Annotated in this window: 52 protein-coding genes and 1 pseudogene (2 of these 53 running past the window's edge); 4 read left to right on the top strand and 49 right to left on the bottom strand. The window is 47.3% G+C overall.

Annotated elements, in window-relative coordinates:
* The 19 genes from AM231_RS07055 to metH form a co-directional block, all read right to left on the bottom strand.
* Positions 1 to 741, bottom strand: the beginning of a protein-coding gene (locus tag AM231_RS07055; protein ID WP_054401933.1) for an ABC-F family ATP-binding cassette domain-containing protein. It extends 813 nt beyond the left edge of the window; only the first 741 of its 1554 coding nucleotides appear in the window; it begins with the start codon at positions 739 to 741; its stop codon lies off the left edge, out of view.
* Between the two features lie 123 nt (positions 742 to 864).
* Positions 865 to 1854 carry a hypothetical protein gene (locus AM231_RS07050; RefSeq protein WP_054401932.1) on the bottom strand — a complete coding sequence of 330 codons (990 nt, stop codon included), beginning with the start codon at positions 1852 to 1854 and terminating at the stop codon, positions 865 to 867.
* Positions 1841 to 2386 (bottom strand): hypothetical protein, encoded by a 546-nt coding sequence (locus tag AM231_RS07045; protein ID WP_054401930.1) that lies wholly within the window; start codon positions 2384 to 2386, stop codon positions 1841 to 1843. The genes AM231_RS07050 and AM231_RS07045 overlap by 14 nt, the downstream gene beginning before the upstream one ends.
* A gap of 5 nt (positions 2387 to 2391) precedes the next feature.
* Positions 2392 to 2793: a hypothetical protein gene (locus AM231_RS07040; protein WP_242615079.1), complete on the bottom strand. Its 402-nt coding sequence runs from the start codon at positions 2791 to 2793 to the stop codon at positions 2392 to 2394.
* A 42-nt stretch (positions 2794 to 2835) separates the two neighbouring features.
* Positions 2836 to 3294, bottom strand: a complete 459-nt coding sequence (locus AM231_RS07035) for a hypothetical protein (protein ID WP_054401928.1) — start codon at positions 3292 to 3294, stop codon at positions 2836 to 2838.
* A gap of 51 nt (positions 3295 to 3345) precedes the next feature.
* Positions 3346 to 5415, bottom strand: coding sequence for a hypothetical protein (locus AM231_RS07030; RefSeq protein WP_054401926.1), 2070 nt, complete (start codon positions 5413 to 5415; stop codon positions 3346 to 3348).
* Complete coding sequence (locus AM231_RS07025) at positions 5405 to 7318, bottom strand: ATPase, T2SS/T4P/T4SS family (RefSeq protein WP_054401925.1); 1914 nt, start codon at positions 7316 to 7318, stop codon at positions 5405 to 5407. Before AM231_RS07025 ends, AM231_RS07030 begins: the two co-directional genes overlap by 11 nt.
* A complete protein-coding gene (locus AM231_RS07020) occupies positions 7305 to 8174 on the bottom strand; it encodes a CpaE/TadZ family protein (RefSeq protein ID WP_054401923.1) in 870 nt (289 codons plus the stop codon). Before AM231_RS07020 ends, AM231_RS07025 begins: the two co-directional genes overlap by 14 nt.
* Positions 8171 to 8878 carry a hypothetical protein gene (locus tag AM231_RS07015; RefSeq protein ID WP_054401922.1) on the bottom strand — a complete coding sequence of 236 codons (708 nt, stop codon included), beginning with the start codon at positions 8876 to 8878 and terminating at the stop codon, positions 8171 to 8173. The genes AM231_RS07020 and AM231_RS07015 overlap by 4 nt, the downstream gene beginning before the upstream one ends.
* 55 nt (positions 8879 to 8933) lie before the next feature.
* Positions 8934 to 10034, bottom strand: coding sequence for an SAF domain-containing protein (locus tag AM231_RS07010; protein WP_054401920.1), 1101 nt, complete (start codon positions 10032 to 10034; stop codon positions 8934 to 8936).
* 28 nt (positions 10035 to 10062) lie between these two features.
* On the bottom strand, positions 10063 to 11529 hold the full coding sequence (locus AM231_RS07005) for a serine/threonine protein kinase (RefSeq protein WP_054401919.1): 1467 nt from the start codon (positions 11527 to 11529) through the stop codon (positions 10063 to 10065).
* Between the two features lie 163 nt (positions 11530 to 11692).
* Positions 11693 to 12769, bottom strand: a complete 1077-nt coding sequence (locus AM231_RS07000; protein ID WP_054401918.1) for an SAM-dependent methyltransferase — start codon at positions 12767 to 12769, stop codon at positions 11693 to 11695.
* A 130-nt stretch (positions 12770 to 12899) separates the two neighbouring features.
* Positions 12900 to 13247 (bottom strand): thioredoxin family protein, encoded by a 348-nt coding sequence (locus AM231_RS06995; protein ID WP_054401915.1) that lies wholly within the window; start codon positions 13245 to 13247, stop codon positions 12900 to 12902.
* A complete protein-coding gene (locus tag AM231_RS06990) occupies positions 13248 to 13586 on the bottom strand; it encodes a cyclic-phosphate processing receiver domain-containing protein (RefSeq protein ID WP_054401912.1) in 339 nt (112 codons plus the stop codon). It lies immediately after the preceding gene.
* A gap of 12 nt (positions 13587 to 13598) precedes the next feature.
* A complete protein-coding gene (locus AM231_RS06985; RefSeq protein WP_054403550.1) occupies positions 13599 to 14450 on the bottom strand; it encodes a deoxyribonuclease IV in 852 nt (283 codons plus the stop codon).
* Positions 14440 to 15258 carry an Fpg/Nei family DNA glycosylase gene (locus AM231_RS06980; RefSeq protein ID WP_054401909.1) on the bottom strand — a complete coding sequence of 273 codons (819 nt, stop codon included), beginning with the start codon at positions 15256 to 15258 and terminating at the stop codon, positions 14440 to 14442. Before AM231_RS06980 ends, AM231_RS06985 begins: the two co-directional genes overlap by 11 nt.
* A gap of 53 nt (positions 15259 to 15311) precedes the next feature.
* Positions 15312 to 16097, bottom strand: coding sequence for a TIGR01457 family HAD-type hydrolase (locus tag AM231_RS06975; RefSeq protein ID WP_054401906.1), 786 nt, complete (start codon positions 16095 to 16097; stop codon positions 15312 to 15314).
* Between the two features lie 360 nt (positions 16098 to 16457).
* Positions 16458 to 17387 (bottom strand): ribonuclease Z, encoded by a 930-nt coding sequence (gene rnz, locus AM231_RS06970; protein WP_054401904.1) that lies wholly within the window; start codon positions 17385 to 17387, stop codon positions 16458 to 16460.
* An 87-nt stretch (positions 17388 to 17474) separates the two neighbouring features.
* Entirely contained in the window at positions 17475 to 20915 is a 3441-nt protein-coding gene (metH, locus tag AM231_RS06965) for a methionine synthase (protein ID WP_054401902.1), read from the bottom strand.
* Between the two features lie 169 nt (positions 20916 to 21084).
* Between metH and AM231_RS06960 the strand changes: the two genes are divergently transcribed.
* Positions 21085 to 21621, top strand: a complete 537-nt coding sequence (locus AM231_RS06960) for a cupin domain-containing protein (RefSeq protein WP_054401899.1) — start codon at positions 21085 to 21087, stop codon at positions 21619 to 21621.
* A gap of 85 nt (positions 21622 to 21706) precedes the next feature.
* Here AM231_RS06960 and AM231_RS06955 read toward each other — a convergent pair whose 3' ends face one another.
* The 5 genes from AM231_RS06955 to AM231_RS06935 form a co-directional block, all read right to left on the bottom strand.
* Positions 21707 to 22111, bottom strand: a complete 405-nt coding sequence (locus AM231_RS06955) for a FixH family protein (protein ID WP_054401896.1) — start codon at positions 22109 to 22111, stop codon at positions 21707 to 21709.
* Positions 22112 to 22381: 270 nt separating this feature from the next.
* On the bottom strand, positions 22382 to 23173 hold the full coding sequence (locus tag AM231_RS06950) for an HAD family hydrolase (protein ID WP_106406052.1): 792 nt from the start codon (positions 23171 to 23173) through the stop codon (positions 22382 to 22384).
* Positions 23174 to 23228: 55 nt separating this feature from the next.
* On the bottom strand, positions 23229 to 23753 hold the full coding sequence (locus tag AM231_RS06945; protein WP_054401892.1) for a hypothetical protein: 525 nt from the start codon (positions 23751 to 23753) through the stop codon (positions 23229 to 23231).
* Between the two features lie 164 nt (positions 23754 to 23917).
* The gene (locus tag AM231_RS06940) at positions 23918 to 24124 is read right to left on the bottom strand and encodes a DUF896 domain-containing protein (RefSeq protein WP_053493824.1); all 207 of its coding nucleotides are present in this window, start codon (positions 24122 to 24124) and stop codon (positions 23918 to 23920) included.
* Positions 24125 to 24383: 259 nt separating this feature from the next.
* Complete coding sequence (locus AM231_RS06935; protein ID WP_053493825.1) at positions 24384 to 24755, bottom strand: LysM peptidoglycan-binding domain-containing protein; 372 nt, start codon at positions 24753 to 24755, stop codon at positions 24384 to 24386.
* A gap of 174 nt (positions 24756 to 24929) precedes the next feature.
* Between AM231_RS06935 and lexA the strand changes: the two genes are divergently transcribed.
* Positions 24930 to 25556, top strand: a complete 627-nt coding sequence (gene lexA / locus AM231_RS06930) for a transcriptional repressor LexA (RefSeq protein ID WP_053493826.1) — start codon at positions 24930 to 24932, stop codon at positions 25554 to 25556.
* Between the two features lie 74 nt (positions 25557 to 25630).
* On the opposite strand, the gene AM231_RS06925 is transcribed toward lexA, so the two are convergent.
* The 5 genes from AM231_RS06925 to hflX form a co-directional block, all read right to left on the bottom strand.
* Positions 25631 to 26416 (bottom strand): hypothetical protein, encoded by a 786-nt coding sequence (locus tag AM231_RS06925; RefSeq protein WP_054401889.1) that lies wholly within the window; start codon positions 26414 to 26416, stop codon positions 25631 to 25633.
* 830 nt (positions 26417 to 27246) lie between these two features.
* Positions 27247 to 28575, bottom strand: a complete 1329-nt coding sequence (gene glnA / locus AM231_RS06920; protein ID WP_054401886.1) for a type I glutamate--ammonia ligase — start codon at positions 28573 to 28575, stop codon at positions 27247 to 27249.
* 60 nt (positions 28576 to 28635) lie between these two features.
* On the bottom strand, positions 28636 to 29046 hold the full coding sequence (locus AM231_RS06915) for a MerR family transcriptional regulator (protein ID WP_006209652.1): 411 nt from the start codon (positions 29044 to 29046) through the stop codon (positions 28636 to 28638).
* Positions 29047 to 29128: 82 nt separating this feature from the next.
* A complete protein-coding gene (locus tag AM231_RS06910; protein WP_054401883.1) occupies positions 29129 to 30382 on the bottom strand; it encodes a methionine gamma-lyase family protein in 1254 nt (417 codons plus the stop codon).
* A gap of 154 nt (positions 30383 to 30536) precedes the next feature.
* Entirely contained in the window at positions 30537 to 31823 is a 1287-nt protein-coding gene (gene hflX, locus AM231_RS06905; protein WP_054401878.1) for a GTPase HflX, read from the bottom strand.
* 784 nt (positions 31824 to 32607) lie between these two features.
* Here hflX and AM231_RS29850 point away from each other — a divergent pair.
* Both AM231_RS29850 and AM231_RS06900 read left to right on the top strand, forming a co-directional pair.
* Positions 32608 to 32999 (top strand): annotated as a pseudogene (locus AM231_RS29850) (carbohydrate-binding protein); the annotation flags it as partial.
* Between the two features lie 117 nt (positions 33000 to 33116).
* Positions 33117 to 34343, top strand: coding sequence for a chitinase (locus tag AM231_RS06900; protein ID WP_242615078.1), 1227 nt, complete (start codon positions 33117 to 33119; stop codon positions 34341 to 34343).
* Positions 34344 to 34388: 45 nt separating this feature from the next.
* Here the strand turns inward: AM231_RS06900 and AM231_RS06895 are convergent, their stop codons facing one another.
* The 20 genes from AM231_RS06895 to AM231_RS06795 form a co-directional block, all read right to left on the bottom strand.
* Positions 34389 to 35315, bottom strand: a complete 927-nt coding sequence (locus AM231_RS06895; RefSeq protein WP_054403548.1) for an AAA family ATPase — start codon at positions 35313 to 35315, stop codon at positions 34389 to 34391.
* A gap of 387 nt (positions 35316 to 35702) precedes the next feature.
* Positions 35703 to 36362: a YdcF family protein gene (locus AM231_RS06890; protein WP_053493832.1), complete on the bottom strand. Its 660-nt coding sequence runs from the start codon at positions 36360 to 36362 to the stop codon at positions 35703 to 35705.
* A gap of 2 nt (positions 36363 to 36364) precedes the next feature.
* On the bottom strand, positions 36365 to 36919 hold the full coding sequence (locus AM231_RS06885; RefSeq protein WP_053493833.1) for a ribonuclease FAU-1 family protein: 555 nt from the start codon (positions 36917 to 36919) through the stop codon (positions 36365 to 36367).
* 97 nt (positions 36920 to 37016) lie between these two features.
* Positions 37017 to 39680 carry a transglycosylase domain-containing protein gene (locus AM231_RS06880; protein WP_054401876.1) on the bottom strand — a complete coding sequence of 888 codons (2664 nt, stop codon included), beginning with the start codon at positions 39678 to 39680 and terminating at the stop codon, positions 37017 to 37019.
* A gap of 175 nt (positions 39681 to 39855) precedes the next feature.
* Entirely contained in the window at positions 39856 to 40095 is a 240-nt protein-coding gene (gene hfq / locus AM231_RS06875; protein WP_053493835.1) for an RNA chaperone Hfq, read from the bottom strand.
* A 53-nt stretch (positions 40096 to 40148) separates the two neighbouring features.
* A complete protein-coding gene (miaA, locus tag AM231_RS06870) occupies positions 40149 to 41096 on the bottom strand; it encodes a tRNA (adenosine(37)-N6)-dimethylallyltransferase MiaA (RefSeq protein ID WP_054401873.1) in 948 nt (315 codons plus the stop codon).
* A complete protein-coding gene (locus tag AM231_RS06865) occupies positions 41086 to 41865 on the bottom strand; it encodes a class I SAM-dependent methyltransferase (RefSeq protein WP_054401870.1) in 780 nt (259 codons plus the stop codon). The genes miaA and AM231_RS06865 overlap by 11 nt, the downstream gene beginning before the upstream one ends.
* 17 nt (positions 41866 to 41882) lie before the next feature.
* The gene (gene mutL / locus AM231_RS06860; RefSeq protein ID WP_054401867.1) at positions 41883 to 43859 is read right to left on the bottom strand and encodes a DNA mismatch repair endonuclease MutL; all 1977 of its coding nucleotides are present in this window, start codon (positions 43857 to 43859) and stop codon (positions 41883 to 41885) included.
* A 31-nt stretch (positions 43860 to 43890) separates the two neighbouring features.
* Complete coding sequence (mutS, locus tag AM231_RS06855) at positions 43891 to 46665, bottom strand: DNA mismatch repair protein MutS (RefSeq protein ID WP_054401864.1); 2775 nt, start codon at positions 46663 to 46665, stop codon at positions 43891 to 43893.
* A gap of 60 nt (positions 46666 to 46725) precedes the next feature.
* Complete coding sequence (locus AM231_RS06850; RefSeq protein WP_054401863.1) at positions 46726 to 47982, bottom strand: putative amidoligase domain-containing protein; 1257 nt, start codon at positions 47980 to 47982, stop codon at positions 46726 to 46728.
* A 106-nt stretch (positions 47983 to 48088) separates the two neighbouring features.
* Positions 48089 to 48655, bottom strand: a complete 567-nt coding sequence (locus AM231_RS06845) for an outer spore coat protein CotE (protein WP_053493841.1) — start codon at positions 48653 to 48655, stop codon at positions 48089 to 48091.
* Positions 48656 to 48763: 108 nt separating this feature from the next.
* Entirely contained in the window at positions 48764 to 49765 is a 1002-nt protein-coding gene (locus tag AM231_RS06840; RefSeq protein ID WP_054401860.1) for an aromatic acid exporter family protein, read from the bottom strand.
* Positions 49766 to 49895: 130 nt separating this feature from the next.
* The gene (locus AM231_RS06835; protein ID WP_054401857.1) at positions 49896 to 50729 is read right to left on the bottom strand and encodes an ABC transporter permease; all 834 of its coding nucleotides are present in this window, start codon (positions 50727 to 50729) and stop codon (positions 49896 to 49898) included.
* The gene (locus AM231_RS06830; protein ID WP_054401854.1) at positions 50726 to 51508 is read right to left on the bottom strand and encodes an ABC transporter ATP-binding protein; all 783 of its coding nucleotides are present in this window, start codon (positions 51506 to 51508) and stop codon (positions 50726 to 50728) included. The genes AM231_RS06835 and AM231_RS06830 overlap by 4 nt, the downstream gene beginning before the upstream one ends.
* Positions 51509 to 51548: 40 nt before the next feature.
* Complete coding sequence (locus tag AM231_RS06825; protein WP_054401852.1) at positions 51549 to 52553, bottom strand: ABC transporter substrate-binding protein; 1005 nt, start codon at positions 52551 to 52553, stop codon at positions 51549 to 51551.
* 781 nt (positions 52554 to 53334) lie between these two features.
* Complete coding sequence (locus tag AM231_RS06820; protein WP_054401849.1) at positions 53335 to 53802, bottom strand: thiol-disulfide oxidoreductase DCC family protein; 468 nt, start codon at positions 53800 to 53802, stop codon at positions 53335 to 53337.
* Between the two features lie 20 nt (positions 53803 to 53822).
* Positions 53823 to 54755 (bottom strand): HTTM domain-containing protein, encoded by a 933-nt coding sequence (locus tag AM231_RS06815; RefSeq protein WP_054401846.1) that lies wholly within the window; start codon positions 54753 to 54755, stop codon positions 53823 to 53825.
* Positions 54752 to 55456 (bottom strand): DUF5819 family protein, encoded by a 705-nt coding sequence (locus tag AM231_RS06810; protein WP_131724722.1) that lies wholly within the window; start codon positions 55454 to 55456, stop codon positions 54752 to 54754. The genes AM231_RS06815 and AM231_RS06810 overlap by 4 nt, the downstream gene beginning before the upstream one ends.
* Positions 55457 to 55605: 149 nt before the next feature.
* Entirely contained in the window at positions 55606 to 56004 is a 399-nt protein-coding gene (locus AM231_RS29430) for a hypothetical protein (RefSeq protein WP_054401841.1), read from the bottom strand.
* Between the two features lie 370 nt (positions 56005 to 56374).
* Positions 56375 to 57671, bottom strand: the 3' portion of a protein-coding gene (locus tag AM231_RS06795; protein WP_054401836.1) for a hypothetical protein. It continues 119 nt past the right edge of the window; only the last 1297 of its 1416 coding nucleotides appear in the window; the start codon falls outside the window, past its right edge; the stop codon is at positions 56375 to 56377.

The raw sequence follows: 57671 nt of genomic DNA, 5'->3' as shown, positions 1-57671 counted from the left end.
GAACTTATCGTAGTTTGCTGTATAGCGAGTCAATTTCGCGAATTCCAGATGATAAATGACATCAACCACCTGATTCATAAATTCCGTGTCATGGGAAATCAACATAAAAGCATAAGGGTACTGCTTCAAATATTGAGTAAGCCATTCGATATGCTCAACATCCAGATAGTTGGTCGGCTCGTCCAACAAGAGTACGTTCGGCTTTTCCAACAGAAGCTTGGCAAGCAGCACCTTGGTGCGCTGTCCCCCGCTTAATGTTGCGACATCACGGTCAAGGCCAATGACGGATAAACCAAGTCCATTCGCCATCTCTTCAACCTTGACGTCCAGCATATAGAAATCACCGATATCCAGCTGCTCCTGAATCTCACCCATCTGCTCAAGCAGCAGCTCCAGCTCATCGGGATCAGCATCACTCATCTTATTGGTGATCTCCATCATTTCTTTTTCCAGTTCGAGCAACGGTAGGAACGCATCCTTCAGCACATCGCGAACGGTTTTGCCGGGAGTCAGCTTTGTATGCTGATCCAAATATCCATATCGGATTTTTGGCGTCCACTCTACCTTGCCACTGTCCTTCAGCAGCTGTCCTGTCAAAATATTCATTAGCGTGGATTTCCCTACGCCGTTTGCTCCGACCAAACCAACATGTTCGCCGGCCAACAAACGAAATGATACATTCTTAAATAGAGTACGATCTCCGAAATTATGTGATACGTTCTCTACAGTCAATAAACTCATGGCTAATAGTAACTCCTGTCTTTATAAAATGAACTTATTTCATGTTAATTTAGCGAATTATGCACAGTCAAGAGTTTATTGTATCACATCATAGAGTCTGGCCGAAACTACAAGTTTCATTTTTTACAGGACACCGGGATTAAAACAGCTCTTCTCATGGTATCCGGCTGCTGCCGCTTCTTTGGCACTTTGAAACACTTCATCCACTCGAACGCTATTATTGCAACCCTCTCGATAATAATATTTGATTCCCCTGTTATCCGTCCCTCCGAAATAGACCGGTGCTTTTACAAGCCTCCCGCCCCCAAGCGCATAATTGTTAAAGTATTGATTGCCTATAGGGATGCCTTGTATAAAGGCCATCATCCCGATATCGTCAATCGTATTCACCCACTCTTCCTGGGATATTAACGGGAGTGTGAAGGTATAGGAGATACCGTTCTGCAGCGCCGTTTGATTATGCCGCTGTATATAATAGGCGAGCTGTTCTTGAACCCTATTTACAATGGTGATTCGGCGGACTTGTTCGAACATATCCGAACTATCCAGCAATGCTACTCCCGTTCTACCGCTCAAATCCTGCCGAAATCCAGAGTGCCATCGAGAAGCACCTGATTCATACACGTGAACGAAGGAATCCAACGTAAATTGGATGCTGTTGCCTGCATCATCACTCCAAGCATAAGGAATTTTGGCTGTCCAGCGGTGCCCCATGAGCTCCTCACCCTTATCATTGGTAAAGGTCTGCGAAGCGTACATATAATAGCCATCGTAATCAAGCACGACGATAGCAGGAATATACCACCAAAGTGCAGTCTGTGCAGCAGGATCATCGGCGATTCCCATATTCATATACAACGTCCGGGAAAAGGCTTCCAACGCTTTTTCTTTATCGGCGTTCATAAATTTCAATGAATCATACACCGACTCCTTTGCTTGGGTCTCATTCTCATTAAGCATCATCCCGCCATCTTGAACCGCTGTCCGGAGTGCAGCTGAATATTTCATCTCCACATACCGGACATCCTCCAAGCTCTCGGCCCGCATGCCCAAAAGAAAAAATACGGGGAAGAACACAGCGGTAAATATGATCGCAAGGTCAGTAATCTTCATTCAGAACCAAACCTCCGTAAGGGAATGCGATAGCTGCTTTACCACCTGAATCTGATCCTGTCAAAGCATCAAATATCAGCATTCCGGGTGTGCGATTCAAGCTGCGGACACTTACCTGAAATAAATCTCCAGTCGTTAATCGGTATCGTCGGCTGTCATCTTCCTTGCCCACACTCGAATCGGGGAACATGTAACTCATAATATCATCCTGATAATAAACATCGTATACGATGGAATAGCGATTCAGAAATGTGCCGGCATCGTTATATTCCGGATGATATTTCTTATGTTGATGTTCCATTTCCACATTGTAGATATTGCCTGTTGCGGCCAGCTCTTGTTGGAAGTCATTGTACATAGTTGGAGTCACATACCCCTTCGTTCGGACACTGTCTACGAATTTAGTGGCGGACTGATAGACAACGAGCCGCGACAAATCATCCTGCCTGCGGGCCATTTCACCTGCCGGAACCAAATAAAGCAGTAAAAGCGCCAAAAATGCCGCAAACCATTTCGATACTGAGTTAGACATGGCTGTTACCTCTCTTTAACAAACTGGATGCTCTCCACTTCCCCATCGGTTCCTCGAATATACTCCGTTTTATAACGGGCATTCGTGTCAATGATCGAAAGATCCAACTCCTCTGGATTACTGCCTGACCTGAATTCCCTGCCATCTACAAATATATGAAAGCCGCCCGCTTGAACTTCTCGCAGGGTGAATAACACTTCACTTCCCCTATAAGACAACTTCATGTTTTCTTTAGTCATCTCTACCGTGTTGATTCCGGCATGCTGATCCTGAGTCATTCGTCCTGCGGCCGTTAGACCACCGTCTATTGCCGTCTGAATATGGAATGCATACAAGCTGGCGGCAAGGAATATTGCCACCCCCGCCGCCAGTTCAAGCATGCTTATGGTTTGTTCACGCAAGAGCATATCACCCTTCTATTTATGGACTTCAATGAACTACCATTATCATTATTGATAGAATTTGATGCCCCTGATCACATTGGAATCATCCTTAACGATACTTGCTCTGAATTTTCCACTTGGATTAACATACTCTGCACTTTTCTCATTCAAGACATCTTGGATATTTCCTTGTCTTGAGTCCGGATTAGGGATTGAACCGTCTGTCTCCAGTACATTACCGTACCATTGCCCTCCTTTATTTTTTCCTGTGGCAATAAAAACCCCGAATTGATCCTTGTCCTTATATTTGCGCAGCGCATTGGTTACCTGAGAACCACTGATCGTCGTCCCGTCATATACGGTAAATGCAGCCTGGGACAACTCTGTCTGAATGTCTGAAAAGTTGTTTTGCGCAGTTTTAGTAGCTTCCTGTGCTGAAATAAACAAAATAACAACAATCGTAATCAGTGCGATGGTCAAAAATATTCCTGCCGCAACCTTTAAAGCAGATGATGCATTATTCATTTGAATCTTCCTCTCATTTAATTTTTTATATTTTTTAATTGCTGTATTATTTTATAAACGTTGGATCTGCTCGTAATACGTCTCCATCTGTGAGAAGCTCATGCCGATCAGCGGGATCACAAGGTACATAAAGATCAGAGCATACATCGGGGTAAAACCAATCATTCGTGCCCATGCCGCCTTGGTATCAATCATGGCTTCATATTCCTGTTTGCGCTGCTCGAAGCTAAATATCATCTCGCCATCAAGATCATCGAACACATCCTTGATCGGCACCTTGTCTACCGCAAGAAGCAGCTTGTCCACCAACCGCTGGAAGTCCGGAAACCAGACATCATCCTTAAGCTCCAGTAAGGCTGATTCAGCCCCGTGTTCATAGTGGAGCAAGCTTTTTTGGATAGGAATTTTGAAGATTACTGCAAATCGGTTAAGCCATTCCAAAATGGATTCTACCGAAATGCGTTCCACACCGCGCAATATTGATATGACGGTTTGAAATTGGTAGATTTCATGCCGCATTTCCATATTCCGCACTTTACGATGAAAATACAGCAGCCATAATGGGGCACTATATGCTGTCAAACCTGCCAGGATGGATAACAACAACTCCCACCATCTCAGGTATTCGCCATTATATAGCTGTAATTTGCCTATCAGTCGGTCGATTGTGCTTTCGATCTGGTCCTTGGCCATACCAAGCGAGTCCGCATCGTGAACTACCTGTCTGACCTGCTCCCGAGTTAGGTCTGGTGACATCTGCAAATGCTCCATTAACATCCGATCCTGCTTTACAGTATCTTCTGCCTGCCGGCGCTCAATCTCATTCATTTGACCGAACAGGGAGTTATTTAAGGAAACAGGAACATGCAGGATATGATGCTTGGCCTGTACATGCAGCCCAACTGCCAACGAGAGCGACAAGAGAAAGGTAAGGAGAAAGAACATCAACCTTCTGATATAGAGCCATTCGAATTTGATTCTTGCGTTGCTTTCCTTTAATAATCGGATCTGCCTGTCATATTTCAGGGAACCAGGTGACGGTGACACCATGCGTACAAGCAAACGGATCGCAGGCAATCGGTACAGCCTTTCTTCCCAGGTCAATTTCTGAATCTCAGCGCGGTAATCTGTTTCTCGATTTTGCTGCAGCTTCTGAAGCAAGAGGTAAGCGATCAGAATAATGACATATATCGATATCTTGGTTATAATCCCGAGTTTGCTCATATAGAAATCATCCATCGATGGGAAACTGCTTCTGGCCCAGCGTTCAATCGGCCTAGTGAAAAAGACAGGTGCCAGCGCAATGATGTTCAAGCCCTTCATTAGATAATCCAGCTTGTCTCTTCGCAAAATTTCCAATTGAATTTCCTTCGTTAAGCCACTTAGCCCATGCAGGTAGATGGACCCTTTTTTTCTTGCATGATCTCCAAACTCCATCACGAGATGTGATATACCTGCGAATGCTTTTAGATAACGATTGGGTGCTACCTCATAATACTGCTCCAACTCCTCATCCGGATCCTCCGAAACCAAGGCATTGTATATCCGATGAGCATGTAAAGATATTTCATGTCCGGAAGCTTCCGCTCCCTCATACAGGGCCTCTTCTACCATTCCATGCTGTTGATAATGATGACGGACAAGCGAAAACAGCTCAACTGATTGGACAAGAACTTTACGCTCCAGGCGGTTTATGAACATCTCTACGAGCATATTGTTAATCACTGCCGCAGCCAAAATGACGATAACAATAAACCCCAAATCCGGTTGACTCCATATCAGCAGCAATGCGGTCAAGCCAATCGTCCCGGTAATCGCAATGGTTAGTTTCACTGTCTCATATCGGAGCGCGATCTCATCATAAGGGTGAATAATTGCAATTCGTTGACGGATCCGCCGCAGATACGATTTGACAACCGGAATCTTGATGCCATACCTATAAATAATTTGAAACCATTGACGGTGAATATCACGCCATGATCTGCCTCCCATTTCAGTCTGGACGGCACCTGCATCGCGATATCCCTGTCTTCGTGACATCCATGCTGCGATGCCAAAGGTAATGGTAAACAAAATTAAAGATACGATAAGAACTACAATCAAAATATCTTTAGATGTCACCTTGTCCCCCCCAAACCGCTGCCAGAAATCCCTTAAATTCCTCCGCGTCTTCCGGGTGCATCTGTTCCATCATCTCTTGAATACTGCGTTCTGATAACTTGGCAGCTGCCAAATACTTTCCATCCCGGTATTCGATTACATTGCGGGAAATGTAGTAACTCTCTTCATTCAATCTCCGCATATGCTCCGAACCTAACTCAAAAAACTCACCCATGCTTTTTTTCAAGCGATCCCCTTCAGTTCCATGGAATTCTGGCAGAGCTCCCTTCTCGACGGGGATGCACTCTGTAATACGTTCTATGTAACGGTTGCCATAAGCATCTCTTCTTAAGTGGATATCAAAATTAATGACACTGACAACCTGCTGCTCAGCTATATGTTCTTGTCTGAAAATGCCGCTCTTAAGCAGGGAATTGCGAAGGGATTGAACAAGATCCCTGAAAGTCTTGGCATGATGCGTAAATACAGTGAATAAACTTGCCACTTGAGACATTTGTATCATCCATGAAGCTACCTCATCACTTGCAACCTCACCAAGAATATTGACAGTACCATCTGTTTTTTTCTGAAGGTCCAAGCCAGCCTGACCGCTAATATGCTCCGTTTCCCTGAAGCTTAGAATGTTTCTGCGACTATAGATCTTTCTGAGGTGTAACTCAAAGGCCATCTCCTGAACCCGAAGGGTATAGGTCGCGTAGATGTGACCGACCATAGCCATAAGCAGCGTTGTTTTTCCAGATCCCTGCGCACCGGTAATAGCTGTGATTCGGCTGCCTTTCATAAGATATTTCAACATATCTATTGCGAGTTCCGAACCGCTGCCTGTTATTAACTGATCCAGCGATGCCTTAGGAAGATCGAATTTACGGACAAAGAAGGCCCAGGATTCAGCAAATGGCGGCCTGACAACAACGACTCTGGAGCCGTCCTTCATCTCATTCACTTTGTAACCGCTGGCTTCCGATAGCTGCCCCGGATGATTGTATTTGTATATGTTTTGGCATACCCTCTTAAGCTCCTGCATCGTCCCGAAAGAGAGAAAGGCCAGATGCAGCGAGACTCCACGGTAAAAAACCCACACGCTCTCACAACCGGTTGCAGGAGAGTCGGCGCCCTTAACGCTGCCTAGTCCCAAAAAGTCATCCGGAAAGTGACCATTCACTTTCTCGCCGTCACGTTCAACATGAATCCCACTAACCCCACCGCTTATCCCGTCAATCCGTTGATCCCTGATTTCATCGACAATAGAAAAGCCTTTGTACTCTTGGTATATGCGCTGCACGACAATATCCAGCTTCTCGGTAAATAACAGCGGTCTTTGCTCGGATTCATAAATATAAGCGATGTCTTCCGCGGTGACCGCATATACACTTCCCTCACCGTAACCTGGAATCACGCGTGGCCGTGCAAGATCGTAAGTTTCCAGAAGAACCGATAAAGCATCTTCCCCATGCCTCAGTTTATAAAGATATAAGACGATTTCAAATTGATCCTGGGCGTTTAAACGAGTCAGATTATCAAACGGAATGGCTGCATCGATGTTAGACTCATTCAGTCCGAGATCCCTGACAAGGAGCTGTTTCAAGAAATCCTTAACATAAGCCTTATCCAGCACATCGCCCGACACGCAGCCCTTCAGAGCACGTCGCAATTCACTTCGCTTGTTCAACCTGCGGCGATATTCTTCTTCATGCAGTCCTAAATCTGACAGCTGGCTATGCGTCAACTGATGAAGACTATCTTTGACAAACGAAGTCATAGCGGTTAGCGAATAGGGATCGGCTCCACGAGTTGTCGTAATCGTTCGTTTTCGGGTATCCAGATAGCGCAGATACAAAAACAACATCACAAACAAAACGATGACAATGATCCAAGCTGTATTCAATGAGTTATCCCAAAGCATGCAGGCCCCCCGCTTTCGAACCGCCGGTAGGAAGGCCAAGGTGTTCAGCCGCAGCATCCGCCACATTGCGGATTGCATAATACATTGAATTCACACGTTTGGCGTCCGTGCCCCCACGACTTCGCTGGATATAGGACATGACCGAACGCGTATTCCAAGCATCTGTCATGCCAGAGCTGTAGGGAACACCAAGCACCATCGTTTTCAATCCAAACCGGCGTTTCATATTTTGCAATGTGCAGTTGCTCTCCCGATCATATCTCCCAATCATATACAAACATGGCTTATCCCTTAGTTCATGAGGCAATCTCTGCTGCTCAAGCTCTTTCTCAAGTTTATGCAAATTCTGACTTAAACCCACGACGACCAAATCCGCGGCTTGAAGTATCGCCCGGTCGACGGCTCCAGGCACCCCATTGCCTGCATCAGCTACCGTCACATCATAACTTCGCTTGGAAGATTCCAGGACACTGGACATCAGGTTCGCGTGTGCCTCTTTCTCCTTCATCCTCTCCGTTTCGATTTCTTGAGCAGTATATAGTTTAGGTCCACGTAAAAGATCAAGCCGGTCCGATAAGAGCGGCAAAGTATAATTCCGCACATTCTCAGGATTCAGTCTCCCGCTAATCTTAAGCCGTTCCAGGGCATCCATCCCCGTATCCTGAAAAGCTGTTATATAATCCAATGATTCCTGCTTAAACGCAAAGGCTTGCTCCACTCGTTCTCCAGCGCAGCCACCATGAGAAATAAGTACTTTGACTTGATATTCCATTGCCAATACGATCGGTAAACTCGAAGCCAACATCGTACTGCCGCTGCCGCTGCTAAGTGGACTCCATACAGCAATCAGGCTCATGCATGCCTCCTTCCTGCTTGTCTGAGAGCACGGCGGATATGCCGTTGTTCCATTTCCGTCAACATCCGGATAAGCTCAGAAAGCGATCTCTTATATTGCCTCGACAACGACTTGATGCTTAGTCTTCCTGCATGTTCATTTTTAATTTTCAAGGCAAAGAAAAGTTCATCCCAAGGCATTTTCACCGGGGGGCCCAGCCATTGAATCCGGCTATCTTCCATATAGCCTTCAATGTATGCTTCATCCGTTAAATCATCAATGACCTGGACATAGACCCGATAGAAAGGGGGGAGCGGGTCATCCGTTCTCGCAGCCCTCAGATCATCAAGTAAAGCCATACTCTTACGTAGTCCCGTTACTTCGAAGCCGCTAACCCATACATGGGCATCCGCTGTATCCCACTCATGCTTGTTCAGAAAATCTGACTTCTCCACGTCCATTACAATATAATCGTAGGTCTTCTCCTCCATTGCCTCCAGATATTCCACCAAAGCCTGATAGTTATCAAATCCGGTTGCTACGTCGAATCCGGAAAACTCTTTAACCGGCAGCTGCGGATGCATGACGCTGATGCAATGTTTATACTTGGCGTCAACCGCGCCATCCACAAGCAGAACTCGCTTGTGGCCCGTGGCTAATATCTTGCACATGTACAAGAGCATGTCGCTCTTGTCACAAATGCCCGTAAATATCCATGTCTTCACATTGATTCCACTCCTTCGTTAATTCCTGTTACACCAATCGGCCTCACCCTACCACCTAGGGGCTCGAGAATATGAAATCCGGATCAAGTAATTCTGTATCCTCACCCGTCTGGGCATTTGTTATATCGGATGATCCCAAAATCTGTTCAGACTCTGAATCCCGTTCCTCACGAAACGGAGTAGCTATATATTCCTCATCGTCAGGCGGCATGGTTGGAGGCTTAGCGGCAGAAGAAGTTTTAACTGAAGGACCTGCACTATATGCTGAGCTCCATGCATCCGGACTTCTCGTCTCCGCAGAGGAAGAATGGACCTGCATATCAGATACCTGGATTTGCTGATCTGGAGAAAGCTTGCTTAAGTCGTCTTCCAGTGTGCTGCGAAGCGTAATCTCCAAGTGCTTCTCCGCTGTCTTCACGATATTCGGATTGCTTGCGATCAGCTTCGTTACTTCCGCATTCGGAGGATAGTTCGGAATCGCTTTCTCTTGCAGCTGAGGCTCTACATAGGTAAGTGCATAGATCGTAGCTTCATGAAGATAAGCATCGACCAGTGCGCTCGAGAGCAATAATATTTCCCGTTCACTGAGTGTCGTCCAGAATGCTGAATTTTGAAGCTTGTCGATGTTTTTCTTGGATAAAATGATGTAATCTTGCCCGGTTGGAAACTGGACTCTTACATCAATAACATCCCCTTTACGCAAATTACTCGGCAAATATACCGCCTTCATCTCCCGATGCCGGAGGTCCGACGGCGTTGGCATCTCTTCAAAAAGCATGGTTCGACTTATGGGTGTTCCCTTGAGCAATTCAATCTTCGCACCCTTCCCTGCGATCTCTTCCTTGCCGGAGAGAAGATTACCAGAAGACCCGTCATACGGAATACGCACTTCCTTGATGTCCTTCGCCTCTAAGAAATGACCGGGCGGAATATCTCGGACAGGAACCCAAGCAACCTTCATCGAGTTAAGCTGCCGAAGCTGCTCCTCTTCGAGCTCCGTGATCCTCTGCTCATATTGGGTTCGCTCTAAACTCCGCTGCTCTTTATAACCATGCATATAGTACAGCATGACACCGGCACACACGGCTCCTGTTACGACTGCGCCAGCAAGTCCCGCGATAATGAACTTGCGGCTTCGCCTCCTGATTATCGGCATTGCTTCAACTCCTTCAGATCAAATGCATTCAACTCTTGCGAAACCTGAATCTTCGTTTTCTCTCCACCGTAGGCAAGTACTCCTGAAATAATCGGGAGAATGCCTCTCGACTGCTGTCTTGCACTTCAAAAGGGTCCAGTTGCAGCGGCAATGATTGAACATTATTTGTTCCCAGCAATTTCTTCATTTCCTGAATCGTCTCTTCTCCAGCAAGCGGCAGGGCATACACCCGGCCTGGCTGGGGATGCCTGGATAACATTCGTGCCAATGTCACCACATCATGCTGCCGCCATTCCGCACCAGACCCGATGACTATCGGCAGATCGGCCCGCAAAAACTCCTCTATTCGGTCACTGTCCCTGTATGCACCCAAATCCAGTACAACCGCGTCATAGCTCCCTCCCAGCAGTGAAATCACTTCGGTTCTGGCTGTTTGGCGCCAAAAGTGGATCCCGTTAACTTCGAATTTACGGATCGCCCCCAATCTTCCCCCCTCGGCAATTTCTTGAATGCGAGTAAACGCCGTGGATTTGGCGCTCATTTCAACTACTGCCACACGTCCGTAATTGGCAGCGAGGAAATGCCCAAACGCGATGCAGCTGTGGGTAGTTCCTACACCGGAGGATGCCCCAAGCACAGCAGCCACAAGCGTCCCTGCTACTTTGCCTGGCTGACTCCCAGCCCTGTTTGTGGCTACCGGCTGCTGCCTGCTAAGCGCAGAGCGCACCTCTGCAGCCGATTGGTATCGATGCTCCGGGGCATATTGCAGAAGCTTGCGAATAACAGGAACAAGCTCCCTGGGCAAGTCGCCGCGAATATGACGCTCCACACCGGTTATCCATTCACTGAATTTGCCGTTGGTTGAGAGATATAGTAAAAGTGCTCCCAGCCCATATAAATCTGATCTGGCATCGCTTTGCCTCCCCCCATACTGTTCCGGCGCCGCAAATCCCACTGTGCCGAGCTTGACCGTATCCTCGCCACTCTCCTGCTTGTAGCTTCTAGCGATACCAAAGTCGATGAGCCGAACCTCCAATTGATCAGTCAGCATAATATTGGATGGCTTTAGATCCCTGAAGATGACTTGAGGCTCATGATTATGGAGGTATTCCAGAACATCCAATAATTGCTCCGTCAGTTCCATGATGAATTCAGGGTTCACGTTCCCGCGAAATCCACGGAAGTATTTCTCGAGGTTCATACCCTGAATGAAATCCATGACCAAATAGATATAACCGGTAGACTGAACGTGGAAATAATCGACAATCCGCGGCAGCCGCGGATGACTGAGTTTAATTAGAAGCTGAGCTTCATCTTGAACAGCCTTCTGTGTACCGGGCTCAGCCAAGCTCTCCTTCACAGCCCACATCTTCCCAGGCAGCTTCAAATCCTCAGCCAGGTAAACACAGCTCATGCCTCCCTCTCCGATCACCCGATCGATAACATAACGTTCGCCTAAAACTTCCCCATGCACCAATCTGCAAGGCTGATTCATGTTTATGCTCTCTCCTCTGACTTACTTACACAACAAAAAAGGGAAAGCAAGCCGCTTCACCATCACTGAATAATGATGAGTAGCGGGATGCTTTCCCTATGGTTGTCGTTGGTTAATTTTGGAATCATTATAGAACAACTTACATTAACTTGTAAAGCCTTTTTTAATACTTAATCATATATAGAGTAATTTCGTCCCGATTATGGAACAGCTGCTTGGCTCCCTGGATCTGCATTCGGGATTCTTCGAACGTCTCCATGATCTCCTTCACCAAGGCCATGGGTTTCTTCGTCAACAGCTTGACTGTAATCACAGCTGTGCCCCCTGGCTGTAAGCTGTACAGCAGCCCTTTGACCATTCGAGCCATAAGTTTGGGGCTCCAGCTCATATCGCACACGATCAGATCAAATTCATTTTCTCTAAACGATACATCCGCCGCATTTTTGTGAATCACTCGGAGATTTTTGTTACCAGCTAACGAAGGATGCATTTTTGCCGGATCAACCGCTGTAACCTCCAAACCTCGCTCAAGCAGAAACGAAGTCCACCCTCCAGGCGCAGCGCCAATATCCAGAGCATTGAGGAATGAATGAAACGGGATCCCGAACTGTTTCTCGGCTTCAAGCAGCTTAAATTTCGCCCTTGAGATTTGCCCCTCTTCCCGCTGAAAACGAACGGCCCCGCCGTTCCAATCTGACAGATTGTCCTCCGGATGAGACACGCCTACATACCAGACATGATCAGCAGCAAACAAGGAAATGATCCATGCAGGAGACTGAACCGTATATTCAAGCTCAAGCGGTGCCAGTCTACGCTGCAATTCTCCCCGAAGTGCCGCAGGGTTTTCTTTCCATGGGCTATTCTCTGTTTTCCGAATCTGAATAGCTGCAGAGCTGCCGCCTATTTCTTCACGTTTAAGCAAAAACTCTTCGACTGCACTTAATGCGTCAAGAGAGGTATCCGCCGCAATTTCCAGATGGACCGGAAACAGATGTCGCAGAAAAATAGGCGTCCTGGTAGTAATGAGGCGGTTTGCCTCATTTTCCGAGCTGTCAATTGTGACTACAAACACTTCACCGGGAATCATCATGGTGCTTTTTAAACTGCCAAACATCCGCCGCAGCTCTTCCTGTGCATAAGGAGCAAAGCCATGATTTGCCGTACATACCCATTTGCTGTGATAATCACGTTCACTCTGATTCTCTTCCTCAAGTTCTTGCTTTACATTTAATTCGTCCAAACGGATTAACCTCCAGAAATAACTATGATCCAAGGACGTCTGCCATCCATTTTCAGATGAGCGTCATTATCATAAGTTTGTTAGATGAGTTCTTGATTTCCTCTTTCATTCCATACTGTTTTATCTAAAATCAGAGCTTTGCGCTTCTAAGAAAGGTTATAATATCCTGCACAGAACCCATCCGGTACAGTACCTGCGGTACACTGCGTGGTTTCGATGGGACAACCAGCAGCGCAGGAACACTCCGAATTTGATAACGTTCAACGATGGTTGGCAGGAAATTCACATCCGCACTGAGCAAATTCATATCCTTCTCGATATGTTCTACAATATCGATCATCTTCTGCGCAGCGGCACAAGTACCGCATAATGGCGTATGCAAAAATACAATGAGCGGATCGGCCTTCATGTTTCGTATAGCCATACGTTCCTGCCATTCAAGCCGCTCCATCAGTTCACGCTGCGTAACCTCGATCATTTATCTTAACCCCTGCGCGACATCTCGCAGAACGGATTCCGGCATGGGCCCGTTATGGACCTTCACGTCCTCGGGCATATGCGTATAAAGCAGCTCGTACATTTTCCTGCGGCCGGCCGGACTGGAGGTATGCAGGAATATTTCTCTAGCACGCAGCGCTTCCGCAATCATGGAGGCGACTACATCGCCCCCGTTCATTTGATCATAACCTAATTCAAAATCCAGAGATAAAATGTCTACTTCGCATTCACGAAGCATCAACAAACACTCTTCCCCGCTCCGTGCCAGCGCAAATCCTTTCGGATTGGGACGCCAGTCATCCAAATACAGATGTATCATCGTACCCTCCCCTTAAACGGACCAGGATTGCACCATGGCGATATCTTCCCGATGCGTGCCGTCCGCTCCCTTTTCGCTTTCCAAAATAAAAGCCTTGCCTACAAGCTCCGGTGCCAAAGCGAGACGCTTTAGTGCATCTGTTCCTATCATACCTTGCCCGATGCGTGCGTGGCGATCTTTTCTTGAACCTGCCCCATACTTCGAATCATTCAGATGAACCGCAACGGTGGGTTCCCAATAGCCAAGCTCCTGTCCTCTGGCAAGGAGTTCAGCTGTATTCGAAATATCCCAGCCGCCCGCCGCAAACAAGTGACAGGTATCCAGGCAAAAACCTATTTTATCGGGATAATCAGCTAGCTGTCTAACCTTCACGCTCTCCTCGAGAGTCATCCCCATGGGGCCGTGGTCACCTGCCTGATTCTCGATTAATAGCTTGGCCCTGCCCGTCCAGTCTGACAACACATCATTCAGGCATCGAATGATATTCTGATACCCTTCAAGCATATCAGAGCTTTTGAGATGTCCAAAATGGACCACAATCCCCAGCGATCCGCATCCTTCCGCGATAAGGAGGTCATTTTTGAGGGAGTCCACCGTTAATTGGTAAAACTCTTCTCCCCGTGTTAAGCCCACAGCCATGTTCGATGGATACGGCGTATGCGCAATGGACACCAGTCCTTGTTCCTGGCAGAACTTCGAGCATGCGGCAGCATTTCGCATGTCCGGCGTCTTCAAGTGAAGACTGCGCGGATTTTTCGGGAAATACTGATACGCGGAGGAACCGATTCCGGCTGCATGCTGGGCAGCTGCAAGAAATCCACCTCTTGTGCTGACATGGCCTCCGATTCGGATGTCAGGCTTCATGCTGGCAGTTCGGACAAAAGAAAATTTTACGCGAAGCATGCTCGGCCTTCACGATCGGCGTACCGCAGCGTATGCAGGGTTCTCCTTCACGATCGTAAACTTTGCATTCGTCGTTATAGGCTCCGGTCAGTTCGTCGCCTTCCTGAAACGGCATTTCCATATATCCTCCGCCATCAGTCGCCTCATGCAGCACTTTAACGGTACTGTCATACACCTGTTCCAAAGACTGCTCGGACAGATCCTGAATTTTGGACAGTGGGTGAATTTGAGCATCAAAAGCGATCTCATCAGCATAGCAATTTCCGATCCCTGCGATAACCTGCTGATTTACCAGCGTTGTTTTCAAGGCACCTCGCCGTTTACCAAGCAGCTGGATGAAACGTGCTTTGTTCATACGACGATCCAAGATTTCAGGACCCAGGTCTTTTAAAGTGTTTTCCGTTTCCTTAGCCGTTAAGAAATGCAAATAACCGAGCCGCAGACCGATAAAATACAGCACATGATCACCAATTGTAATCTCGATCTGGGTCGAACGGGAAGGCCGCTCTTCTCCGACACGTCCAAGATACAGAATGCCGCCCAGCATCAGATGCAGCAGTAGTCTGCCTCCGTTATGCAGGTGGAAAACGAGATGTTTGCCTCGTCTTTCCACATAGATAACCTTGCTCCCCAATAGAGCAGATGTGAACTCGTCAACCGAAACATTCAGCGATTTTTCACGGTTTACAACAACATTCATAATAGGCACATTCACAATGGTCTGTGATAATAATCTCCGATAATTCTCCATTTCCGGTAGTTCCGGCATGATTCATCTTCCCTTCTGTCAACCCAAAAAGTAATGTTTAGCTGTCGCTCACTTCAACATAACAGGTCGATTACTTCGTTTAAATCCCCGCAGACAAAGTCAGGTGTGATCCCCGTCTCCCTCATATGAGCTTCCATATTGAGCTTGGTCGTAATTCCGGTCATGACTAGCACCGTCTTACAGCCAGCATACACACCAGCAGCAATATCTGTACGAATATTATCTCCAACTACATAGGTTTCTTCCGGAGCCAATCCAAGCCGATCCGAAGCGAACTTCATCAATATGGAGGATGGCTTTCCGATAATCGTCGGTTTCACCCCCGAAGCAGCCTCGATTGCGGCACCAAGAGAGCCTGCACCGGGCATTAAGCCTCCATCTGATGGAAGCAGCAGATCTGGGTTCGTCAAGATAGATACTGCCCCTTCCTGTATCCAGCGTACGGCGTGTGTTAACTTATCGTAATGAAAAGCACGGTCGATGCCTTGAACAACATATTCAGGATTATGTTCCACAATGCTCAGTCCTGCAGACAACAACGCTTCCCGCAGTCCCTCTTCACCGAGCATAGCCACTTTGGCGCCAGGAGATTCTTCAGCAATATATTTAGCTGCTGCAAGTGAGGAGGTGCAAACTTCTTCCGGCGAGGCGGGAATTCCCATCTCCATCAAATGCTCGGCCACCTGCTCTGGTGTTCGAGATGAATTATTCGTTACAAACAGGTATGGAGTCTGGAGCACCCTCAGCTGCTTGATGAGTAGATCCGCTCCCTCGATTCGTTGACGGCCATGATACAAGGTCCCGTCTAAATCGATCAGAAGCCCTTTTGGTTTTTCCATGAGTGGATAGCACCTTCTTTATGTTCTTTCATTTATGCCATGAATGATTCATTGGCTGAAGCATAAGCCTTCTCATTGTCTTATAAACAACTATAAATTATTAAATCTATGTATTACCATGGTCTCAACATCTTCAAGAATCATGGGAAAACGCAGAAACCTCGGCAGTATTATTGTAAAGAACAGCTCTTCCGGTTGCAAGATTCAGAACTTAGATAATGCATTCGGGCGTAGACGTCGAATGAAATCGAAGCCTGTCCAAGCAGAATCGAAACGTTCACCGCTTTGTCATTTCCTGCGCTTTCCCGGAAAATAATTTGCTAACCCCCACATCATTTCCCTCATGTCTCTCTCGTATAATTAAGCTCTCCTGTGGATGGGATACAATCCGAAATCCTCTGCCAAGCGGGTATGTTCAAAAACCTCCTGCGCTTCCTTAAGGAGAGGCTGCAAATGCTCAATATCTTTATAACGAGAGCTGAAATGGGTAAGGAACAGGGCTTGCACCCCATTACGCTTAGCTGCTTCAGCCGCTTGTTTAGCTGTGCTGTGGTAGTATTCATGTGCAAGATCGCTCAGGTCTTCCATAAAGGTAGCTTCGTGCACCAGAAGATCTGCGTCCTTTGCGAGCAGTTCCACACCTTCGCAAGGCCGCGTATCACCAAGAATCGTAACCACTCTGCCTTTTTTGGGCGTCAGAAGTACATCAGAAGCATGGATCCATTGTCCATCCTCAAGCTCCACGCTCTCTCCTCTTTTCAGCTTTCCATAGAGGGGACCAGGCTTGAGACCAAATGCCTCCAAACGTTTCAAATCCAAGCTGCCGGGAAGGTCCTTCTCCACAATGCGATAGCCATAGCTTTCGGCTCTGTGATCCAGCTTAGCCGATTCCACCTGAAAGCTGCTATCTTCAAACAGCACACCGCCGGTATGCTCGATAATTTCCATGTTGTAAGGAACACGTGATTGGCTGATGTGCAGGGTGGTTTCGACGAAGGTTTTGATGCCCGGGGGTCCATAGATCGTAACCGGTGAAGTTACGCCTTGAGCTCCACGGCTGGACAGCAGCCCTGGCAATCCGAAAATATGATCACCATGCATATGGGTAATGAAGATCTTATCGAGTTTGGACAGCTTTAGGGGTGATTTTAATATTTGATGCTGCGTGCCTTCTCCGCAATCAAACAGCCACAAGCTCCTACGCTCCTCCAACATACGCAGGGCGATCGAGGTAACATTACGCTGCAGCGTAGGAACCCCCGCATTCGTTCCTAAAAAATAGAGTTCCATGCCTTTTCTCCCCTTTCGGTTGTAAACCGGAGAAATCCTCCGAAACATCCGGAGGATTTCAAGCCGGTCGGACCGGTATTCTAAATGTTATGCTTTATCTACATTAAAATAATGGGCCTCCGGATGGCTGAATACCATCGCGGATACCGATGCCTCGGGTTCCATCATGAAGCCTTCGGTTAGATGAACACCGATATCTTCCGGCTGCATCAGCTTAAATAACGGCTCTTGGTCTTCCAAATCCGGGCAAGCCGGATAGCCGAAGGATACCCGGATTCCTTGGTACCGTGCGCCTAATCGCTGTTTCATTGTCATATCTGCTGGATCAGGATATCCCCATGTATCCCGCATCATATGGTGAATTCGTTCTGCTAGTCCTTCAGCTGTCTCCAGTGCGACCGATTGAAGAGCATGAGACCTCAGATAGTCCCCCTTCTCCTTCCACTCAGCTGACAATTTGCTGACTCCCCGTCCTGCCGTAACGACCAGAAATCCAACGTAATCCATCACGCCGCTGTCTACAGACTTCAGGAAATCGGCCAGGCACATATAGGGTTCAACCTGCTGTCTCGGGAAGGAAAACGTATGCAGCACTTTTGTATGATCATTTGGATCATAGATGATGATATCATTTCCTCGGGACTGCGCCGGGAAGAATCGGTACACCGCATGCGCCTGAATGATTCCGGATTGAATCGCTTCATGAAAGATACCGTCTACCGTTTCCTTAAGGGATACGGCTTTAGGATCATTAGCCTTCAAGAGCTGCTCCACGGTGCCTTTGAGTCCAAGATGGTGACCGAGCAGCATTTGCATATTAATATAAGGAAGAATGTGAGAAATCGGATAATCCCGCAGCACATGTCGTTCCATATCCGGCGGCAGATACACCGGAGCATCCGTCGATATTTTGGATCGCAGTCCTTCAGACAGCTTCGGCATCACTTTCACTGCTTGAGGTGCAGTGCTCTCCGCTTCTTGTTCTGCCTTGATGGCTTCCTCCATTTTGGTCCGCTGTTCCGGATTGCTGAGCTGGTTCGCCAATGCGAGACCGTCCATGGCATCCTTCGCATACAGCACCATGCCGTCATACTCTGGACGAATGCGCGTTTTTGTAAATTTACGTGTCAGGGCAGCACCGCCCACCATGATAGGAACTGCAATACCGGCGTTCTTCAAATCCTGAGCTGTTGACACCATTTGTTGTGCAGATTTAACAAGCAAGCCGGACAAACCGATAGCATCTGGCTGCTCACGACGATATGCCTCAATGATTTGCTCCGGTGGTACTTTTATACCCAAATTAATGATTTGATAACCATTGTTGGACAAGATGATCTCCACCAGATTTTTACCGATATCATGGACGTCTCCCTTAACGGTGGCAAGCATGATTTTCCCTTTAACCGACGTTTCGTTTTTCTCCATAAACGTTTCCAGATAACCTACGGAGGCTTTCATTACTTCGGCACTTTGCAGTACCTCCGCCACAATCAGCTCATTGTTGTTGAACAAACGTCCAACCTCAGTCATCCCGGCCATCAAAGGACCGTTGATAATTTCCAATGCTCCATATTTGGTTAGCGCTTGTTCCAAATCTGGTATTAAACCTTCCTTGGAGCCTTCCACAACATAGGATGCCAATCTTTCCTCCAATGTCATGTTGGATACCTTTTCCTTCTTCTCTACCTTCTTGTCCCTAAAAGCTGCAACAAAGGCAGCTAACGTCTCATCATTAGTGCGATAAATCAAATCTTCTGCCAAGCGTCGTTCTTGTTCCGGAATGGATGCATAACGCTCCAGTTTCTCCGTATTGACTATTGCGTAATCCAATCCGGCCTTCGTACATTCGTACAAATAGACGGAATTCAGCACTTCACGGCCTGCTTCCGGTAATCCGAAGGAAACATTACTGATACCAAGGATCGTATGGACCTTAGGCATTGCTTCTTTAATCAAGCGTATGCCTTCAATCGTTTCCTTGGCAGATCCGATGTACTGCTCATCCCCTGTACCAACCGGGAATACAAGTGTGTCGAATATAATATCTTCCGGCGGAATGCTGTATTTATTCACAAGGAGATCATAAGAGCGCTGCGCCACCTTCAGTTTGTCCTCACGAGTAATCGCTTGGCCGCTCTCATCAATGGTCCCTACAACGACCGCTGCACCATATTTATGCACGAGCGGAGTTACATGCTCGAATTTTTCTTCACCATCTTCAAGGTTAATGGAGTTAATGATTGCTTTCCCTTGTGAGTATTGAAGGGATAAATCAATAACAGCCGGATCGGTTGTATCTATCATCAATGGCACTTTCACTTTTTTGACCACTAGCTCGAGGAACTTGGCCATGTCTATGGCTTCATCACGATCCGGATCCTGCACACAAACATCAATGATATGTGCCCCATTCTTCACCTGAGCCCGTGCAATCTCGGAGGCCTCCTCATATTTCCCCTCAACAATCAACCGCTTGAACTTACGCGATCCAAGCACGTTGGTGCGTTCGCCCACCATGTATGGACGATTATCCTGTTCGATATAGACAGGCTCGATTCCCGACAATGCGGGCAGATGAGTACCAGTCAGTGGTCGAGGCTCGAAGGTGTCCATCGTATTTTTCAATGCGCGAATATGCTCAGGTGTAGTCCCGCAGCATCCGCCCGCAATATTAAGCCAGCCTTTTTCAGCAAAAGCACCCATCTTTAAAGCGAGCGATTCAGGTGACTCATGATATTGGCCGTTTTCATCAGGCAGGCCCGCATTAGGATAACAACTAATCGCGCTTCTGGACATTTCAGATAAAGAGCGTATATGGTCACGCATAAATTCCGGTCCCGTTGCACAGTTGAGTCCGATCGAGATCGGATTCAAATGCTCAAGAGAAACGTAGAAAGCTTCGATATTCTGTCCGGCAAGTGTGGTTCCCATCGGTTCAATCGTACCGGAGATCATAATAGGCAGTGTTACGCCTGTCTTCTCAAAAGCTTGACGTATACCGATACTCCCAGCTTTTACGTTCAATGTATCCTGCGATGTTTCGAGCAGAAGTGCATCTACCTCTCCCTCGATCAAGGCGATAGCCTGCTCCTCGTAACTTTCGATCAATTCTGCGAATGTCACACCGCCCGTAACCGAGAGGGTCTTGGTTGTAGGCCCCATTGCACCTACTACGTAGCGAGGATGATCTGGAGTATTATACTTCTCAACGGCAGCACGGGCTAATTGAGCCGCTTTCAAGTTAATTTCACGGGCAAGCTCGGGTATGTCGTATTCAGCAAGCACAACCGAGGTTGCGCCGAATGTATTGGTTTCAATCAGGTCGGCACCTGCTTCGAGATATTGTTCATGGATGCTCTGTATCACATCCGGGCGATGAATAACCAGCATCTCGTTACATCCATCAAGTTCCGGACCACCAAAATCCTCAGCCGAGAGGTCCACTTGTTGGATCATCGTGCCCATTGCACCATCAAGTATTAATATTCGTTCCTTCAGTACTTCGTGTAAGCTAGGCTTGTTCAACTCTTAAACCTCCCCCGAAAACGTTAAATCTTAGTGTATCAGAATCTATTTCAATAGAAAAGACGAAATATTGCGTCAGAATAGGCATTCATCAACATTTTCAGATGACAAATGCGGTGGAGGCGGCTATAATACATATTAATCCAACGGGAGAAAGAGGGTTAATGCAATGGCAGAGATTGTGATTCGCAACACGAACGAACGTATTACCGGGGAAGAAAATGTACGGGAATTCCTGAATGGCCAAGAGGTTGTTTATGAACATTGGAATATGGAAAAACTCCCGACCACGCTTCAAGAGAACTTTCAGCTAAGTGATGATGATAAGAAGCGCATTTTGGAAATCTTTGATGAAGAAATTCGTGACTTGGCTGCAAGACGCGGCTACAAAATTTGGGATGTCATCACACTTTCCGAGTCCACGCCCAATATTGAGGACTTATTGAAAAAATTCGAAGAGGTTCATACCCACTCGGAAGATGAAATTCGGGCAATTGTTGGCGGTAAAGGTATCTTCATTATTAAAGGCTCTGATGATGTTGGTTACTTCAATGTTGAACTGGAGCCAGGGGATGTCATTTCCGTTCCGGAAAACACACCTCATTTCTTCACCTTAATGGAGAACAAGCAAATCATTGCAGTTCGCCTATTCATTGAAGAAAACGGATGGGTGGCTACTCCGGTAGAGGATCCTCAATTTCAATAAACTGCAGGATTGTTATGAATATGGAACAAGGCAGCGTACGCATCCGGTTACGGAGCATGCGCTGCCTTATTATTTGACGTGGGGCTTATTCGGTAACGGTCAGTTCCTTTAGTGGCATGGAATGCATGCCTCTTGCTGTCACATGCGAAACGATCCGATAGGTTCCGGCCTCATCGAAGGTTTTCTCCATTTTGTAAACCCCGTCTTGGTCATGCTTGACCGGTACTTTTGCTTGCACGCCCCCGCCTTCCAATGTCACTTCAAACTGCACTTCATTCGCATCTTCCACCGGGGAACCAGCTTGGGTCACCTTCGCTTCAATCAGCACTTTTTCACCAGCCTTAATATGGTCTGGCGTAAGGGACAGCTCAACAATAATCGGTTCTGCCATAACGTCTTCATTAGGATCTGCCTTGCTGTCATTGCAAGCAGCGAGAGCAACCGCCATCAACACCATCGCCGCAAACAGCGCTATCTTTTTCCTTCTCATGGTATACACCTCTTTACGAGTGCAATGTATGGTTCAGCCACATAATGATCTATGTCTGTGTTTGTTTCTTATACATTATATCTCAGCAAACTTTTTTTTCGATCTCATTCTGCTTACAATTGTGTGACGTTTATCACCTCTCAAGAAAAGCCAGTTGAAGCGCCCTTTGTCTTGATGTCTGACAGAAAAAACAGCCATCCAACAATCTCTGCTGTGATGGCTGTTTGCTATGTAATTGCTTTACGATCTCATCACGTGTGCAATAGCTTTTTACAAGTCAGCAATAATTGCATGCAGCTCTGATAAATGCTGAATCTCAAACTTCGGCTGAATGGCCGGATCATGCGGCCGATCGACCCGATTAATCCAAACCGTATGCAGTCCTGCTGCATTTCCGCCCTTAATATCCGTGGTCAGCTTGTCCCCTACCATTAAAGCTTGGTCCGCTTCGACCTCTAGCAGTTCAAGTGCATGCTTGAATATGGAAACATCAGGCTTTCCTTTTCCAAAATCACCCGAGATGATGATATGATCAAAATAAGATACCAGCTCTGGTACGCCGTCCAGCTTTTCCTGCTGCAGATCAGGGCTTCCATTCGTGAGCAGGAGAAGCTTCACATTCCCATGCAGTTGCTTCAGAACTTCGAAAGTTTCTTCGTACACATAAGGTCTGTTTCTGCGCTCAGCCGCAAACTGGTTTGCCAGGGTTTCAGCTAAAGCCTCATGATCAACACCCAAGCGAAGAAGTCCGCGCCGCCATGATTCCTTGCGATAGACTGGTGCCAGCTCTTCTAACCTTCTAAATTCAGGCTGCGAGCCAGCCGTAAAGTTTGCCCACAAGCCTTCAAAAGGGTTAATCCCTATCATCTTAGTGAAAGCAAAGGTATCATATGACTCATATAATGCTCTGGCTTCTTCCCGAACTGCGCTTAGCAATTCTTTTGCATCAACACCAGTTTCTGCAGCTCCCGCCTGGCATGTCACTTCAAATGCTTCCTCCACACTTCGCTCATCCCACAACAAAGTATCATCAAGATCAAACAAAACTGCTGATATTGGCATACTCTCCCACTCCCCCATACCCATTTATAATCTGTTTATGATTTGTCTCTCATTCTCAGTCATGCTCAACCGGAATTTGATGAGCCTTCGCAAACTCTTCCATCCGATCTCCCATGGCTTTCGTATCATATAGATTCATCATCCGCGAGAAAACCCAGTTACCTGCTTTCCCCTTTCCTTGAATGACTACTGAACCTGAGGCTATTTTTATTTTCTCAATGTCGGAAACAGCCAGCCTGCGTTCCCGATTGAATTTCATCGTGGACACAGACGCTCGTTCAATTTTCAAGTAAGGTTTGCGGAAGAATATCATGACCGCGAGCAAAATGTATAAACCGACTCCAATCAAATTCAACGTATCATTGCTGCCGCCTGATGCTTCAGATGTGGCACTTCCTAGAAGCGCGTATACGCCCGCTAAAGCGACAAGCACTAAGGGAAGTACATATTTACGACCTTTAAACACGTCATTATTATCAGACACAGCCTGTCCTTGATACGATGTTAGCCCTTGCTTCTTGCGCTGCTTATTAAGTTGGGACATATTCTTGCTGACTTTTCTTTCCCATGAACGTGACATTTGGTTCCCCCTGGACTCATGATCAAAATGATGGCGCACCATATAAACTTGGGGCATCCGATGATAGAAGTCGTTCGTTTATCAATTCGGTACCCCAAGATTAAAAAATCTCTTCTTTCACTCCATTCAAACGTCCATTGAACATTCATGGACTGCTTGGGCGGTTAATGCTTTAAACGCGGGCCGCCCTTCTGGTCGTTTTCATCAACCCACTCGATCGATTCAAGCTGATGTCTAAAGTTACTGCGAATATTATTAAGGTATATTTCCCGAAGCTCGGCGCGTTCTATAAGCTCCTCCTCGGTCAACCCTTCACTCTTGTGTTTACGTGCAAGTACATTAATGCGTTCAACCAAAGTATCGATGTCCATTACTTCTCCTCCAATTCCGATATCAATTATAACTTAAACATGTGAAAAAGAGCTTGTCAAGGCAACTGGACCTCGCAAACTCTTATAAAGAACAAATATGACTTAGAGTGTTCACGAAAAGGTTCTTATCGTTCCAAGAAATCGAAGATCATCTATAATACTACAGAGTAAATACGGCGAATTACTCTGATAATTTGACCATAAAAATGGGGTTGTCAGAGAACCATCTCCATAAATGAGTGGCGCGCCAGCAAACTGATCACCAGACTGGTAAGGATAATACTTCTCCTGCCTGGATATCCGGTCCTCTTAATCCGTTAATTCTTCTAATGCTATCCATATATACACGCGTATCCATATCCTCCGGCTTATGAAGAGAAGCAATACGCCACAAACTATCCCCATATTGCACAATAACCTGCTTCTCACCCGTCGGCTTGTCCATTCCACCGGCAAAAACGGAGAATGCACCTGTACAGAAGGAAGCAGCGATAAATAAAATAATAACAAGTCTAAAAAACGGAATGGAGCTTATGGCGGATTTCAAAGAATTGATCGCTGTTCTTGTAGGTTTCTCCGCTAGCGCTGGAGCATTCTCATAAATACTGCGGTATGTACTGTATCTCAACATGGAAACATCATCTCCCAAACAAGTGTTCTGCTATGCAATCATATTAACACGAACATTTGTTTGATTCAATACCCAAAAGAACATTTGTTCTGATTAATTTAGAACTTATGTTTGTACGAACGGAAGTTCTATGTTATAATTTTCCCAAACGTTACTAAATGGGGTTGATACGGTATGTCGAAAATATCCAGCCGCCAGCTGGCGATCTTAGAGTTTATCCGCAACGAAGTTCGTAGCAAGGGTTATCCGCCTTCTGTCCGGGAAATCGGCGAGGCTGTCGGACTAGCTTCCAGTTCTACGGTCCATGGTCATCTAGATCGGTTAGAGAAGAAGGGGCTTATCCGTCGCGACCCTACCAAACCAAGAGCAATTGAATTGCTTGGCCAAGAAGAATCCGAAAGTACCAGCCTTTTTACCCACACCATTGCCAGAGTACCGGTTGTTGGTAAGGTTACTGCAGGCGTACCAATTACCGCCATGGAGAACATTGAGGATTACTTTCCGCTTCCGCAGCATTATGTAGGCGATGATAAGGTGTTCATGCTGTCTGTTGTCGGTGACAGTATGATTGAAGCAGGAATTCACAGTGGGGATTATGTCATCGTTCGCCAACAGCAAACGGCTGACAACGGGGACATTGTCGTGGCAATGACCGAGGAAGACGAGGCAACGGTAAAAACCTTCTATAAAGAGAAGGATCACGTACGATTGCAACCAGAGAATCCTACATATGAGCCCTTGCGCCTGAATCATGTCACGATCCTCGGCAAAGTGATCGGTCTCTTCCGAGACGTACACTAAATCTTAGTTTTCTACGAATAAGAGGTTACCTCCATAATTGGAAGGTAACCTCTTCGCTTTTCATATACAAATGGTTAATTTGCCAAGATCATAACCGCATTCTCTAAGTCTAACTGATACAGCCGTATCGGCTTGTAATTAGGTGAACCTTCCCCTCCTGGTCCCTCCGTGGACTCCAAAACCAGTCTATTGTTTTTTACCAGAGGTATACTGCCAGGTCTGTAATAAGACGTGTTGGAGATCAAGGACTCATCCTGGAATTGAAGCTGGACGGCATGTCCCGTTCCTTGATTAACGGCAAAGGCATAGATTTCGATTCCATGACAGTCTCTGTATTGTGGAGCAAGTATAAATACATCTGCTTCATGAAAAGACAACCGAATCATTTGGACAGGATCATCCGTCGGTTGAATAAAGGTCATGTCCTTTAGAGTAGCTAATTCATTCGTAGCATTCTTGGAACGATACTGCACAATATAATCTCCAGTAATAGACAGGTCTGTATCCAGACCGAAGCAGCTAGGTGCGCCAAGCTGCTGCATGTTTTCCTTCATTAATGGAATAACACTTAACATCCCCTCTTCGGTTATACCTTGAGCCCGAATGGTCTCCGTGATTGGCTCCATTCCCCCTGCTGTTTGTTGTTTCTCATTGCCTACTGATACCTGAGCAGCAATAAATACAAGAAGAAGTAGCAGTCCGCCTACAGATCTGAGTCGCATTGTCCCTTGGCGTGCCAGGTTTCTTTCTTGTCGGAATACCAATAGACCCTTTCTATATTTCTTATCGAAACCATCATTTGCGTCCGAACAAGAGGATTTATGAGAACTATTGAAATCCTCCGCTTTATTCTGTTTCATCACATTTCTCCTTCACGGGGGGGGGATATATCATAAACGCTCCCGGTCACATATTCGTTGCTTTAATATTCAATTCTATGACAGGAAAAATAATATGCTGACAAGAGGGGCCATAAAGCCACTTTCCCATAAACGTGACAAAAGCAATCAATCTCAATAATACTCTCATAAGGATTTAGAGTCTAATGAACGTGATATCTATTAGGTAGATAAATCAGGTTGTTGCTTTCATAAATCGAGATTTTATTTTCTCCTTATGGATTGATTGTTTGGTATAATCTTGTTGAGGTGAAAATCATGGACGGAAAGAAATTTGTCATTATCCTTACCATAGTTCTGCTGATTATCGGAGCATGTTCACTATTCGCCATGAAGTATATTAGTTGAGCTGGCGACCTAAAGGAATTCCGTAGGTTACATAAAAGTTTCTACAATAAATTTATTTAACAGGTGATACTATTAACAGCATAAGAAACTGGACAATTCGCATCTTGGTGTTTTGGGGCATCTTTCAGATTTTATTCTTCTTAGTTAAGAAGATTGTATTTCAGTACTTCGTTATCCCTGATCCGTATAACAGTATTCTTCAAATCATAAGTTTGTTTATTATCATTTTTTTGTCATTTCTATTTTCGGCTTTACTGCTTTATGGCAACCGCAACAACAAATGACTGTAGAGTCAGAGAGAATTCTCTTTACAATCACAAAAGATTTGTAGCAATTGGAACTCATCTCAATCGGTTCTTTGAGCTGCTGAATATTTGGAATATGTCGATTTATTCCAAAAACGAAAAATTCCCCCACGCCTTACGGCGCAAGGGATTCCTCTATTAATACATGGTGATGTACTGATCGCGTTCCCATTGGTGAACTTGCGTGCGGTACATATCCCATTCGATTTCTTTCAACTCGTAGAAGTGAGTCAGCGCATGTTCTCCAAGCGCTTCGGAAATGACTTCGCTGCGAACCATTTCGTTAATGGCTTCCTTCAGGTTAGCCGGCAAACTTGGAATACCTTCCTCAATTCGCTCTTCTTCACTCATCACGTAGATGTTGCGGTCGATCGGAGCGGGCAGTGAAAGCTCACGCTTGATGCCGTCCAGCCCTGCCTTCAGCAAAACTGCAAGAGTCAAGTAAGGATTAGCCGCTGGATCTGGATTCCGCACCTCAATACGAGTGCTAAGGCCGCGCGAAGCAGGAATACGAATCATTGGACTACGGTTACTTGCAGACCAAGCCACGTAGCATGGTGCTTCGTAACCAGGCACGAGACGTTTGTACGAGTTAACCGTAGGGTTCGTGATCGCAGCAAACGCGCGTGCATGTTTAAGAATACCTGCCATATAATGACGAGCGGTATCGCTCAAGCCAAGTTCATCCTTTTCATCGACAAATGCATTCTCACTGCCTTTGAAAAGGGATTGGTTGCAGTGCATACCCGAGCCGTTCACGCCGAACAGCGGTTTTGGCATAAAGGTAGCTATCAGACCATGTTGACGAGCGATCGTCTTAACTACTAATTTAAATGTTTGAATCTGGTCAGCTGCTTTGATTGCATTCGCATATTTGAAGTCGATTTCGTGCTGCCCCGGAGCAACCTCATGGTGCGATGCTTCAATCTCAAAGCCCATCTCTTCCAGCGTCAGCACGATATCGCGGCGGCAGTTCTCACCGAGATCTGTAGGCGCCAGGTCAAAATATCCGCCTTGGTCATTAAGTTCCATGGTCGGATTGCCTTTTTCATCCGTTTTAAACAGGAAGAACTCAGGCTCCGGACCAACATTCATCGAAGTGTAACCCATCTCTTCGGCTACTTTCAGTGCTCTCTTCAAAATGCCTCGCGGATCACCGGCAAATGGAGTACCGTCAGGCATATAAATGTCACAGATCAAACGTGCCACGCGGTCTTCGGATACCCATGGAAAGATCATAAAGGTATCGAGGTCAGGATATAGATACATATCGGATTCCTCAATACGCACATAACCTTCAATGGAAGAACCATCAAACATCATCTTGTTATCAAGTGCTTTGGGAAGCTGGCTTACCGGAATCTCGACATTTTTAATCGTGCCAAGCAAGTCGGTAAACTGCAAACGGATAAATCGAACATTTTCTTCTTTGGCAATGCGCAGAATGTCTTCTCTGGTATAACTCACTATATCCTCTCCTTTGTAAATAAACACCGATTTTAATGAAGAATTGCAGTATGGCATTCCTTATTTATTAAAAAACCGGGACAGTTCCCCCTGAATTAATGAAACCTGCCCCGGTCTCTTAGCGGTGATCAATTCCTGCTTCAGCAAACGGCGCAGCTGAGATTCAGACATTTCACGACGTCTGTTTTCTGTATCTGGAGTTATAACTGTTGCTTCTTCCGATTCTTTTGTGACAGGGTTCATCACTTGCTTAATGCCAGCAATGTTAACACCTTTCTCGATCAATGCTTTAATCTCCAGCAATCGCTCCACATCATTGAAGGAAAACAGGCGTTGGTTGCCCGAAGTACGAGCAGGGACAATTAAATTATGTTGTTCATAATAACGAATTTGTCTGGCAGATAGATCCGTAAGCTTCATTACAATGCCTATCGGAAACAAAGCCATATTCCTCCGAATCTCATCACCCATATCTCATCAACCTTCCAAGTGGTCTATTCTGATCCTATTGTACATTTCCTGATCAGCGACGTCAACCACATGTCAGGAAAACTCACAACAACTTGCGATCTTTCATATTTTGAAGAGCCATTAGCACTCCATATTTAACATGAGAGTAGGTTAATCCTCCTTGCATATAACCAATATAAGGAGATCGAATAGGTGCGTCTGCTGACAACTCCAAGCTTCCTCCTTGAATAAAGGTGCCAGCAGCCATAATCACAGGATGTTCGTATCCGGGCATTTCCCACGGTTCAGGCACCACATGACTATCAACAGCAGCGGCACGTTGAATGCCTTGAACAAATGCAATTAAATGCTCGGCGCCACTAAAAGAAACTGCCTGGATCAAATCGGTTCGCTCATCCTGCCAACCCGGCTTAGTCGTAAATCCAACTGCCTCGAACATCGCGGATGCGTAAATACTTCCCTTCACCGCTTGTCCAACCGTTGATGGAGCGAGAAACAGTCCTTGATATATACCTCTGGTCGTTCCCAGCATGGCCCCGACTTCACGTCCAATCCCGGGAGCAGTCAGCCGATTGGCAGCCAGATCCACATATTCTGTCTTGCCGCATATATAACCGCCGGTTTCGGCAATGCCTCCCCCAGGGTTCTTAATGAGGGAACCCGCCATCAGATCCACGCCTACATCTGTCGGTTCCAATTGCTCTGTAAATTCACCATAACAGTTATCGACGAAAATAATCAGATCTTCGCGTATAGCGCGAATCCGGCTTACCATCTCCCCAATTTGCGATACCGTAAACGAAGATCGCCAATCATATCCCCGGGAACGCTGGATGCCGATGACTTTAGTAGAAGGCCTGATGGCCTCCGTCACTCGTTCCCAATCTATATCCCCCTGTTCAGTCAAGGCGACCTCTTGATAGCCAATCCCGAAATCTCGCAGTGAACCCGCTCCATCCTTCGTTTCACCAATTACTTTGTGAAGGGTGTCATAGGGACGTCCAGAAATGTATAGCAGCTCATCCCCGGGTCTTAGTACACCAAACAGCGCCGTAGATATCGTATGGGTCCCGGAGGCAAAATGCGGTCTTACCAAGGCTGATTCAGCTCCGAAAATGTCTGCGTAGACTTCATCCAGCACTTCACGACCGCGATCATTGTAAGCATAACCGGTAGATGCCGCGAAATGAAAATCACTCACCTGATGTTTCTGGAAGGCATCAATCACTTTCCACTGATTAAAATCAACGATGGCGTCGATATCCCGTAATCGTTGACCTATCTTTAATTCGATCTCATTGCTTAATTCACTTATATCTTGCGAAAATCTGGCCATGATAACCTGCTCTCTCCTCTATTACACATAATGTTTCATATCTTAACACATCAGCTTGCATTGATGTAATTCTTGCAAATGAATCATCTCACGCCAAACACGCAGTAGAAGCCCCGCTTTGGGGGCTTCTACTGCATACTATAGATGGCCTGATTTAATTCTGAGCATATTCTTGGAGCAAATACCCGATCTTTTCATAGTCCGCTTTATGGATCTGGACCGTATATAGAATATCACTCTCATCAAAAGACTGATCAAGCACATCACCGACGCGGTATACAAGTGAGTTTAGATCGCCGCGGTCAGCCGGAATCCGGAATATCACATTTCCTCCCGAGAGCTGCTCCTGGATCACTTCGCGTACCGCTTCCAAATCCTGATCATTATACGCGCTAACTTTTAAATGTCCTTCTCCGTTAGGCAGCATCTCTAACTGCTCAGGCTGGCAGATATCTATCTTGTTGTACAGCACGATCTGAGGCTTATCCGCTGCCCCTAAATCCTGTAATATGTTCTGAACGACCGCCATCTGGTCGTCACGCATAGGTGAAGAGGCGTCCACTACATGAAGGATCAGATCCGCCTCGTTAGCTTCTTCCAGCGTCGCCCGGAATGCTGCGACCAGATCATGAGGAAGATTCTGAATAAATCCTACCGTATCTGTAAGAACAACTTCTTTGCCATTAGGCAGTTCAAGCACGCGCGAAGTTGGATCCAGAGTGGCGAATAATTGATTTTCGATATATACATCTGCAGCCGTCAATCGATTCAATAATGTCGACTTCCCGGCATTGGTATATCCGACAAGAGCAACTTGCACAGCTCCGCTCTTCTTGCGGCGTTCCCGATGAAGCGTGCGGTGGCGGGTGACTTCATCCAGCTGTCGTTTCAGATCGCTGATCCTATCGCGAATATGTCTGCGATCGGTTTCAAGCTTGCTCTCCCCTGGTCCGCGAGTTCCGATCCCTGCTCCCAGCCTGGACAGATTCTTACCATGGCCTGATAGACGGGGGAGCAGATAAGTAAGCTGAGCCAGCTCTACTTGAATAATCCCCTCGCGCGTCTTGGCTCTCTGGGCAAAAATATCTAAGATCAGCTGGGTTCTGTCAATAATCTTTACATCGAGTGATTCTTCCAGATTGCGGACTTGCGCGCCTGACAGCTCCTGATCAAATATGGCTGTTGTAGCCCCTAAACCATCTATTGCCATCCGCAGCTCTTCCACTTTTCCTTTTCCAATGAACCACCTGGAATCCGGCACTTCCCGATTCTGTGTGATGACATCGAGCACTTCAACACCTGCTGTTTCTGCTAACTGAACCAACTCCTGCAGGGAGTGTTCCGGATTGATACCGGAGCGCTTAACCGCATCCGTCACCAAACTGACCAAAACTGCTCGATCATCGATTTCCGTTCGGGTATCATGTGTTATATTTGTCATGTAGCCAACTCCTTCTAACGATTCCGTTTCCTTATTGAACTAAACTGCTGCTGCCTGCAGTAAACATTATGATCCAAAGAAGGCAGCACTACCCTCCATTATGTTCGAAGATACAGTCAATCTCATTGTAATTTTTCGTTTAGCATAAAGTTTGCCGGCTGGCAAAGATGGATACGAGATCTGCTTCGCGCTTCCGCCCTATGTAATGATCCATGTTTTTTGGGAAACGAACGGTCCCCTTATTATATCTCATAATATGGTCATTCGTCACAACAAGCCTTCTGCAGAACATTCCTCTATATACTCGACGCAATATTCAAAGCAGATATCCCTGTCTTATATCTCCCAATTGATTATTTAGTTCTTTCATTATTCATATCAGGAACGTGTAGACCCCTTACGTGCGCAAAAAAACCACTGAACGTTATTCCAAGACCCTCATTCAGGCAGGAAATTGATTCTTCCGATCTATTGAATGAGATTAACCTTTATTGTAAGTTTTGAATACGGATTTACGTTTACTAAAAATGTTAATTATAACAATTTTATGGAACAATTTATCCCTGCTTTAGTAGATTTTATCCCTACTTTCATCTTGATTTGATAACGCTTTCATGATTTCTACTATATATAGCTTCCAGAAAGGAGGTGGTCTTGTTTTTACGCAAGATAGACGACGGTCTAATTCATTATGATTAAGGAGGAATTTATTGTGAAAATGCAAGTATTCAAAGCACTTGGTCAATCGAGAATGATGTTTTTGCCTTTACTTGTCGTCATGTCTATGGTAATGAGCTTTTTTCCTGCCCAGGTTTCAGCTGCTGACCGTGGCCCTTGGGCACCCAATGTGTCTTATGCTGCAAATGATACCGCCACGTATAGCGGAAAAACGTATAAAGTCATTCAACCTCATACCTCATTAACCGGTTGGGAACCGCCTAACGTTCCTGCTTTGTGGCAGCTGGTACAAGGTGGCGGTGGTGCTGACACTACAGCTCCTACGGCTCCAGCAAACCTAACGGTCAGTGGCGTCACGTCGTCAAGCGTAACTTTGTCCTGGAAAGCATCGACCGACAATGTAGGTGTTACAGGATATGATGTATACCAGGGCTCTTCCCTAGCTGTTTCGGTTACCGGTCTATCGGCTACCATATCAGGACTTACTCCGAGCACAACNCCTAGCTGTTTACCGGTCTATCGGCTACCATATCAGGACTTACTCCGAGCACAACATATTCGTTTAAAGTCGTTGCTAAAGATGCTGCCGGAAATCTCTCTCCTGCAAGTGCTATCGTGAATGCAACAACTTCAGGCACAGGTGGAGGCGCTGACACTACAGCTCCTACGGCTCCAGCAAACCTAACGGTCAGTGGTGTCACGTCGTCAAGCGTAACTTTGTCCTGGCAAGCATCGACCGACAATGTAGGTGTTACAGGATATGATGTATACCAGGGCTCTTCCCTAGCTGTTTCGGTTACCGGTCTATCGGCTACCATATCAGGACTTACTCCGAGCACAACATATTCGTTTAAAGTCGTTGCTAAAGATGCTGCCGGAAATCTCTCTCCTGCAAGCAGCACCGTGAATGCAACAACTTCAGGCACAGGTGGGGGTGGTCAGCCTACAACAAAGCATATTTTAACAGGGTATTGGCAGAACTTCGTTAACGGTGCCACCAAATTAAAAGTAAGAGATATCCCGAATCAGTATGACATCATTGTTTTGTCATTTGCCGAGATGGACCCTGCCAATCCTGGTGGCGTCACTTTTACTGTTGATTCTGCATTATCCTCAGCGCTTGGCGGTTATACGGATGCCGATCTGATTGCGGATATTCAGGCAAAACGTGCCCAAGGCAAGAAAGTTATTATCTCCATAGGTGGGGAAAAAGGCAACATTAATTTGAATAGTGCTTCACCGAATGTAACAAACTTTGTGAACAGCATGTATGGAGTCATCACTCGATTTGGACTCGATGGAATCGATGTTGATCTGGAGCATGGCATGAATGTACCTAACCTGACGAATGCAATCCGTCAACTGAAACAAAAAGTAGGTAATGATTTTGTTCTGACCATGGCTCCTCAAACGATTGACATGCAAAATCCGAATACCACTTATATGCAGCTGTACAATAACCTGAAAGATATTACGACTGTGATCAATGTACAGTATTACAACTCTGGATGTATGCTGGGCCGCGACGGTAAGTGTTATTCCCAGGGCACGGTAGATTTCCTTACCGCACTCTCGGATTTGACGCTGCAGTGGGTAGCGCCTTCCCAATTGGGAATCGGGGTGCCGGCTACCTCTTCAGCAGCAGGAGGCGGTTATGTTTCTCCGACGGTCGTGAATAACGCCCTGAATTGTTTGGCAACCGGCAACAGCTGTGGAAGTTATAAGCCTGTTGCTAAATATCCTGATATCCGGGGAGCGATGACCTGGTCCGTCAACTGGGATGCGACCACCAATTATGCTCTCGCAAATACGGTAAAACCATTTTTGAACACACTCCCTTAACGGGAGAGCCCCTTCGAAGGAGAATTTCTTCAAAGGGGCTTTTTATTACGAAATAATGCTTTCAGACTTTATGCTGTTCTCCATGGAAGACATCATATCGTTAGGAAGAATCAGCATTAAATCCTGTTTTGACAATTTTGTATGGCGGCTCATTAAACGAACGGCCTGATTGCGAATTGATTTTTCAATAAGGTTTCGGACCAGTCTGGCATTGCTAAATACCGGTTCGCTAATTTTTTCATCAAGAATGATCTCCCTAAGTCTCCTGCTTGCTGCATCACTCAGCGTATATTCTCTCTCATTTACCATCTTGTTAGCGATAAGAATCAATTCATCGAGTGTATAGTCACGGAACACAATTTTGATAGGAAAGCGCGATGGCAGCCCTGTGTTCGTTTCCAGGAAGTCCATCATCTCGTCAGGGTATCCGGCAAGAATGATGATGAGATCATCCTTTTTGTCTTCCATCACTTTAACAAGACAATCTATCGCCTCTTTACCAAAGTCCTTCTCTCCCCCGCGAGCCAGGCTGTAAGCTTCATCAATGAATAATATGCCCCCCATTGCCTTCTTAACCAATTCTCTCGTCTTCTGCGCCGTATGACCGATATATTCTCCAACGAGATCAGCTCTTTCAACTTCAACCAAGTGGCCTTTGCTCAACAAGCCCATTTTTTGAAAAAGTTTCGCGACAAGGCGAGCAACCGTAGTCTTCCCTGTTCCCGGGTTCCCTTTAAACAACATATGGAATGACTGGGAACCTATTTTCAAACCGGCTTCGCTGCGCATTTTTTCAATTTGAAGAAACGCATAGATCTCATAAATAAGATCCTTAACATTCTCTAGGCCGATCATAGAGTTCAGCTCGTGAAAGATATGATTGATGGATTCATGTTCAGGGTGAACAGGTGCTTCCTTGAATTCCTCTACTGCCCGTTTTTCCTCCTCCTGTGCTTTAAAAGTAATATTCATACGGGAATCGTTAATGGTTATTTGTCTAAGGCTCCCGCCCAAAGAAATCACCTCGCAACGACAAGTTTGTAATTGCTCAAGCTCTGAAGGTGGGCTTCGTTTACCTTACCTCCGAAAATTGTTCGATTTGCCCGTTTAGCAAGTTCATATTATCGTAAATGAATGAGTCACCTTCTTCCTTGGTAGAAACACTGCTTTCAGGGTATACGGTATACTTAAAGGATATTCCGTGCAGCGCCCTCGTGATCCGAGCCCGCCTGAGTGACAGTCTCCAGATCGTCGTTTTGCGGCCATCAGGCGCCTCTCCTTGCTCCTCGCCTGTTTCAAAAGACTGAACAGTCTATTCCAATATATTCTATTTACTGCCTGCTTATTAGAAGTTTCTAATCATAGGACACCTATTGCGATTAATACCCTGTCTGCTGTCCATTTCGTATAGGCCAGCACTTCCCTGCTCTTGTGCTTAATCATGGGCAAAACGGTAGATTTCGTCAGTGAAATCGTAGGTTGATTGTAACCAAGCGTTGTTGCTACTTCCAAAGCTCTCGTCCCGTGATAATCGTGAGTTATGATAATGGCTGTGTTCCATCCATGCTTTTCCATAATAGCTTGGCTATATAGTAAATTTTCATATGTGCTGGTGGCTGCATTCTCCAGAAATATCCGATCCTCGGGAACGCCTTCGGCGACAAGAAAGTTTCTCATTCCTTCTGCTTCGGTATATGTATATCCAGGCTTATCCAAGCCGCCTGATACAATGAAGGTGTCAAAACGACCTTCATGATATTCCTTCAATGCATGCTCAAGTCGTTCACGAAGTCCAGGGCTAGGATGATCTCCCCACATGGAAGCCCCCAGAACAATGCCAACATCGGCACGATCCGCAGGATTGCTGACCGGGTGTTCGATTCTCCAATACACATAACCCACCCATAGAACTCCGATTACAACAAGAGAGAGCAGGGTATAGATCCCTCGTCGATACCATGCTCTCTTCTGTGCGCCTGCTCGAGGCAGACTCTTATGTATTTCCTGATTTTGACGCATGCTTACTTCCTCCTGAATTCTCCGTTATGAAATAACTGGTCACGATGCTTCAGAGACATCATAAAGTAAGGAAATTCATGCGCGTCGATAGCCCTAAGCAAATTTCGTGCAGTCACCTTGGCAAGCCTGTAATCATCCCGGGTTATGTCATGGCGGCACAAGGCATCCTCAAGCTCATCTTCATCCAGCAAGAACACTTCTCCATTCTTTACCACCACCACGTCCAGATACAGATCGTCAAACCATGGAACGCCTTGGTCTGTTACCCCTTGTTTCTTGCAAATATCGATGTACCACTGCACGATATTTCGCTTGTCATCAAACATGGCCGTAACGATAAAATGGCTGTCCTTCGGGTAATACTGCAGCCATGAGTAGCCCTTGTCCGCAATTCGGTAAGTATGATGGCCATACGTCTTCCACAAAGGTTCTTTAAGACCATAAATGGTATATAACGTTAAATAGCCAGTAAATTGCTCACCTTCCACATAACGGGAAGTGAAGTGTCTGCGGGTGATACGGCGCCAATTCGCCCGGTCTCCGAATTTACGTTTCATGGAACTTTTCCTCCCCATTCGTATTCCCAGCTTACCACATTTGAGTTTCACACTCAAAACAAAGAAGCCTCCGCATCTATGCGGAGGCTCTGATTCATTATGGGCTCTCTTGAGACCCTTCAGATTCGTTCTGGGCATCAGGCGGCTCTACAATCGTTCCCGGTACTGTTGTAACATTGCCAGTATCCGAGCTGTCGTCTCCGGCTCCTGCGTCTCCACTGTCAGATCCATCACCTGATCCATCGGAACCATTGCCATTACCTTGATTCCCATGGCCATTCCCGGCTCCGTTCCCCTGATCAGGTGGATTTACTCCATTGCCATTGCCATGATTCCCGGAATTCTCACCATTCCCGTTACCTTGGTCACCAGGGCTATTACCATTTTCATTGCCTTGGTCATATCCAGGAGGGAGTTCGCCTTCCTCGCTGTTGTCTTCATCAAGCGGAGGTTGCTCCTCCATGTCTCCCGGATCCGGTTCGAGCTCTTCAGGTGGCAGTTCCTCTGAAACGGCCACGATCTGAATGATGTTTGAAGGTTCCGACTCTTCATTCGTTGACGGATCAATCGCGGTTACATAGTAATTATAAGCTAAGCCTTCCATAGCACTCATATCCTCAATGGAAGTACCGCTATGGGCACCCACAATCGGTGTGTATCCCGGCTCTGACGTTTCCTTACGGTATATGCGGTACTGAATGTTATTACCTTGTACCGCATTCCAGCTGAGCGATACCGTTTGAGACTGCCCATTATAGGAACCGGTCAAGCCACTGACTGCACCTAATTTGGTTTCTTCAACGGGTGGTGGTGTCGGCTCCGTATTCGGGAAGCTCTTAGCTTCGTAGCCTTGAACAGCCTTCTCCATCACTTTGCCCCAAAGGGAAGCCGAAATAGAGCTGCTCCGTTTAAGCAGATGCTGCCGGTCAGGATTATCGTAGCCCATCCACACGGCCGCGGTCAGTTCAGGCGTATATCCAACAAACCATACGTCACGGTTCGAGCTGACACCCTTGAATCCACTCTGTGTGGTTCCCGTCTTACCGGCAACCGGGCGGCTGATTCGAGCATTCTTACCTGTTCCTTCCTCTACAACACGGCGCATCATGTCTGTCATTTGCGAAGCTGTTGTAGCGCTCATTACACGCTTTCCTTTGCTTCCCTTGTTCTCATACACAACCTTGCCTTTGCTGTCCTTGATCTGTTTGATCGCAAACGCCTCTTTGAATTCTCCGCCATTGGCAAAGGCGCTGAAAGCTTGGGCCATTTCAAAGGTATTCGTACCCGTATTCATGCCACCAAGGGCTAAGGACAAGTTCGCATCCCCTTCGGTCATCTTGATGCCCAGGCTTTGAGCGAAGTCAAATCCGGTTTTCACGCCGATTTCATTGAGCAGCCATACAGCTGGAATGTTCTCGGATCGCTGAATCGCTTCCGGCATTCCGATCGTCTCCGAGTATCCGTGCAAGTTATTCGGACAATAATTGCTACCAAAACATTGCTTCTTATTGCTAAGCCTAGAATCCTTCGTAAATTTGCCAGATTCCAGCGCCGGTGCGTAAGAAACGATCGGCTTCAGGGAAGAACCCGGCTGACGACGGCTGTCGGTAGCCCGGCTGAATCCGCCGCGCGTATACTCTCGACCTCCGACCATCGCTACAATGCCCCCAGTTTCCTGGTTCATGATGACCATAGAGCCCTCTACTGGCACATCATCAGGACTCTCCTCAAAGTTGGCCGGATTATTGAATTCTTCTTCCATTGCCTTCTGGGCGTTAACGTCCATTGTTGTGTAAATCTGATAGCCACCAATGTTGACATCGTCTTCAGTGAGGCCCAATGTCTCCTCAGCCTCTTCCATAACGTAGTCAATAAACGCCGTATACTTCTGTTGTCTTTCAGGCGGCGTATAGGTATAGTCCACTTTCTTGGCTTTAGCTGCCTCTTCAGCCGTGATATAACCCTGCTGTTCCATCAAGGTCAATACAACCGCCCGGCGCTCTTTGGAAAGCTCAGGGTTCTTGAGTGGATTGTATCGGGACGGCCCCTTCGGCATGGCTGCCAGTGTTGCCATTTGCCACAATTCCAGCTTGTTCAGATCCGATTGGCCAAAATAACGCTCGGATGCAGCCTTGATGCCATAGTACGGGCCTCCAAAGTTAATCCGGTTCAAATACATCCCCATGATTTCTTGCTTGGTATGCTGACGTTCGAGCGCTAGTGCAATGGACATTTCAGTCGCTTTACGGAAGAATGTTTTATCCCTTGTCAGGAATATATTCTTCGCCAGCTGCTGCGTGATCGTACTTCCGCCCTCCACCATGGAGCGAGCCATGATATCCTTTACAGCAGCACGGCCGATCGACCACATATCCACTCCGTTATGTTCCATGAATCGTCTATCTTCTGTAGCGATAAACGCCTGTACCAATTTCTCAGGAATATCCTCGTAGTCCACCGGTTCGCTCTTCTGAAGGGAAAGTTCGCCCATTAGCGTACCGTTGCGATCATACACCTTGGATGTACCATACGCACTGAGCTTATCCCGGTTCTGGTCCAGCAGCTTCTCACCACTGATTAGGATGAATAAATATCCTGCGAGTGCGCAGAAGATCGCAATAACGGCCGTGAAAAACAAAGCCCATGCTATGCGCTTCCCTTTGCCTTTTTTCTTCTTTGTTTTCGGCTTCACTGTTTTCGATGTCTTAGATTCATCTTTGTTTTTATTTAATCGCGACATCTGATTATCTTTTCCAGCCATATGTCCCCCTCCTTACTCCCTTTCGGGTTTAAGCCTTCTAGCTCTAGTTCAGCATCCGGAAAGAAAAGAACAACCTTCTCAGGTTGCTCTCTGCACTCCTTATAAACACTTAACGAATTATAAACCAAAAAGTTTCAAAATAATCAGCTTGCTCTCTATGAGTCCATTCCAATGTCTATTGATCGCTGTTGTTATCCTGCATCAGGGACACATTACGCTGCGGCATGAACGTGGAGATCGCATGCTTGTACACCATTTGCTGACGGCCGTCGCTGTCAATTACGATGGTAAAATTGTCAAAAGCTTTGATGGTCCCACGGATTTGAAAGCCGTTTGTAAGGTATACCGTGGCCGGAATGTTCTCTTTACGCAGTTGGTTCAAGAACGTGTCTTGGATGTTAATGGACTTGTTCATTAGCCGTACCCCCAATGGTTCAATTAGATTGTTTTGAGAATATATTCAAGATTTCAGTGAAACTTTCCTGCTATTATAGCACGGATCTTTTGATAGTTTGCAGAAAAGTTTCCAGAGTCGGTGACATCAACCCACTCAATGTCTTTCATGTGACGAAACCAAGACAACTGCCGCTTAGCGAATCGGCGTGTATCACGTTTGAGGAGCACTACAGCCTCTTCGTAGCTGCACTCGCCTGAGAGGTACGATACAATTTCCTTGTAACCCAGCCCTTGCATGGATACTAGCCCCGGAGCAAACCCTTTGTCCATGAGTGCTGCCACCTCATCAACAAGTCCTTGGTTCAGCATAAGATCAATTCGCTCTTCAATACGGTTATAAAGCATTTGCCTGTCCATTGTCAAACCGACCAAGCACAGATCGTAAGCAGATTGCTTAGTTTGTGGTGCCAGCTGGGCCGAAAGTGGGATACCCGTCAGATGGAATATTTCCAAAGCACGAACGACACGGCGTAGGTCATTAGGATGAAGCCGCTCGGCAGTCTCAGGATCGACCTCTGCCAATTTCTGATGGAGAGCCTCTGCCCCATGTTCGTTGGCATAGACAAACTGCTCCTCCCGATAAGCCTCGTCCGCACCACTTTCGCTGAACTGATAGCCATAGCACACAGACTCTACGTAAAGCCCGGTTCCCCCAACAATAAAGGGAAGTTTCCCCCGATCATGAATTTCCTTGATCAGTCTCTGGCTTTGTTCCTGAAATTCAGCCACTGAATAAGGATGATCGGGCTCATGTATATCCATGAGATGGTGGGGAATGCCTTCCATTTCTTCCTGTGAAATTTTGGCCGTGCCAATATCCATGCCCCGGTATACTTGCATTGAATCGCCGGAAATGATTTCACATCCGAATTCTTTTGCCAGCTCGATACTCATTTTCGTTTTACCTACTGCTGTTGGCCCGATAAGTACAAGCAGTTTCGGTTTGGTTTCATCTGTCAATGGAAATCACTCCGTACGTTATTTTCGATTTACCCCGTTCAGGCATGGTAAAGCCAAGCCGCTCAAACTCTCCGCTGAACCTGGCTTCCTTCAAAACGACCGTTTTGCGAGCAACCCGGACCGCTTCCCTCACACTTTCCGTATCCAGCGGTTCTCCGTTTGCATAATGTCTTAGCGGATTAATGGATGCCGAATCAGTAATCGGTTCACGGAACATGGGATCAAAATAGACAATGTCTACGCTTCTGTCGGGAAGTGATTTCAAGTAATCCAAATGGTGGCTGTGTCTAACCTCGATTCGTCTCATCGCTTGATCACTGGCCTCCAAATGGCTTTCATAGGTCCGAAGTCCTTCTTTCAAAAGCGCATATAAGGGCAGTGAGCTTTCCAGCGCAGTGATTTGGCTGTTCGCCCCGCCCTTGCCCGAAAACACCAGGGAATCGGCTCCAAGTCCTGCGGTGCAATCCAGTACGGAATCACCTTCTTCCATGCCTGAAGCCTTCAGCATGGGGTCCGGATTCCCATTAAGCACGCGTTTCAAGCGGACGAAACCCATACTTGGATGAAATTCCATAACCGATCCGCCCGGTCCGCTTAGGCGTACATGACCGTTTAATACGACCAGCACGTCGTCATCTCCGAATTTACGGGCTAATTTTTGCAATGAATGACCGCTGCGCTGGACATAACGGCAGCCGGTTTCCTGGGCTAAATTCTGCGCGCGCTCCACAATATCCGGTGCTTCCGCTTCTCCAGTTGTAATAATCATGAAGGTCCTCCTTGCTGTTACATGACACGCTTAAACATTTTCTCCAAATCATAAGCCGAGAATGATACCACGATCGGTCTTCCATGCGGACATGTATAAGGCTGCCGGCAGGCGCCCAAACGCTGAATCAGCGTCATTGCCTCCTGCTCCGTCAGCTTCTGATTGGCTTTGATGGAAGCCTTGCAGGAGCACATGATCGACGAGGTTTCTCTCAGCTTGGCGATATCAATATTGCGTTCATTCAGAACCCATTCAGCCATCTCCTCGATTATGGCCTTCTCTTCCCCCTTAGGGAACCAGAATGGATGGGAACGTACCAGGAAGGTATGGCCGCCAAAAAACTCCATATATACGCCAACCTTCTCGAACCAGTGCAGCCGTTCCTTCACCTTCTCCGATTCTGAAGACGTAAACTCCAACGTAATCGGCAGCAGCAGCTCCTGGGATGCATCTGCCGGGTTGCCAAACTGTTCATAGTAATATTCGTAGTTAATCCGCTCATGCGCGGCATGCTGGTCAATCAAGTACAGTCCAGTATCATTCTGCGCAATGAGATAAGTACCATGATGCTGCCCGATAAGCGTAAGCTCCGGAAAAGGCGGTATCTCGGGGACCGGTCCTGAAACTGCTTGGAGCCACTCCTTAGTAACGGCAGGAGTCCCGTTATTCTCCCTAGTCTCCCTGCGGTAATCGCTCCGGTAGGTGGAGGCCGCGGCCGTTTCCCGCATCTGCGTATTGGAACCGGCGGGTCGATCCACATAAGAACGAGTCTCACCGTTCGCAGGACGTATTCCAGCATTGCCCTGCGTTAAGGATGCAGGGGACGCCGGGAAGGTTGTATTCCCTGTAACGGATCGTTCACCGTTTCCTGCTTCCTGCATGCTGCGGCCTACATCATTGCGGGACGCAGAAGCTTGTCCCTGGGCACTAGGAAACTGTAGTTGCTCCTGAATAAAAGCTTTGTCGCTTTGGCCAATGCTTTGCTTGGCTGGACGGGGAATTAGCACTTCCTGTTGCAATACCTTGCGGATTTCTTCCTCAACCAAAGCGAAGAGCTCCTGTTCTTTACTGAATCGGACCTCAAGCTTCGAAGGGTGCACATTCACATCAATTAATGAGGGATGCATGGATAGATGCAGTACGACGAGCGGAAACCGGTTTATCGGCAGCAGCGTGTGATATCCTCGCAGCACCGCCTGTGCCAAGCCGTAATTCCGAATATATCTCCCATTAATGATAAGCGACATCCCGTTCCGGTTGGCCCGTGTATAGTCAGGGCGGCTGATATATCCACTCAACGTGTAATCCATATTTTCCGCAGCTATGGGAAGCATCGATTTAGCGGATTGGGTACCATATATAGCCGCAATTACCTGTAGAATATCACCGTTGCCCAGGGTCTGAAGCAGCGAATTTTCATTATGCCGAAGTGTAAATGCAATATCCGGACGAGAAAGCGCCAAACGGTACATATAATCTGAAATATGCCCCAGCTCTGTCTGAATCGTCTTCATATATTTCAGCCTTGCCGGCGTATTGTAAAACAATTCCCTTACGAGAAAATCAGTTCCTCTCGGAGCAGCAGTCTCTTCGTTCACACGCAGATGACCGCCCTCGATTTCGAGCTTCCGTCCGCGGCCATCCTGAGCATTAGAAGTAACCAAACGCACCTTGGAAACAGCGGCAATGGATGGCAGCGCCTCGCCTCTAAATCCGAGACTGGTAATTTGAAACAAATCTCGTCCCTCAGCGATCTTACTCGTCGCATGGCGGTAAAAAGCCGTCTCGCAGTCTTCTGGATCCATACCCGCGCCATTATCGGTAACACGAATACTGTCCAGTCCGCCTTCTTCAACGGATACATCGATTTTGGTGCTTCCGGCATCAATGGCGTTCTCAACAAGCTCCTTGACAACGGAGGCAGGCCGTTCCACCACTTCTCCGGCAGCAATCTGGTTAGCGATATGCTCGTCCAATATCCGTATAATTCCCATCTTTCCTACCTCCGTTTCTATTCCATAAAAGTTACATATCCTTCGCTTGAATCTTCAGCTCATTCAGAAATTGCATGGCCTGAAGCGGCGTCATATTCATCACATCGGCACCTTTCACTGCCTCAATAATGCTCCTTACGGCAGGGTCTTGGGCGCTTTCTTGTATAATGGCATGCTGTTCCTTGCCAAGTTTGGCATTTCTCGGTTCAGGCTCTTCCTCCTCTCCAAATATGGAGAGCTGAACAACCCCGCCCCTCCTATCAGGCGATTCCAAACCGCCGCCATAAGTGAGCGGACCATGTTGGTGTTCCTGGACGGTATCCGCGCTTTTTCGGCTCTCTGCAAGTTGCACAGACGAACCTTGCTGCTCATCCTGTATGGCAGAGGCGCCTTGCTCCGAAGCCACAGCGGCCAGTGAAGCCATCTCCAGCCCCTGCAGCAGCCCATAAGCACGATCAATGATACTTCCGGGCAGCCCGGCCAATCTTGCGCAGTAGATACCATAACTGCTGTCAGCCGCGCCAGGCATCAACTTGCGAAGAAAATGCACCTTGTCCCCGCTTTCCTGAACAGCCATGGAGTAATTCTTGAGACCGCCAAGGCTTTCCTGCAGATGGGCAAGCTCATGAAAATGCGTTGATACCAGCGCTTTGCAGCCGATATGATCATGCACGTATTCAATGACGGCTTGCGCGATAGCCATGCCTTCACTTGTAGAGGTACCTCGTCCGAGCTCATCGATGATGATCAAGCTGCGCGGCGTGGCCTTTTCCGTCATAACCTGAATATCGGCCATTTCTACCATGAAGGTGCTCTGGCCGCCAATCAGGTCATCCGCTGCCCCTATGCGCGTGAAAATGCGATCCACGATCGGAATTACTGCGCGTTCTGCCGGAACAAAGCAGCCGATCTGTGCTAGAATCGACAACAAAGCGACCTGCCGCATGTACGTGCTTTTTCCAGCCATATTAGGACCGGTTATCAGCAGAATGGACGAACCATCCTTGCACAAATCCGTTCCGTTTGCAATAAACGTAGAATCTTTCATTACTGCCTCTACGACAGGATGACGACCGTTTTCCACGATATAATCATAGCCGTCGCTTAATTCAGGCTTCACAAAGCGATATTCCGCACTGACCGCGGCCAGTGATTGATAGACATCAATCTCTGCAATACGCTCTGCGAGCTTTTGCAGTCGGCTTATTTCGGTGTTCAACTTCTCCCTAATCTCCGTAAATAGAGCATATTCCAAATCCACCATCTTTTCCTGCGCTTCCAGAATCAGGCCTTCCTTTTCCTTCAACTCAGGCGTAACATAGCGCTCTGCATTGGCCAGAGTCTGTTTGCGCTCATAGCGGCCTTCCGGCAGCGAAGACAGATTGGACTTGGTCACCTCGATATAATAGCCGAACACCTTGTTATAGCCGATCTTCAGAGACTTGATCCCGGTAACCGCACGCTCCTTAGCCTCGAGCTCCGCGATCCAGCGTTTGCCGCTGGTGCTCGCTTCCCGAAACTCATCCAGCCGTTCATGATACCCCGGCTTTATGATACCTCCATCACGCACAGACACCGGTGGCTCATCCACAATTGCATTCTCGATCAGTTCGCACAGATCATCGCAAATATCCGTATCCGCTGCCACACGCCGCAGCGTTTCCGAAGGCGACTGTGCACAAAGCTCTTTTAAAGATGGAATCTGCCTCAACGACAGCTTGAGCGCATTCAAATCCCGGCCATTCGCACTGCCAAACGCAATCCGGCCAACCAGTCGTTCCAAATCGTAAATCTCCTTAAGCGCCATCCGCAAATCTTCACGCAGTATGTACTGGTTATACAAATGCTCAACAGCCTCCAGCCGTTCCTCAATCCGACTTCGTGACAACAGCGGTTTATCGATTCTGCGCCGCAGGAGTCTGGCTCCCATGGAGGTTTCTGTACGGTCCAGCAGCCACAGGAGCGAACCTTTCTTCGAACGCTCACGGACGGTCTCAACCAGCTCCAGATTGCGTCTTGTGAACGGATCCAGAACCATATACTGCCCAGGCTCATAGGAAGCAATCTGGGTGAGTTGTCCAAGTGACCGCTTCTGCGTCTCACTTAAATACGAGATTAACAGGGAAATACAGGCTCTGCGTTCTTCATCCAGGCGAGCCCATGCCGGTTCTCCAAATTGGTTGCGAACCAGATTGTCCTCTCTGCGATCCCAAGCCGTATACACGATGTTCCGGCTGCCCGGGAGCGCCTGTGACGAGATGATCTCTAGAAGAGAGGCATCTCCGATGATTTCGGAAGGCTCATAGATACCAATCTCATCCCTGAGCCATTCCTCAGACGCCGGAACCGAGGTTACATAAAGCTCGCCTGTCGACAGGTCGCATGCCGAGAGAGACATTAACCCTCCTGCCTCTGTGACGCACACCATGTAGTTATTAGCTTTATCCTGGACCGATTTGCCGTCCATAATGGTTCCTGGCGTTACCACCCTAACGATTTCACGCCGTACCATGCCTTTGGTAACGGAAGCGTCCTCCATCTGCTCACAGATCGCAACCTTATAGCCTTTTTCGATTAACCGCTGTATATAACCTTCTGCGGAATGATAGGGTACTCCGCACATCGGTATTTTCTCGGATGCGCCGCCCTCGCGGCCTGTCAACGTAATCTCCAGTTCCTTCGATGCCAGAATTGCATCGTCAAAAAACATTTCGTAAAAATCACCCAAACGGAAAAAAAGAAACGCATCGCGCGCTTGTTCTTTTACGTTCAAATATTGTTCAATCATCGGCGTATATTTAGCCATGACGTACCTCCAATACCAATCTAGCTTGACCTCCATTATAACAGAAATCAGCCGCAGGCATCATGGCTTCACGGGAATATTCCACAAGGGTCTGATATCTCGGCTTTCATCCCAGGTTCTCCCTGCCTCCATATGCGATAGAGCCAGCTCGATCTCGCGTGCGTAATCCGAATATTCGGGCAGTGCGGACAGATCCCGATGCCAGCCTGCGATACACTCTTTGAGTACAAGTTTATCTCCTTCATAATACGCTCGGTGATAACGCTCGGTATTTAGGGGCCTTGCTGGCAGCCGATCGCTATACTGGGCTATCAAATAGGCAACATATAGTGACAGCTTCGCCACCAGTGGCGACACGAGAAAGCTGGGTAATGTCCGATATTCAAATCCTCCGTGCGCCTGCCGCCGGAAATCTCCAAGATAACCATAACGTGGTCTACGAAACCGCCCTTTGGGGTCTTCCAGCAAGACCAGAGGCAACGCCAGATAATTATCCAGGGCTTGAAGAAGAGGCAAGGATAGCTGTACACCGCTGAAATGAATATGACCCCCTAATGGAAAATTCACGTAAGGCAGAGCACCTGCCCTCCAGTTTAAAGAAGGATCACGAATCAGGCTATGAGCTTCATGTAATGCTTTTTGCATTTCAATCATCAGCGCCTTCGGGCTCGGCTTTGGCGACGGTCTAAGCTCGGCGATGGGATAAATAACCTCTCCCCGGAAACGAACGGCATCGCTGCCGGCAACTCCACCGCGTTCCATGAAGTCCGATGCATGTACAATTTCACCATTATCCCTCATCAGTACGAACTCCGGATCCATACCCATGGCTAATGTTATTGTGGAAGTAGACTCAAGTGCGTCATAACTTGCCCTGTTCCCTTCGGTCCCCTGCCCTTTTGCACTCATCACGGTTTTGTTATGGCCAGCGATCATTCGAACTTCCTCTACCAGATGTCTGCGCCCGGATCGAGCCGCAATGCGGACCTGACCTTCATCCACACCCAGCGTATACAGGGATCGCACCGCCGCTTTCTCCAATCTCCGGAGCAGGCCATCTTCATACCTTCCATTCTCGGCATCGGGCTGATATCCCGCTTCACTGCCTCCCAGCAGACCACGGCTGATCCACGTCGCCGCCAGCTCCTTAACATGGACCGTGTAACGGGCTGTATAACGTGTGTCCTCACCTGAACCCAGGTTCATGCGGCATGGGATACCCGACCTGATCAATCGTGCCTGCGCCAGATGCCCATCCTCCCCTTTCAGCGCTGCATACTCTTTTGCAGCCTTTGCTTTTACCTTAGACCCGCCCATATTCCCGCCCCCTGCGAATAAAAATAAAAAAGAGGGCATCCGCCCTCCGCAAAGCTGCCCCCGCTGCATATGCTAAGATTATAATCATTCCTACAGGAGGGTTAACTTACAGCTCATCCTCCAGACCTTCGTAATCAAGGTCTTCGTAATCATCGACATCGTCTCCAAGGGCGTATTCGAATTCCTTGTCTTCATAATCACCGTGATGGTCGGTACATACTTTGACGACCACTTTGGTCTCGGCAACCAGCTCCACCGCATACTCTCTTTCTACCCGCAGAATGACACTTTTGCCATTTGAGGATACGCTGGCCTCCACGCAGCTCGGCTCCTGTGTCGCTTCAGCCGACACTTCCACCGTAGATGCACGATGCTTCGGATCCAGATAGGAAAGAGGCACACGTTCTACATAGGATACCGTTTCTTTCGCCACATCGGTCTGCGAATTTTTGTCATAGGAATACCAGATGTTAACATCGTAAGTACCAATAACTTCAATTCCGTCTCCGGCGGCAACCGCCTCGTATTGATGGTTTATAATCCAGGCCCCCAAGATACTGGTCGGATTATTAGGCGGAGTCACGGTATGTGTTACGGTAGAGAATTTACGACCCTTGCCGCAGATCGCCTTCGTGATGATTTCTCTACATTGGTGTTTATGACTCAATGACATCTTCGAACCTCCTCCATACAATCATTCCATACATGTGTATGCAAGACATGGGCGAATGTTGAATGAAGTGGTCCAAATAAATTCATATGTTGCTAAAAAATATGAGTTTTATTTCTGGCGATCCCTCAGGGATACGGCCGAATCCGCGCTATTCCGGGCTTTTTTCGCTGTGGGCGCCTTGTATTTCTTCGAAATATTCAGGTAGTATTCCAGCTCTCGGCATAACTGCAATATCGCAGCCCGAACCTCGAATTCCTCACGTGTGGTCGGGAGCTCCATCTCCTTAAAGCGATCCTCCAGCTCAATCAGAAGACCCTCGGACTTCCCCGTATATTCCTCTGCCACCACATCGTGGCTTAGCTGCTCGAATATTTCGGCCGTCAATACGCCAGTTGGGAGCCGTTCATACACCTGGGATATTTGATGGATCATGCTCTGAATATTCTCCATCTGTTCCTTTCGCATATAAAAATAGATATTCCAGGCGCCATCCGGATGAATCATCTGGTTCTCCGAAGCACGCTTGGCTTCTTCTATTCCCTTCTCGATCTCCCGGTTGGCCTCGATCAGTTCTTTGCCATCCCATATATGTTCCGGGTCTCTAAGCGTATGTGAGAAGTGACTGAAAATGACAGAGAACAGCCCGTCCACCTTCCGACGAATGTCCATCATCGCCCCTTCGCTGTTGGGCATATAAACTAAATTCACGAGCATAGCCGAACCTAGGCCGATGATCAGCAATTCGAATTGCGTAATTAGAACCCCCACGCTGAGTGCCTCGCCCTGAAATACGCGGAATACTACGACCGAGCTCGTCACAATGCCTTCTTTGAAGTTAGCTCTCGAGATCAGCGGGAACGCAAGCAAGATATACAATGCCAATACCCAATAATGAAAGCCGAGAAAATAAAACAGAATGCATGCCAGCAGCAGACCCAGTAAAGAAGCAAAGAGTCTTGAGGATATCGAGCGCACACTTCGCTTCCGCGTGACATCAACGCCCAGGATAGCAAGAAGACCGGCGGACGTTGCCCCCGGTATGTTCAATGCATCTGTAATTAGTATGGCAAGCAGACTTGCCGCAGCCGTTTTGATGACACGAAATCCCATGTGATGAAGAGCCTCCAGGCGAGTTGATGAACGATATTTGAACGATGATTCATTGCATAAATAAGGTAACTTCATCCTAGCTTATTTTCACGCCATAAACAACTGCACTTGATTGTACTGGCAGGTCCCTCTACCGGTGGGTTAACAACTTCCTCTCTATATACACCACGATCTGATACATAGCGGTAGCCACAACGGCGATAATGAGCAGACTCGATAACACAAGTGTAAAGTTGAACACCTGAAATCCATACATGATCAGATACCCGAGCCCTGACTTCGCGACGAGGAATTCGCCAACGATGACACCAACCCATGCCATGCCCACATTGACTTTGAGCGTAGAGACAATCGCCGGATAGGATGCCGGCAGTACGACCCTTTGAAACACCTGCCGCTTGCTCCCGCCAAAGGTCCGGACGACCTTGATCAGATTGGAATCCACTTCATTAAAGCTGTTGTAGACGACAAGTGTGGTAACGATGACTGTAATGGATAATGTAGTAACGACAATAGCGGTAAAGCCAGCTCCAAACATCACGATAAATATCGGACCCAGCGCCACTTTTGGCATGCTGTTAAATACGACCATGTACGGGTCAAGCACCTTGTTGAGAAACGGTGACCACCAGATGAGTACGGCCAGAAGCGTACCTACCAGCGTACCGAGCAAAAAGCCGACAACCGTCTCGCCAACTGTGACCCCCAAATGTCCCCATAACTCACCGCTCACCGCCTGCTTCCCGATGTTTTCGAAGATTTTGGACGGGTAGCTGAATAGCAGCACGTCGATCCATTTGAACCTGCCTGCCGCTTCCCACCAGATAAAGAACAGCAGCAGCAGGCTTAGCTGAACGGTCAGTACCCGGCTTCGGCGCCGCCTTTTTAGTTTCATATGCCGGATATAAAGATCCTGAAGCCAGCCCTTTGACGGCGCCGCGGAAGGCTCTTCTCGTGATGTCATTGACTCCCCTCCTTCCCGATCGCTTGCATTTCCTCCCATATCTCATGAAATAGTTCATTGAAACCCGGCTCCTTGCGCGCATAAAAAGGCTGGGCTGCCCGAATGTTCCCGGGGATATCGAACAAGCGATGTACCCGTCCGGGATTGCGGTTAAGCAGAATGACCCGATCGCTCATCGCAATCGCCTCAGATAAATCATGTGTGACCAGAATGGCGGTTTTTCCACGTTCCTTTAAAGTTTCAACGATCAGATCCTCCAGCTGCAGCTTCGTCTGATAATCCAATGCAGAGAATGGTTCATCCAGCAGCAGAAGACCCGGGTCCGTGGCCAAGGTCCTTACAAGCGCAACCCGCTGCCTCATTCCGCCCGACAGCTGCGAGGGGTAAAGGCTCTCGCTTTCTCCTAGCCCCATTTCCTTGAGCAGGTTCTCTACCACGCTGCGACTTTCTGGACTCAATCTCTCCGTCAGTTCCAAACCTATCAAGGCATTATCCATTATGGTCCGCCATGGAAACAGATAATCCTGCTGCAGCATGTAGCCCACCTCGGAAGACGGCCCGTTTACCGATTTACCGTTCAGAGAGACTGTTCCTTTGGAGGGTGCCAGCAGGCCGGCTATGATGGACAAGATGGTCGTCTTTCCGCAGCCGCTAGGGCCTACCAGGCTGATGAACTCTCCCGGGTCCACCTTCAATTGTATTCCTTCCACAGCTAGAGAGGCTTCCCGATCAGTAACGTACACATGGGCAATATCATTCAATTCAACTACCGGTACCATGGTGCTCTCTCCTTTCATTCGATGGATCGGGAGCACGCGATTATTTTGCCTGCTTCGCTTTCTCGGCAAAGCTGTTGTTAACGATCGTGCCTGGCGTCACCCGTTCCTTCAATTCTCCGGCTTGATCCATCACGTCCAGCAAATTGTTCCACTCCGCTTCATCCACGATCGGATCGGTTGCATAGCTGCCTTGCTCCTTGTAACGTTTGACAGAAGACACAACGATCTCCCGGTCGCTGTCTTTAAAATACGGCATGATCGCATCGGCGATATCCTCCGGGCTGCTTGACTCCACCCATTGTTGTGCCTTGTAGAGCGCATTCGTAAACTTCTGCACGGTTGCATCATGTTTATCGATATAACTCTGTTTCGTCATGAAGACGGTGTACGGCAGATGCCCGCTTTCCACACCAAAGGATGCAACAACCTTGCCCCGTCCTTCTTTTTCAAAAATCGAAGCTTGAGGCTCAAACAACTGCACGAACTCACCCGTGCCGGAAGCATAAGCGGAAGCGATATTGGCAAAATCGATGTTCTGTATCAATTCCAAATCCGCCTGTGGGTCGATCCCATTTTTCTTCAATGTGAACTCGCCTGCCATCTGCGGCATACCGCCCTTGCGCTGTCCGAGAAACACTTTACCCTTCAGCTGATTCCAGTCGAAAGCACTCGCCCCGTCCCTGGCCATCAGGAACGTGCCGTCCGTCTGCGTCACCTGCCCGAAGTTAATAACCGGATCCTCCGAGCCCTGCTGGTACACATAAATGGATGTCTCCGATCCAACAAGTGCCACATCGATAGCTCCCGACAGCAGAGCGGTCATCGTTTTATCTCCGCCAGGCGTCGTCTGCAGCTCAACATTCAGACCCTCTTCCTTGAAAAAACCCTTCTCTAGTGCGACGTACTGCGGCGCATAAAAGATCGAACGTGTCACTTCGCCAATCCGGACCTTTGTAGAAGAGCCGCCACCACTGCACCCGGTAAGTACTGCCCCGTATACGAGGAGCATCGACAAAGCCAGCCCCCACCATTTTTGACGTTTCATCCGTATCCCTCCATTCCATTAAACCCATGTTCCATTTCAGCATATGCACACGCCTGCCCTAAGGTTAAACGCCTGACAGAGTATGCTGGCGGATGTTCAGTGGCATTATGGATGCAGGGAATGAAATAATATAAACCTCGATTCAAGACAAATTCGTAGAGTGGATAGCTGAAATTTTATTGGAGGGCCATCCAACTGGTGGCCCGTACCCCCACAGAACCCGGCGTGCGGATTTCCCGCACCGGGCTCTTCAGAAATTGCTTCACAGTATAGCTTAAGCCTTCAATCGTTTGTAGGGAATGAAGATTTTCGGTTGCTTAAGTGGAAATAACATTCGAATGCGGGGGTATTCTTCCCACGTCACATATCTCTTTTGACTTCGCCTACTCAGCACATTACGCCAATACGTTACAGCCGCGGCATAGACTTTATTCAATCACCTCATATTTCCAAGCCCTCCGCACGCATCCTCTCGGACTACTCACTGCCATGTCGACTATGCATTTCCGCCACCTCGTGGTATTCTGGACACTTTCACTCCTTAGTCGTCGCGCTGTCAAGCGCACAAAAAACTGCCCCATATCGGGGCAGCCTCTCGTGTATCTCGGATTAGCACTCGAAGTACAGACAGTAATCATGCGGATGAATGCGGAACGCAACGGCTATGGTTTCGCCGCGTTTTAGTTCAATGAAGTTATGGCGTTAGAGCAGCCACTGGTATACGGATGCCGCCGATGTATTTCAACACCATTTCGCTGCTCGGTTGGCATGAACACCTTTTTCATCTCTTAGGGATTAGGCAAACATCGCCTTCGCATTGGCCGATCGGAATGATCTTCCTGCTGCTTGCGATCCAGTCGTATATGCATGTACCAATCCCAAGGATGCGGGACACATACAAAAACGGAACGAGCACCCATAGTATGGGTATTTGCCGGCTCATATGGTAGATGGTGTCAATACCCTCAAACAGCAACATCTCCGGACGCTTTGCCGTGTCCGCAGTCTTTCCGCTATTCTTTTTCTTGCTGTATTTTATGGCAACCATTCGTTTCAGCGCTTGTTCCTGATTCACTTGAAATTGCTCAAGGATTTCTCCCTCCCTGGCCGGCATAAAATTTATGCGCTTGAACCAATCCCACTTCCGGTAGAAACGCATCGTGCGAGCACACAGCGGACACCAGTTGTCATAAAAAACAAAAAGCTGATTGCCCTGTACCTGATCGGCTGTATTCGGTTCATATGGCATCGCAATCCTCTCCATCCATATTAGGATACTTCATTGTTGACGGTCTGTTTTTTATCTGTAGACAAGACAAAACGCTTACCCTTGAGTTGACTCCATCTGTAACGGATCATCCCGAAGGCTTTGTGATAAAAGGCATCGGAAAGCAGCGGAAGCTCGAAGGCTATCATCACAAGCGAGAACGAAGGCAGATTCATGAACACCCAAATTCCCAAGTGGAACATGATCGACACGGCAATCACAAAAGGTTTTACGCGCCCGTAAAGGATTAGGAACGGAAACGCGATTTGGAAAAAGATCGTCACGTACGAGCCCGCAACCGAGATCCACGGATGATTGACAATGATCGACGAAAAAAGAGGATTTCGAAACTCATCAACCTGAAGGATATAATACAGCGCAGTGCCATCCTGCCACATACCTCCCTGGATTTTCATCAGCCCAGCCGTGAAATATACGTAACAAAGCTGCAGAATGACAGCCATCCACCCAAAATTATGCAAAATGCCTAGAGCCTTCTTCCACAGCGTCCCCGGCTTACGATCCAGCTTGCCTAACAGATCCGTAAAGATTAGATAAGGAAACATGACCCGGAGCAGGTTGTCTCCACCGTCGCCGATCAAGAGCGAAACGGAAGTCCATGACCAGAAAAACAGAAAATTGACAAGAACAATGATTCTTCCGCCCCATCCGATCGTAAAGCACAATGCCGCCAGAATGGCAACATGATAGAGAATGTTAAAAACCAGGGGACTGTCAACATGAAAAAGACTGAATAAATTGGAGTCGGGAAAAATGCCTTCGGGTCCAAACAAAAAAAAACGCTGGCCATAGTTGACGGAATAAATGTACAGCATGATGATCCCGACGAGGATTCTGACCAGCTTCATGCCGACCTGATGACGCGGGATGGACATGAAGTCAATGGCTTTATCAATCCATGATATGATCTTCATGTCGCAGGTTCCTCCGATGTCAGTTTAAAAGGAAGTGGAGCTACTTGTTCAAACTTCAACCATTCGGTTTCGAATCCTGAAATCTCAGGTTTCCATTGCTGATTCATTCGTTCAGAGTAAGGCTTTACTGAAGCAAACAGGACTCTAAACTTAACATCCTGTAGTTTGTTACTTTTCGTTAATTGCGTACATGCTACAGACCCGAGGCGTTTTAGCATTTTGGTGCCCATTTGCTTGGTTGTCTTGGAACTTGCGTCATCTCTCTTGCAAACGGTGTTATCGGGATCGGAACCGCATATTTTTTGCCGGAATAGCTCCGAGGTTGGATCCGAAAAGCCTTGGTAATAGCGAATTGCGGTCAAATGCATACGCGACAGCCTCACAAACGGTCCCAGAGGCTCGTTATGCAGCGAATCCAGCATACCTGCGTTAATGTTATACCACTGGGATTCCTTGCTCGCGTCATCCTTGCATTTAACCAATAAGGCTGTGTTATTATGTAAAGGTTCCGGGGCAAAAAGCGACCAGTTTTGCGCCCATAAATCTTGCGTGTACTGATGAATAACCGGATTCATGGCTGCCTTGACCGGATTGGCAGGAGAAAGATACAGAAAGATCAGAAAAAAATGACTGATGAAAATATAAGCGGAAACGGCTAACATGGAGCAAAGCACAACCCGAGACATAGCTTTACGTTTCATGTTACCTTTACGAAACGCTCTTCTTGAAAAATCCCCAGCGTTTCTCCTCCTCCCTCGCAAAAATTGGCGTTAAACAGCCATCAGCATCCCGGGGTTTGTCCAAAACCAAATCAGGGATGCTGATGACGTTCTTAAGAGATTATGGATTTTTAATGATCAAATACTATATCAGGTATGGATTCGATGGACGGTTCCATCGCTGAGCCAAACAAGGATGAAGCGGCGTAGCCAACAAAGCCGGCTACCGCGCCCACTGCAGCGCCTGACGCGGCGCCTGCGCCTGCTCCGGCAAGCGTGCCGGGCAGAGACCAAGACAATCCGCCAGCGCCTGCTGCAGCTCCAGTTACAGCGCCCGCCCCCGCTCCGCCAGCAGCAGCCGCCCCTGCAGCTGTCCACCACATTGGCTGAACTTCGCCCGCTTTAGCAGGTTCAACCATAGATGGAGAGACTGCCACTGCAAGCGCTTGCTGGTTCGTCGAGACAAAGATCAGCGAAGCAACAAATGCAGTGCCGACCAAAGTCTTCGTGATACGATTCCATTTCAACAAAACATCACCTCCTTTCATACATGAATCAGAAAGGGCGGTCTTGATGATGGATATCGGACCGTTTGACGCCCTGTATAAATTATACATAAAAATCATTTAATTACAACTTTTTTATTTTTTTCAAAAATTTAGTATATAACCCATGAAACCCAGAAATCCTACAAAGCCCAAATACGAAGCTCTGTGCAGCCATACATGGCTATGATTCCAAAAGATGAAAAATACAAAAAAAGAAAAAAAAGTTTGGAACGGATTCTGATGACCGGAAATATTCACGAGTGTCAGAAGCGATAGTATAGCTAAAAATTTGATCCATGAATTCGACTTATTTTTAGGCATAACTCTTCCCCCTTGAAATGAAATACATTTGTCAGGCACGTCTCAACAAGCGCAAACCCGTCAATATGGAATAGCTATAGATGGCAAGAACGCATAACAGCAGTAGCGCAATCGCAACGGTGTTCATTCCCCCCATAAAATAGGTGGTAATTACTAACAGCGCGGATCCGACAAGACTCGGCATGGAGATCGCCATCATTTTGGGAAATCCGAAGCCGAACAGATGGATAAACGTTTCTATGGCCCCGGTCCAGACCGAAACTATGCCTATGCAAATACCTGCCCCGATGATGAGATAGAGCTGAATCGGGTCTTTCTGATTTATTCTTAAAATGATGCCGCCAGCAACCAAAGAGACAGGGCCCAGAATGGAGTAAACAGCAATGGTTTTCGCCATGATGACCCTTTTGATCGAGGTGGGACTGGTCCGTAATATCTTGACAGCTTGTTCCTCGCAAGCGGACAGCATATTGCTGGGACCTGCAATGTACACCGCAAAGATAAACATCATGAGGCTTACATAAAAGTACAGCTCATTGGGATGGACCATGCGGAACAGCACCCAGACAATGCCGAAGGAGAGCGCATAATTAAACAGCGTGAACAAGGCAATCTTGCGTATAAGCCGCAACAATAATCGATATTCTTTCATCAGCAATGCGGAAAAGCCCATCATCTTCATTTCTGCAGCTCCACCACCGTTATTTTTCAGCGATGCTTTCCTTCTGGTCAACAAACCACTCGCAGTCCATACCGCCATCAGCAAAACAACGCCTGAACCCAGGAAAAAGCCCAGGCTCGGCAGCAATGATTGCAGTTCATTCATCCAAGATTGGAAAATTTGCTCGATCTCATGAGGATAGAAGACAATCTCTGCTGTAGCGCCAATGGAGAGAAAGAAAGACATAATTTTCAGGAAAAAACGTGCCACATCCGCCCCCCATTGATACACGATCAGGGACATCAGAATCCACGATAGGCTAATTGTCCAGAGGGCAACAATCCATAAAAGGGCATATGAAACTACTATTTGCGGATGACCGCCGAAAATCATATTAAGCAGCGTAGGAGACAGCAATAGCAAGAACAAAGCGCTGTGATACAGCCAATGGGCACTGATCTTCAAAAGAAGGTGCAGATATTTGGAGTAAGGTGCCATCGAAATGATAAAGACATTCGAGTGATTTTGAATGAAGGATATGGATTTAAAGGATGACCATAAAAATAACGTGGTGATGAATCCCAAAGACAATACGCCGCGGGCATCCGGAACATACGATGATGTCAGCAGACGGTACGTGGCTACGGCCAGGAGGACGACGATATAC

This window comes from Paenibacillus solani (assembly GCF_001277345.1).
Taxonomy (GTDB): Bacteria; Bacillota; Bacilli; order Paenibacillales; family Paenibacillaceae; genus Paenibacillus_AQ; species Paenibacillus_AQ solani.
The sequence above is the reverse complement of the archived record's forward strand: the minus strand, read 5'-3'. Positions and strand labels throughout refer to the sequence as shown.

Coding starts and splice junctions, on each gene's coding strand:
- AM231_RS06935 (WP_053493825.1), bottom strand. CDS start 24,755: ATGTTGAGATACAGTACATACCGCAGTATTTATGAGAATGCTCCAGCG.
- hflX (WP_054401878.1), bottom strand. CDS start 31,823: ATGACAAATATAACACATGATACCCGAACGGAAATCGATGATCGAGCA.
- AM231_RS06810 (WP_131724722.1), bottom strand. CDS start 55,456: ATGAAACGTAAAGCTATGTCTCGGGTTGTGCTTTGCTCCATGTTAGCC.
- AM231_RS06910 (WP_054401883.1), bottom strand. CDS start 30,382: ATGGCCAGATTTTCGCAAGATATAAGTGAATTAAGCAATGAGATCGAA.
- AM231_RS06835 (WP_054401857.1), bottom strand. CDS start 50,729: ATGACATCACGAGAAGAGCCTTCCGCGGCGCCGTCAAAGGGCTGGCTT.
- AM231_RS07025 (WP_054401925.1), bottom strand. CDS start 7,318: ATGCTTTGGGATAACTCATTGAATACAGCTTGGATCATTGTCATCGTT.
- AM231_RS06955 (WP_054401896.1), bottom strand. CDS start 22,111: ATGAGAAGGAAAAAGATAGCGCTGTTTGCGGCGATGGTGTTGATGGCG.
- AM231_RS06985 (WP_054403550.1), bottom strand. CDS start 14,450: ATGAAGCCTGACATCCGAATCGGAGGCCATGTCAGCACAAGAGGTGGA.
- AM231_RS06945 (WP_054401892.1), bottom strand. CDS start 23,753: ATGTCACGTTCATGGGAAAGAAAAGTCAGCAAGAATATGTCCCAACTT.
- AM231_RS07045 (WP_054401930.1), bottom strand. CDS start 2,386: ATGTCTAACTCAGTATCGAAATGGTTTGCGGCATTTTTGGCGCTTTTA.
- AM231_RS07040 (WP_242615079.1), bottom strand. CDS start 2,793: ATGCTCTTGCGTGAACAAACCATAAGCATGCTTGAACTGGCGGCGGGG.
- AM231_RS06940 (WP_053493824.1), bottom strand. CDS start 24,124: ATGGACATCGATACTTTGGTTGAACGCATTAATGTACTTGCACGTAAA.
- AM231_RS06925 (WP_054401889.1), bottom strand. CDS start 26,416: ATGAAACAGAATAAAGCGGAGGATTTCAATAGTTCTCATAAATCCTCT.
- AM231_RS07010 (WP_054401920.1), bottom strand. CDS start 10,034: ATGCCGATAATCAGGAGGCGAAGCCGCAAGTTCATTATCGCGGGACTT.
- rnz (WP_054401904.1), bottom strand. CDS start 17,387: ATGGAACTCTATTTTTTAGGAACGAATGCGGGGGTTCCTACGCTGCAG.
- AM231_RS06840 (WP_054401860.1), bottom strand. CDS start 49,765: ATGGGATTTCGTGTCATCAAAACGGCTGCGGCAAGTCTGCTTGCCATA.
- AM231_RS06915 (WP_006209652.1), bottom strand. CDS start 29,046: ATGGGTGATGAGATTCGGAGGAATATGGCTTTGTTTCCGATAGGCATT.
- AM231_RS06890 (WP_053493832.1), bottom strand. CDS start 36,362: ATGCGTCAAAATCAGGAAATACATAAGAGTCTGCCTCGAGCAGGCGCA.
- AM231_RS06960 (WP_054401899.1), top strand. CDS start 21,085: ATGGCAGAGATTGTGATTCGCAACACGAACGAACGTATTACCGGGGAA.
- AM231_RS06975 (WP_054401906.1), bottom strand. CDS start 16,097: ATGGAAAAACCAAAAGGGCTTCTGATCGATTTAGACGGGACCTTGTAT.
- AM231_RS06815 (WP_054401846.1), bottom strand. CDS start 54,755: ATGAAGATCATATCATGGATTGATAAAGCCATTGACTTCATGTCCATC.
- AM231_RS06830 (WP_054401854.1), bottom strand. CDS start 51,508: ATGGTACCGGTAGTTGAATTGAATGATATTGCCCATGTGTACGTTACT.
- lexA (WP_053493826.1), top strand. CDS start 24,930: ATGTCGAAAATATCCAGCCGCCAGCTGGCGATCTTAGAGTTTATCCGC.
- AM231_RS06995 (WP_054401915.1), bottom strand. CDS start 13,247: ATGATCGAGGTTACGCAGCGTGAACTGATGGAGCGGCTTGAATGGCAG.
- AM231_RS07035 (WP_054401928.1), bottom strand. CDS start 3,294: ATGAATAATGCATCATCTGCTTTAAAGGTTGCGGCAGGAATATTTTTG.
- AM231_RS06880 (WP_054401876.1), bottom strand. CDS start 39,680: ATGGCTGGAAAAGATAATCAGATGTCGCGATTAAATAAAAACAAAGAT.
- mutS (WP_054401864.1), bottom strand. CDS start 46,665: ATGGCTAAATATACGCCGATGATTGAACAATATTTGAACGTAAAAGAA.
- AM231_RS06820 (WP_054401849.1), bottom strand. CDS start 53,802: ATGCCATATGAACCGAATACAGCCGATCAGGTACAGGGCAATCAGCTT.
- AM231_RS06980 (WP_054401909.1), bottom strand. CDS start 15,258: ATGCCGGAACTACCGGAAATGGAGAATTATCGGAGATTATTATCACAG.
- AM231_RS06950 (WP_106406052.1), bottom strand. CDS start 23,173: ATGCCAATATCAGCAGTTTTGTTTGATCTTGATGATACTTTGTTGTGG.
- AM231_RS06895 (WP_054403548.1), bottom strand. CDS start 35,315: ATGAATATTACTTTTAAAGCACAGGAGGAGGAAAAACGGGCAGTAGAG.
- AM231_RS06885 (WP_053493833.1), bottom strand. CDS start 36,919: ATGAAACGTAAATTCGGAGACCGGGCGAATTGGCGCCGTATCACCCGC.
- AM231_RS06850 (WP_054401863.1), bottom strand. CDS start 47,982: ATGGGCGGGTCTAAGGTAAAAGCAAAGGCTGCAAAAGAGTATGCAGCG.
- AM231_RS07050 (WP_054401932.1), bottom strand. CDS start 1,854: ATGAAGATTACTGACCTTGCGATCATATTTACCGCTGTGTTCTTCCCC.
- AM231_RS06865 (WP_054401870.1), bottom strand. CDS start 41,865: ATGATTATTACAACTGGAGAAGCGGAAGCACCGGATATTGTGGAGCGC.
- AM231_RS06990 (WP_054401912.1), bottom strand. CDS start 13,586: ATGATACATCTGTATTTGGATGACTGGCGTCCCAATCCGAAAGGATTT.
- hfq (WP_053493835.1), bottom strand. CDS start 40,095: ATGAACAAGTCCATTAACATCCAAGACACGTTCTTGAACCAACTGCGT.
- AM231_RS07005 (WP_054401919.1), bottom strand. CDS start 11,529: ATGAATCAGCCTTGCAGATTGGTGCATGGGGAAGTTTTAGGCGAACGT.
- AM231_RS06845 (WP_053493841.1), bottom strand. CDS start 48,655: ATGTCATTGAGTCATAAACACCAATGTAGAGAAATCATCACGAAGGCG.
- AM231_RS07020 (WP_054401923.1), bottom strand. CDS start 8,174: ATGAGCCTGATTGCTGTATGGAGTCCACTTAGCAGCGGCAGCGGCAGT.
- AM231_RS06825 (WP_054401852.1), bottom strand. CDS start 52,553: ATGAAACGTCAAAAATGGTGGGGGCTGGCTTTGTCGATGCTCCTCGTA.
- mutL (WP_054401867.1), bottom strand. CDS start 43,859: ATGGGAATTATACGGATATTGGACGAGCATATCGCTAACCAGATTGCT.